Source organism: Spirillospora sp. NPDC048911 (assembly GCF_043198015.1).
In the GTDB taxonomy this organism is placed as follows: Bacteria; Actinomycetota; Actinomycetes; order Streptosporangiales; family Streptosporangiaceae; genus Spirillospora.
The window spans coordinates 226608-284278 of record NZ_JBICUD010000007.1 but is presented as its reverse complement, the minus strand read 5'-3'; the positions used below and the strand labels follow the sequence as shown (position 1 = coordinate 284278).

General features: G+C 71.9%; 49 protein-coding genes (2 of these 49 cut by a window edge). 29 read left to right on the top strand and 20 right to left on the bottom strand.

The features are described 5' to 3' along the window. The 18 genes from ACGFNU_RS30875 to ACGFNU_RS30790 all read left to right on the top strand — a co-directional run. Positions 1 to 594 carry the end of a putative cobaltochelatase gene (locus ACGFNU_RS30875; protein WP_392599276.1) on the top strand. It extends 1422 nt beyond the left edge of the window, so the window shows 594 of its 2016 coding nt (coding positions 1423-2016); the start codon falls outside the window, past its left edge; the stop codon is at positions 592 to 594. Position 595: 1 nt separating this feature from the next. Next, the gene (cobO, locus tag ACGFNU_RS30870; RefSeq protein ID WP_392599275.1) at positions 596 to 1198 is read left to right on the top strand and encodes a cob(I)yrinic acid a,c-diamide adenosyltransferase; all 603 of its coding nucleotides are present in this window, start codon (positions 596 to 598) and stop codon (positions 1196 to 1198) included. Beyond that, positions 1195 to 2793 (top strand): cobyrinate a,c-diamide synthase, encoded by a 1599-nt coding sequence (locus ACGFNU_RS30865; RefSeq protein WP_392599273.1) that lies wholly within the window; start codon positions 1195 to 1197, stop codon positions 2791 to 2793. The genes cobO and ACGFNU_RS30865 overlap by 4 nt, the downstream gene beginning before the upstream one ends. Next, entirely contained in the window at positions 2790 to 4085 is a 1296-nt protein-coding gene (cobI, locus tag ACGFNU_RS30860) for a precorrin-2 C(20)-methyltransferase (RefSeq protein ID WP_392599271.1), read from the top strand. Before ACGFNU_RS30865 ends, cobI begins: the two co-directional genes overlap by 4 nt. After that, on the top strand, positions 4082 to 4900 hold the full coding sequence (cobM, locus tag ACGFNU_RS30855) for a precorrin-4 C(11)-methyltransferase (protein WP_392599270.1): 819 nt from the start codon (positions 4082 to 4084) through the stop codon (positions 4898 to 4900). The genes cobI and cobM overlap by 4 nt, the downstream gene beginning before the upstream one ends. Positions 4901 to 4928: 28 nt before the next feature. Continuing rightward, positions 4929 to 6194, top strand: a complete 1266-nt coding sequence (locus ACGFNU_RS30850; RefSeq protein WP_392599268.1) for a cobalt-precorrin-5B (C(1))-methyltransferase — start codon at positions 4929 to 4931, stop codon at positions 6192 to 6194. Then, positions 6191 to 7552, top strand: a complete 1362-nt coding sequence (cbiE, locus tag ACGFNU_RS30845) for a precorrin-6y C5,15-methyltransferase (decarboxylating) subunit CbiE (protein ID WP_392599265.1) — start codon at positions 6191 to 6193, stop codon at positions 7550 to 7552. Before ACGFNU_RS30850 ends, cbiE begins: the two co-directional genes overlap by 4 nt. Next, positions 7549 to 9273 (top strand): precorrin-3B C(17)-methyltransferase, encoded by a 1725-nt coding sequence (gene cobJ, locus ACGFNU_RS30840; RefSeq protein WP_392599263.1) that lies wholly within the window; start codon positions 7549 to 7551, stop codon positions 9271 to 9273. The genes cbiE and cobJ overlap by 4 nt, the downstream gene beginning before the upstream one ends. Then, entirely contained in the window at positions 9264 to 9509 is a 246-nt protein-coding gene (locus tag ACGFNU_RS30835; RefSeq protein WP_392599261.1) for a DUF362 domain-containing protein, read from the top strand. The genes cobJ and ACGFNU_RS30835 overlap by 10 nt, the downstream gene beginning before the upstream one ends. Then, a complete protein-coding gene (locus ACGFNU_RS30830; protein WP_392599260.1) occupies positions 9506 to 10114 on the top strand; it encodes a precorrin-8X methylmutase in 609 nt (202 codons plus the stop codon). Before ACGFNU_RS30835 ends, ACGFNU_RS30830 begins: the two co-directional genes overlap by 4 nt. Further along, positions 10111 to 11007, top strand: a complete 897-nt coding sequence (locus ACGFNU_RS30825) for a sirohydrochlorin chelatase (RefSeq protein ID WP_392599259.1) — start codon at positions 10111 to 10113, stop codon at positions 11005 to 11007. Before ACGFNU_RS30830 ends, ACGFNU_RS30825 begins: the two co-directional genes overlap by 4 nt. A gap of 51 nt (positions 11008 to 11058) precedes the next feature. Continuing rightward, complete coding sequence (gene cobC / locus ACGFNU_RS30820; RefSeq protein WP_392599257.1) at positions 11059 to 12093, top strand: Rv2231c family pyridoxal phosphate-dependent protein CobC; 1035 nt, start codon at positions 11059 to 11061, stop codon at positions 12091 to 12093. Between the two features lie 172 nt (positions 12094 to 12265). Next, positions 12266 to 13987 carry a nicotinate-nucleotide--dimethylbenzimidazole phosphoribosyltransferase gene (gene cobT, locus ACGFNU_RS30815; protein ID WP_392599255.1) on the top strand — a complete coding sequence of 574 codons (1722 nt, stop codon included), beginning with the start codon at positions 12266 to 12268 and terminating at the stop codon, positions 13985 to 13987. A gap of 124 nt (positions 13988 to 14111) precedes the next feature. Next, positions 14112 to 15350 carry a uroporphyrinogen-III C-methyltransferase gene (cobA, locus tag ACGFNU_RS30810; RefSeq protein WP_392599253.1) on the top strand — a complete coding sequence of 413 codons (1239 nt, stop codon included), beginning with the start codon at positions 14112 to 14114 and terminating at the stop codon, positions 15348 to 15350. Between the two features lie 1064 nt (positions 15351 to 16414). Beyond that, positions 16415 to 18097: an AAA family ATPase gene (locus tag ACGFNU_RS30805; protein WP_392599251.1), complete on the top strand. Its 1683-nt coding sequence runs from the start codon at positions 16415 to 16417 to the stop codon at positions 18095 to 18097. Further along, positions 18094 to 19779 (top strand): GTPase family protein, encoded by a 1686-nt coding sequence (locus ACGFNU_RS30800; RefSeq protein ID WP_392599249.1) that lies wholly within the window; start codon positions 18094 to 18096, stop codon positions 19777 to 19779. Before ACGFNU_RS30805 ends, ACGFNU_RS30800 begins: the two co-directional genes overlap by 4 nt. A 222-nt stretch (positions 19780 to 20001) precedes the next feature. After that, positions 20002 to 20682, top strand: a complete 681-nt coding sequence (locus ACGFNU_RS30795; RefSeq protein ID WP_392599248.1) for a single-stranded DNA-binding protein — start codon at positions 20002 to 20004, stop codon at positions 20680 to 20682. A gap of 329 nt (positions 20683 to 21011) precedes the next feature. Further along, positions 21012 to 22301 (top strand): GGDEF domain-containing protein, encoded by a 1290-nt coding sequence (locus ACGFNU_RS30790; protein ID WP_392599246.1) that lies wholly within the window; start codon positions 21012 to 21014, stop codon positions 22299 to 22301. A gap of 104 nt (positions 22302 to 22405) precedes the next feature. Here ACGFNU_RS30790 and ACGFNU_RS30785 read toward each other — a convergent pair whose 3' ends face one another. The 3 genes from ACGFNU_RS30785 to ACGFNU_RS30775 form a co-directional block, all read right to left on the bottom strand. After that, positions 22406 to 22864 (bottom strand): ester cyclase, encoded by a 459-nt coding sequence (locus ACGFNU_RS30785; RefSeq protein ID WP_392599245.1) that lies wholly within the window; start codon positions 22862 to 22864, stop codon positions 22406 to 22408. Positions 22865 to 22881: 17 nt separating this feature from the next. Next, positions 22882 to 23817, bottom strand: a complete 936-nt coding sequence (locus ACGFNU_RS30780; protein WP_392599243.1) for an NADP-dependent oxidoreductase — start codon at positions 23815 to 23817, stop codon at positions 22882 to 22884. A 413-nt stretch (positions 23818 to 24230) separates the two neighbouring features. Then, a complete protein-coding gene (locus ACGFNU_RS30775; protein WP_392599241.1) occupies positions 24231 to 24860 on the bottom strand; it encodes a TetR/AcrR family transcriptional regulator in 630 nt (209 codons plus the stop codon). Positions 24861 to 24962: 102 nt separating this feature from the next. On the opposite strand from ACGFNU_RS30775, the gene ettA reads away from it, so the two are divergent. Continuing rightward, the gene (ettA, locus tag ACGFNU_RS30770; protein WP_392599239.1) at positions 24963 to 26627 is read left to right on the top strand and encodes an energy-dependent translational throttle protein EttA; all 1665 of its coding nucleotides are present in this window, start codon (positions 24963 to 24965) and stop codon (positions 26625 to 26627) included. Positions 26628 to 26822: 195 nt separating this feature from the next. Beyond that, positions 26823 to 27263: an acyl-CoA thioesterase gene (locus tag ACGFNU_RS30765; protein ID WP_392599238.1), complete on the top strand. Its 441-nt coding sequence runs from the start codon at positions 26823 to 26825 to the stop codon at positions 27261 to 27263. Positions 27264 to 27275: 12 nt separating this feature from the next. Here the strand turns inward: ACGFNU_RS30765 and ACGFNU_RS30760 are convergent, their stop codons facing one another. After that, a complete protein-coding gene (locus tag ACGFNU_RS30760; protein ID WP_392599236.1) occupies positions 27276 to 27890 on the bottom strand; it encodes a hypothetical protein in 615 nt (204 codons plus the stop codon). A gap of 273 nt (positions 27891 to 28163) precedes the next feature. On the opposite strand from ACGFNU_RS30760, the gene ACGFNU_RS30755 reads away from it, so the two are divergent. Further along, positions 28164 to 29597, top strand: coding sequence for an aminopeptidase (locus ACGFNU_RS30755; RefSeq protein WP_392599234.1), 1434 nt, complete (start codon positions 28164 to 28166; stop codon positions 29595 to 29597). A 114-nt stretch (positions 29598 to 29711) separates the two neighbouring features. On the opposite strand, the gene ACGFNU_RS30750 is transcribed toward ACGFNU_RS30755, so the two are convergent. The 4 genes from ACGFNU_RS30750 to ACGFNU_RS30735 all read right to left on the bottom strand — a co-directional run bounded on the left by ACGFNU_RS30750 (position 29712) and on the right by ACGFNU_RS30735 (position 33481). After that, on the bottom strand, positions 29712 to 30926 hold the full coding sequence (locus ACGFNU_RS30750; RefSeq protein ID WP_392599232.1) for an ABC transporter permease: 1215 nt from the start codon (positions 30924 to 30926) through the stop codon (positions 29712 to 29714). Between the two features lie 191 nt (positions 30927 to 31117). Further along, positions 31118 to 31828 carry an ABC transporter ATP-binding protein gene (locus tag ACGFNU_RS30745; protein ID WP_392599230.1) on the bottom strand — a complete coding sequence of 237 codons (711 nt, stop codon included), beginning with the start codon at positions 31826 to 31828 and terminating at the stop codon, positions 31118 to 31120. After that, positions 31825 to 32901 carry a peptidoglycan-binding protein gene (locus ACGFNU_RS30740; protein WP_392599228.1) on the bottom strand — a complete coding sequence of 359 codons (1077 nt, stop codon included), beginning with the start codon at positions 32899 to 32901 and terminating at the stop codon, positions 31825 to 31827. The genes ACGFNU_RS30745 and ACGFNU_RS30740 overlap by 4 nt, the downstream gene beginning before the upstream one ends. 34 nt (positions 32902 to 32935) lie before the next feature. After that, positions 32936 to 33481 (bottom strand): hypothetical protein, encoded by a 546-nt coding sequence (locus ACGFNU_RS30735; protein ID WP_392599227.1) that lies wholly within the window; start codon positions 33479 to 33481, stop codon positions 32936 to 32938. 144 nt (positions 33482 to 33625) lie between these two features. Here ACGFNU_RS30735 and ACGFNU_RS30730 point away from each other — a divergent pair, with 144 nt between their 5' ends. Next, positions 33626 to 34315 carry a response regulator transcription factor gene (locus tag ACGFNU_RS30730; protein ID WP_392599225.1) on the top strand — a complete coding sequence of 230 codons (690 nt, stop codon included), beginning with the start codon at positions 33626 to 33628 and terminating at the stop codon, positions 34313 to 34315. Further along, the gene (locus ACGFNU_RS30725; RefSeq protein ID WP_392599223.1) at positions 34312 to 35580 is read left to right on the top strand and encodes a sensor histidine kinase; all 1269 of its coding nucleotides are present in this window, start codon (positions 34312 to 34314) and stop codon (positions 35578 to 35580) included. The genes ACGFNU_RS30730 and ACGFNU_RS30725 overlap by 4 nt, the downstream gene beginning before the upstream one ends. On the opposite strand, the gene ACGFNU_RS30720 is transcribed toward ACGFNU_RS30725, so the two are convergent. The 4 genes from ACGFNU_RS30720 to ACGFNU_RS30705 form a co-directional block, all read right to left on the bottom strand. Beyond that, positions 35520 to 37223 carry a glycoside hydrolase family 13 protein gene (locus ACGFNU_RS30720; RefSeq protein ID WP_392599222.1) on the bottom strand — a complete coding sequence of 568 codons (1704 nt, stop codon included), beginning with the start codon at positions 37221 to 37223 and terminating at the stop codon, positions 35520 to 35522. The genes ACGFNU_RS30725 and ACGFNU_RS30720 overlap by 61 nt on opposite strands. A gap of 136 nt (positions 37224 to 37359) precedes the next feature. Then, the gene (locus ACGFNU_RS30715; RefSeq protein WP_392599220.1) at positions 37360 to 37743 is read right to left on the bottom strand and encodes a globin; all 384 of its coding nucleotides are present in this window, start codon (positions 37741 to 37743) and stop codon (positions 37360 to 37362) included. Between the two features lie 69 nt (positions 37744 to 37812). After that, positions 37813 to 38874 carry a mechanosensitive ion channel family protein gene (locus ACGFNU_RS30710; RefSeq protein WP_392599219.1) on the bottom strand — a complete coding sequence of 354 codons (1062 nt, stop codon included), beginning with the start codon at positions 38872 to 38874 and terminating at the stop codon, positions 37813 to 37815. Between the two features lie 300 nt (positions 38875 to 39174). Beyond that, on the bottom strand, positions 39175 to 39564 hold the full coding sequence (locus tag ACGFNU_RS30705) for a hypothetical protein (RefSeq protein ID WP_392599217.1): 390 nt from the start codon (positions 39562 to 39564) through the stop codon (positions 39175 to 39177). Positions 39565 to 40032: 468 nt separating this feature from the next. Between ACGFNU_RS30705 and ACGFNU_RS30700 the strand changes: the two genes are divergently transcribed. Together ACGFNU_RS30700 and ACGFNU_RS30695 are read left to right on the top strand one after the other, a co-directional pair. Further along, the gene (locus tag ACGFNU_RS30700) at positions 40033 to 41643 is read left to right on the top strand and encodes an XRE family transcriptional regulator (RefSeq protein ID WP_392599215.1); all 1611 of its coding nucleotides are present in this window, start codon (positions 40033 to 40035) and stop codon (positions 41641 to 41643) included. Positions 41644 to 41708: 65 nt separating this feature from the next. Next, positions 41709 to 42293, top strand: coding sequence for a GNAT family N-acetyltransferase (locus ACGFNU_RS30695; RefSeq protein ID WP_392599213.1), 585 nt, complete (start codon positions 41709 to 41711; stop codon positions 42291 to 42293). A gap of 63 nt (positions 42294 to 42356) precedes the next feature. Here the strand turns inward: ACGFNU_RS30695 and ACGFNU_RS30690 are convergent, their stop codons facing one another. From ACGFNU_RS30690 to ACGFNU_RS30680, 3 genes are all read right to left on the bottom strand, one after another. Beyond that, positions 42357 to 43124 carry a class I SAM-dependent methyltransferase gene (locus tag ACGFNU_RS30690; protein WP_392599212.1) on the bottom strand — a complete coding sequence of 256 codons (768 nt, stop codon included), beginning with the start codon at positions 43122 to 43124 and terminating at the stop codon, positions 42357 to 42359. A gap of 28 nt (positions 43125 to 43152) precedes the next feature. Further along, the gene (locus ACGFNU_RS30685; protein ID WP_392599211.1) at positions 43153 to 45240 is read right to left on the bottom strand and encodes a prolyl oligopeptidase family protein; all 2088 of its coding nucleotides are present in this window, start codon (positions 45238 to 45240) and stop codon (positions 43153 to 43155) included. Positions 45241 to 45325: 85 nt separating this feature from the next. After that, a complete protein-coding gene (locus ACGFNU_RS30680) occupies positions 45326 to 46240 on the bottom strand; it encodes a hypothetical protein (protein ID WP_392599210.1) in 915 nt (304 codons plus the stop codon). Between the two features lie 158 nt (positions 46241 to 46398). Here ACGFNU_RS30680 and ACGFNU_RS30675 point away from each other — a divergent pair, with 158 nt between their 5' ends. Next, positions 46399 to 47052: a hypothetical protein gene (locus ACGFNU_RS30675; protein WP_392599209.1), complete on the top strand. Its 654-nt coding sequence runs from the start codon at positions 46399 to 46401 to the stop codon at positions 47050 to 47052. A 296-nt stretch (positions 47053 to 47348) separates the two neighbouring features. Continuing rightward, positions 47349 to 47858, top strand: coding sequence for an HNH endonuclease (locus ACGFNU_RS30670; RefSeq protein ID WP_392599207.1), 510 nt, complete (start codon positions 47349 to 47351; stop codon positions 47856 to 47858). 173 nt (positions 47859 to 48031) lie between these two features. Here the strand turns inward: ACGFNU_RS30670 and ACGFNU_RS30665 are convergent, their stop codons facing one another. The 3 genes from ACGFNU_RS30665 to ACGFNU_RS30655 all read right to left on the bottom strand — a co-directional run bounded on the left by ACGFNU_RS30665 (position 48032) and on the right by ACGFNU_RS30655 (position 51381). Then, a complete protein-coding gene (locus ACGFNU_RS30665; protein ID WP_392599206.1) occupies positions 48032 to 48253 on the bottom strand; it encodes a zinc ribbon domain-containing protein in 222 nt (73 codons plus the stop codon). 86 nt (positions 48254 to 48339) lie between these two features. Further along, a complete protein-coding gene (ilvD, locus tag ACGFNU_RS30660; protein WP_392599204.1) occupies positions 48340 to 50184 on the bottom strand; it encodes a dihydroxy-acid dehydratase in 1845 nt (614 codons plus the stop codon). Positions 50185 to 50577: 393 nt separating this feature from the next. After that, positions 50578 to 51381, bottom strand: a complete 804-nt coding sequence (locus ACGFNU_RS30655) for a nuclease-related domain-containing protein (RefSeq protein WP_392599202.1) — start codon at positions 51379 to 51381, stop codon at positions 50578 to 50580. 227 nt (positions 51382 to 51608) lie between these two features. Here ACGFNU_RS30655 and ACGFNU_RS30650 point away from each other — a divergent pair, with 227 nt between their 5' ends. After that, on the top strand, positions 51609 to 53048 hold the full coding sequence (locus ACGFNU_RS30650; protein ID WP_392599200.1) for an amidase: 1440 nt from the start codon (positions 51609 to 51611) through the stop codon (positions 53046 to 53048). Positions 53049 to 53101: 53 nt separating this feature from the next. After that, complete coding sequence (gene malQ, locus ACGFNU_RS30645; protein WP_392599198.1) at positions 53102 to 54973, top strand: 4-alpha-glucanotransferase; 1872 nt, start codon at positions 53102 to 53104, stop codon at positions 54971 to 54973. Here malQ and ACGFNU_RS30640 read toward each other — a convergent pair whose 3' ends face one another. Both ACGFNU_RS30640 and pepN read right to left on the bottom strand, forming a co-directional pair. Then, positions 54974 to 55963 carry a hypothetical protein gene (locus tag ACGFNU_RS30640; RefSeq protein WP_392599196.1) on the bottom strand — a complete coding sequence of 330 codons (990 nt, stop codon included), beginning with the start codon at positions 55961 to 55963 and terminating at the stop codon, positions 54974 to 54976. Between the two features lie 115 nt (positions 55964 to 56078). Beyond that, positions 56079 to 57671, bottom strand: the 3' portion of a protein-coding gene (gene pepN, locus ACGFNU_RS30635; RefSeq protein WP_392599195.1) for an aminopeptidase N. It continues 996 nt past the right edge of the window; 1593 of the gene's 2589 nt are visible here — the last part of the coding sequence; its start codon lies beyond the right edge, outside the window; the stop codon is at positions 56079 to 56081.

Sequence of the window (57671 nt, the reverse complement as noted above, 5' to 3'; positions counted from 1 at the left end):
CCTGGCCTTATCGTCGCCGCGGAGGATCTGCGCGAGGTCGTCCGGGACGGGCGCGAGGGCAATCTGGTGCTGTTCGTCGTCGACGCGAGCGGCTCGATGGCGGCGCGGCAGCGCATGCGCGCGGTCAAGGGCGCGGTGCTGAGCCTCCTCCTGGACGCCTACCAGCGGCGCGACAAGGTCGGGCTCATCACCTTCCGGGGAACGGAGGCCACCCTTGCGCTGCCGCCGACGTCCTCCGTCGAGGCGGGCGCGCGGCGGCTGGAGCGGCTCGCGACCGGGGGCCGCACCCCGCTGGCGGCCGGGCTTGTGCGCGCGGCGGAGGTGCTGCGCGTCGAGCGGCTGCGCGACCCGGCGCGCCGCCCGTTGCTCGTGCTCGTCACCGACGGCCGCGCCACGCACGGACCCGACCCGGCGGCGGTCGCGGGGCTGCTCACGGACGTGGCCTCGGTCGTGGTGGACTGCGAGTCCGGGCCGGTGCGGCTCGGGTTGTCACAGCGGCTGGCCGGTCAGCTCGGTGCCGAGGCCGTCCGGCTGGACGAGCTCGCGGCGGACTCGCTCGCGGGCGTCGTCCGTTCGGCGCGGAAGGTGGCGTGAGATGCCTCAGGGCAAGCCGGAGTACGTGCCGGAGGACGGGCTGACGACCCGCGAGCGCCGCAACAGGCCGCTGGTGGTCGTGCACACCGGCCCCGGCAAGGGCAAGTCCACCGCCGCGTTCGGGCTGGCGCTGCGAGCCTGGAACCAGGGCTGGCCCATCGCGGTCTTCCAGTTCGTCAAGTCCGCCAAGTGGCGCATCGGTGAGGAAAAGGCGCTGCGCGTCCTGGGCGAGACGGGCGAAGGCGGCCCGGTGACCTGGAACAAGATGGGCGAGGGCTGGTCGTGGATCCAGCGGCCGGGCTCGGAGGAGGACCACGAGGCCGACGCCCGCGAGGGCTGGGAACAGATCAAGCGCGACCTCGCGGCCGAGACGTACCGTTTCTACGTGCTGGACGAGTTCACGTACCCGATGAAGTGGGGCTGGATCGACGTCGAGGACGTCATCGCCACGCTGCGCGGCCGTCCTGGCGCGCAGCACGTCGTCATCACGGGCAGGGACGCCGACCCGCGCCTGCTGGAGTTCGCCGATCTCGTGACGGAGATGGGCAAGGTGAAGCACCCCATGGACCGGGGCCAGAAGGGCCAGAAGGGCATCGAGTGGTGACCGTTCCCCGCCTCGTCGTCGCCGCGCCCGCCTCCGGGAGCGGCAAGACGACCGTGGCCACCGGCCTCATGGCGGCCTTCGCGGCGCGCGGCCTGGCGGTCTCGCCGCACAAGGTCGGGCCCGACTACATCGACCCCGGCTATCACGCGCTGGCCACGGGCCGTCCGGGCCGCAACCTCGACCCGTGGCTGACGTCCGAGGACCTGATCGCGCCGCTCTTCCTGCACGGCGCCGCAGCCTCCGACGTCGCCGTGATCGAGGGCGTCATGGGCCTGTACGACGGGGCCTCCGGTGCCGGTGACTTCGCCTCGACCGCCCATGTCGCGACGCTGCTCGACGCGCCGGTGATCCTCGTCGTGGACGCGGCGGCGGCCGGACGTTCGGTGGCGGCCACCGTGCACGGTTTCCGCTCGTACGGCGAGGGCGTGCGGCTGGGCGGAGTGATCCTCAACCGGATCGGGTCGGACGGCCACGAACGCCTGTGCCGCGACGCCGTGGAGGAGCTGGGTATCCCCGTCCTGGGCGCGCTCCGCCGCCATGACGACATCGCGAAGCCCTCCCGGCATCTCGGGCTCGTCCCGGTGGCCGAGCGCAGCGCCGAGGCCGTGGCCACGGTCGACCGCCTCGGCGCGCTCATCGCCGGTTCCTGCGACCTGGAGGCGACCCTAGCCCTAGCCCGCACCGCCCCACCCCTATCCGCCGCCCCCTGGACCCCCGCCCTGGCGCTGACACCCAACATGTCGGTAACACCCGCCCCGGCGGTGTCACCAGGCGCGGTGTCACCTGACGCGGCGGTGCCACCTGACGTGGCGGTGCCACCTGACGTGGCGGCGTCGCACGGCGGGGCGGTGAGGCACGGCGGGGCGGTGTCGCCCGGCGTCGCGGTGTCGCCCGGAGTGGGGATGTCGCCTGATGTCGCGGTATCGCCTGGGGCGGCGGTGTCGGCTCGCCCGGCGGTGGCGCCTGGCGGGGCGGTGACGCCCAACGTGGCTGTGACGGCCCGAGCTCCGGCGGTGCGGGTTGCGGTGGCGGGTGGGTCGGCGTTCACGTTCGGGTATACGGAGAACGAGGAACTGCTCGCGGCGGCCGGCGCCGAGGTCGTCCGCTTCGATCCGTTGCGCGACGAGCGCCTGCCTGAGGGGACGCGGGGCATCGTGATCGGCGGCGGCTTCCCCGAGGTGCACGCGGCGCGGTTGTCGGCCAATGAGCCGCTCCGCAAGGAGGTCGCCGCGTTCGGCGGGCCTGTCTACGCCGAGTGCGCGGGCCTGCTCTACCTGGCGCGCGAGCTCGACGGCGAGCCGATGTGCGGGGTGCTGGCCGACGTGACCGCGACCATGGCCGAACGGCTGACGCTCGGCTACCGGGCCGCCGTGGCGGTGTCCGACTCTGTCGTGGCCCGTGCGGGCGAACGTGTGCACGGGCACGAGTTCCACCGGACGGTCACGGATCCGGCGCACGGCACGACCGCCGCCTGGCAGTGGTCCACCGACGGCCCGGCGGGCTTCGTCCAGGGCAAGTGCGTCGCCTCGTACCTGCATCTGCACTGGGCCGGATCGCCCGGCCTCGCGCAGCGATTCGTGGAGGCCTGCCGATGAGCGAGAGCACCTTCCGGGGCCCCGTGCTGCTGCGCGGCGAGCGGGTCGAGCTGCGGCCGTTCTCGATCGAGGACGGCGCCGCGCTCATCGAGATCCTCCGCGCCGGTGAGGACTTCCTGCCGGACAACTTCCCGCGCGAGCTCGACGCCGAGCGGCTGGCCTGGTGGCTCAACACCGGCGTCCACCAGCCGCACCGGTACGGCCTGGCGATCCACCTCGCGGTGCTCGACCGGGAGAGCGGCGAGTTCGCCGGCACCATCGGGCTCTTCCGGGTCGACTGGACGCAGCTCACCTGCGAGGTCGGCTACGGCATGCGTCCGGGGGCGCGCGGCCGCGGCTACGCGACCGAGGCGCTGAAGCTGATCTCGGCGTGGGCGTTGCGCGACTGCGGCCTGCATCGCGTCGAGCTCCGCGCCATCACGTCCAACCACGCCTCGGTGCGCGTCGCGGAGAAGGGTGGTTTTGTCCGCGAGGGCGTCGCGCGAGGAGGCGAGCGTGACGGAGGCGTCAACCTCGACCAGTTCGTTTTCAGCCTGCTCGCCGCCGATCTCGACCGTGCTGAAACGGGGCCGCCGCGGCTGGTCGGGATCGGGGTCGGGCCGGGCGATCCCGAGCTGATCACCGCCAAGGCCGTGCGGATCCTGCGTGAGGCCGACGTGGTGCTGGTGCCTGTGATGGCGCTGGACGAGGAGGGCCGCGCCGAGTCGGTCGTCCGCGCGTACACGGGCAAGGCCGAACGCGTCGTCTTCGCGCTGAACGACCGGGGCGGCGTGACCGAGAAGCGGGCCGCCGCCTGGGACAGTGCTGCCGAACGGGTCGTGCGGGCGTTCGACGAAGGCGCGCGCATGGTCGCCTTCGCCACGATCGGCGATCCCAACGTCTACTCGACGTTCACCTACCTCGCGCAGACCGTCCGCGAGCGCCGCCCAGACGCGGTCGTGGAGACGGTGCCGGGGATCACGGCCATGCAAGATCTGGCGGCGCGTTCCGGCACCGTCCTCGCCGAAGGCGCCGAGTCGCTCGCGCTGGTGCCGGTGACGCGCGGGGTGGCGGGCCTCCGGACGGCGCTGGAGACCGGCGACACGGTCGTCGCGTACAAGTTCGGCTCGGTGGCGGAGGAGGTCGTCGCGGTGCTCAAGGACACGGGACGGCTGGAGGAGGCGGTCTACGGGGCGCGGCTCGGCCTGGCGGGCGAGGACGTCCGGCCCGCCCGGGAGATCACCGGTGCCGTGCCCTACCTGTCGACGCTGATCGTGCCCGGCCGCCGGACGGCGCGGGGAGGCAAGCTGTGACCGATACCGTGACCGGTCGTGCGATCTTCGTCGGTGCCGGGCCGGGGGCCGCCGACCTGCTGACGTTCCGGGCGGCGAAGGCGATCGCCGGCGCCGACGTGGTGATCTGGGCGGCCAGCCTCGTCCATCCCGACGTGCTCCAGCACGCCCGCGCCGACGCGGAGATCGTCGACTCGGCGCAGCTTCCGATGGAGGGCGTGCTCCCGTACTTCGAGCGAGCGCTCGCCGAGGGCTTGACCATCGCCCGGATTCACTCGGGCGACCCGGCGTTGTGGGGTGCGTTGCAGGAGCAGCTCGACCGGTGCAGAGACATGGGGCTGGACGTCGAGGTCATCCCCGGCGTCTCCAGCTTCAGCGCGGTCGCGGCAGCGGTCGAACGCGAACTGACGATTCCCGAGGTGGCGCAGTCGGTCATCCTCACCCGGCTTGGCGGCGGCAAGACGCCCATGCCCGCGGGTGAGGAGGTCCGGGAGTTCGCCAGGCATGGCACGACGATGGCGCTTTTCCTGTCGGCGGCACGGTCCGGGCAGCTCCAGGAGGAGCTCCTCGAAGGCGGCTATCCCGAAGACACCCCGTGCGTCGTCGCGTACCAGTGCACCTGGCCGGACGAGCTGATCGTGCGCTGCGTCCTCGGCGAGCTCGAGGAGACCGTGAAGACCCACAAACTGTGGAAGCACACGCTCGTCCTCGTGGGACCCGCTCTGGCCGCGGGCGGCACGCGGTCGCATCTCTATCATCCGGGTCACTTCCACGGTTTCCGGCGTGCCGAGCCCGCGGCGCGGCGCCGCCTCCGCGAGGCTCGTCGCTCCTCTTGACGACGCGACGACGAAGCGAGCACCGAAGATGACTGACGATCCGGAACTGCGGGAGCCCGATCTGCCGCGCACGATGAAGGTGCGGCAGAAGGCCCTGCGTACCGGCTGGACCACCGGCTCCTGCGCGTCGGCGGCGGCCAAGGCCGCCACGCTGCTGCTGCGCGGCGAGGACCTGCCGGGGTACGTGGAGATCGCGCTGCCGTCGGGCAACCGCGTGACGTTCAAGGTCGAGGAGACCGTCGTGGACCCCGCGCACGACCGGGCGCGGGCGGTGGTCGTCAAGGACGCGGGCGACGACCCCGACGTCACGCACGGCGCGCACGTCACGGCCGACGTGTCGTGGCGGGACGAGCCGGGGCTGGAACTGGAGGGCGGCGAGGGCGTCGGCGTCGTCACCAAGCCGGGGCTCGGCCTGGAGCTCGGCGGCCCGGCCATCAACCCCGTCCCGCGCAGGATGATCACGCAGGCGGTCGCCGAGGCCGTCTTCGACGGGCCGCTCGACGATGCGCCGGAGGCGGCCGAGGTCACCGATCCGGCGACGGGACGAGGCGTGCGGGTCGTCATCTCGGTGCCCGACGGCGAGGTCATGGCGCGCAAGACCACCAACAAGCGGCTGGGCATCCTGGGCGGCATCTCGATCCTCGGGACGACCGGGATCGTGCGGCCGTTCTCCACCGCGTCCTGGCGGGCCAGCGTGGAGCAGGCGGTCTCGGTGATGGCGGCGCAGGGCGAGACGACGCTCGTGCTCTGCACCGGCGGCCGCACCGAGAAGGGCGCCATGAAGATGCTGCCCAAGCTCCCCGACGTGTGCTTCGTCGAGGTCGGCGACTTCACCGGCGCCGCCCTGCGCCGCGCGGTCGAGCACGGCCTCAAGCAGGTGATCTTCGTCGGGATGGCGGGCAAGCTGACCAAGCTGGCCGCTGGCGTGCTGATGACGCACTACACGCGGTCCAAGGTGAACACCGGGCTGCTCGGCGAGATCACCACCGACATGGGGGGCTCCGCCGAGCTCGCGGCCGAGGTGGCCGGGGCCAACACCGCCCGCCACGCGTACGAGCTGTGGGAGGCGGCGGGCGTCCTCGGGCCGTGCGGCCGCGAGCTCTGCCGCCGTGTCGGTCTCGTCCTCGAACGGTTCGCCGCCGAGCAGGTCGAGCACGGCGAGCAGGCAGGGCAGGGTGAGCAGGGTGCGATCATCGGGGCGGGCTCCGGCGCCCCGCCGATCGCCGCCCAGGTCGTGCTGGTGGACTTCACCGGCGAGCGCATGATCGCCATGGCGGGACGGCTGGCACGATGACCTCCGCACCCCCCTCGACTCCCGTGGCCTCCCCGACCGTGGTCGGCTTCGACGGCCGGGCCCTGACCGGCCTCGCCCAGGAACGGCTGGCCAACGCGGCGCTCGTCGTCGGCGGGGCCCGGCACCTGGCCGCCGTCGAGGTGCCGCACGGCGCCCGCACGGTCGTCATGGGCAAGCTCGCCGCCGCGCTGGACGAGATCGACGCGGCGGCGCGCGAGGGCCTGGAGATCGTGGTCGTCGCCAGCGGCGATCCGGGGTTCTTCGGCATCGTGCGGGCGCTGCGCGAACGCGGCCACCGGCCGGACGTGATCCCGGCGGTGTCGTCCGTGGCGCAGGCGTTCGCGCGGGCGGGACTGCCCTGGGACGACGCGCTGGTGGTCTCCGCGCACGGACGCGGGCTGCGGCGCGCGGTCAACGCCTGCCGCGCGCATCCGAAGGTCGCCGTCCTGACCGCGCCGGGAGCGGGTCCGGCGGAGCTGGCACGCGAGCTCTTCCCGCAGACGCCCCGTTCGTTCGTGGTGTGCGAGGACCTGGGCGGCCCGGACGAGCGCGTCGTCCACGTCCGGCCTGCCGAGGCCACGACCCGGCCCTGGCGCGACCCGAACGTGGTGCTCGTGCTCGACTCCAGGCGAGCCGACGCCGAGCGGGGCTGGATCGCGGGCGGCCCGGCGGGACCGGCGGGCTGGGGGCTGCCCGAGGAGGCGTTCGAGCACCGCGACTCGCTCATCACCAAGCCGGAGGTGCGCGCGTTCGCGCTGGCGAAGCTGGGCCCCCGGGTCGGCGACATGGTGTGGGACGTCGGCGCCGGCAGCGGGTCGGTCGCCGTCGAGTGCGCGCGCTTCGGCGCCGCCGTCGTCGCGCTCGAACGCGACGAGGCGTCCTGCGAGCGTATCCGCGCCAACGTGCGCGCGCACGGGGTCAAGGTCGCGGTGTCGCGCGGCGAGGCGCCCGGCGCGCTGCACCATCTGCCCGCCCCGGACGCGGTCTTCGTGGGCGGCGGCGGCCCCGAGGTCGTCGAGGTGTGCGCGGGCCGGGCGCTGCGCTGCGTGGTGGTGGCCCTGATCGCGGTGGAGCGGGTCCGGCCGACGCTGGACGCGCTGCGCGCCGAGGGGCTCGTCGCCGACGCCGTCCACCTCCAGGCGAACCGGCTCTCGCCGATGCCGGGCGACGTGCACCGGTTCGCGGCGACCAACCCGGTGTACGTGGTGTGGGGCGTCCGCGAGCCGGGCGCCGGCGCCTCCGTTCGTCCGCCCACCGGGCCGGAACGCGGCGGGCGGCGAGCGGAGATCGCCCCGCTGCCCGAAGAGAACGTGCCTGAGGAAGACCTGCCCGACGAGAACGTGGAGCGTGCGGAGTGATCGGGGTTGTCGCGGCCACCGCGAGCGGCCGGACGGCGGCGGCGACGCTGGCGGAGGTGTGGCCGGACGAGGTGCGGCTGCTCACCGAGGGCAAGGTGGGCGACGGGCTGCGCGAGGCGTGGGAGAGCTGCGACGCGATCGTGAGCTTCCTCGCGGTGGGGGCGACCGTGCGGGTGCTGGCCCCGCTGCTGGAGCACAAGACCGCCGACCCCGCCGTGGTGTGCGTGGACGAGAGCATGCAGTACGCGGTGGCGGTGCTCGGCGGGCACCACGGCGCGAACCTGCTGGCGCGGCGGCTGACGGGCGTGCTCGGCTGCGAGCCCGTCGTCACGACGGCGAGCGACCAGAGCAACGTCACGCCGCTCGACTCGTACGGCGCCGAGCTCGGCTTCACCGTCCACAACCGCGAGATGCTCGCGCACGTCGGCGCGGCGGTGCTGTCCGGAGAGCCGGTGCTGATCGAGGGCGCTGAGGGCTGGCCGTTGCCGGCGCTGCCGCCGAACGTGGCGCCCGACGCGGATTCCTCCATCGGGATCCTCGTGACGGACGCGGCCGAGATCACGTGCATGTGCCACGGCTGGTTCGGGAACCGGCTGGTCTACCGGCCGCCGTCCCTGGTGGTCGGGGTGGGCTCGGCGCGGGGCGTCCCGGCGGACGAGGTCTCCCGGCTGATCGACGAGGCGCTCGGCGAGGCGGGGCTCGCCCCCGAGTCGGTGCGGTGCCTGGCGACCGTGGACCTCAAGGCGGACGAGGAGGGGGTCCTGGCGGCGGCCCGTGCGCGCGGCTGGGAGATGATCACGTTTCCGGCGGAGGTGCTCGCGGAGGTCGAGGTGCCCAACCCGTCCGAGGTCGTCCGGGCGGAGGTGGGGACGCCGAGCGTCGCGGAGGCGTCCGCGCTGCACGCCGCACGCTCGTACGGGCGGAGCGCCGAACTGGTCGCCGAGAAGCGCAAGTCGCCGAACGCGACGGTCGCGGTCGCGCGGCTCGCCCCGAAGGGACGGCTGAGCATCGTCGGGCTTGGGCCCGGCGCACGCGATCTGGTCACCCCGCGGGCGACGGAGGCTTTGCGGCGGGCGGCGGTCGTGGTCGGACTCGACCAGTACGTGGATCAAGTGCGCGATCTCCTGCGCCCGGGGACGCGCGTCCTGGCGAGCGGGCTCGGCCAGGAGGAGGAACGCGCCCGCACGGCCGTCGAGGAGGCCCGGCGCGGCAACGCGGTCGCGCTGATCGGATCGGGCGACGCCGGGGTCTACGCGATGGCCAGCCCGGCGCTGGAGTTCAGCGCGGACGACATCGAAGTTGACGGTGTTCCGGGGATCACGGCGGCGGTCGCGGCGTCGAACCTGCTCGGCGCGCCCCTCGGGCACGATCACGCCTACATCTCGCTGTCCGACCTGCACACCCCCTGGGAGATCATCGAACGCCGCGTGCGGGCGGCCGCCGCGGGTGATTTCACGGTCTGCTTCTACAACCCGCGCAGCAAGGCCAGGGACTGGCAGCTGCCCAAGGCGTTGGCCATCCTGGCGGAGCACCGGCCGCCCGGGACCCCGGTCGGCCTCGTGCGCAACGCCTCGCGTCCGGACGAGACGACGACGCTGAGCACCCTCGCCGAGGTCGACCCCGGGCAGGTGGACATGTTCACCGTCGTGCTGGTCGGGTCGAGCGTCAGCCGGACGGTGGCCGGCCGCTTCATCACCCCACGGGGGTATCGGTGGGCATAGTCTCCAGGACGCCCGCACGCTGGGAAGTGCGCATCACCGACCGGTGCCAGGGGTGCGGCGCGTGCCTGCTGACGTGCCCGGAGCACGCGATCCGCCCGCACGGCAGTCCCCTGCTCGTCCTCGGCGAGCTGTGCACCGGCTGTGGCGAGTGCATCGAGGTGTGCCCTGTCGATGCGATCGAGGAAAGATCGAGCGCGTTCGAGGAGACGTCATGCGCGATCGAGGAGAGTCCATGAACGACCAAGTGACCGTTCGCCAGCCCCACCCGATCGAGGTGCGGTCGTACGAGATCCTGCGGTCGCGCGTGGACCTGTCGCCGATGCCGCCGCTGTGGCGCGCGGTCGCCGAACGGGTGATCCACTCCAGTGCCGACCTGGAGTACGCGGTGGACCTGATCACCACCGAGGAGGCGCTGCGGCAGGGCTGGACGGCGCTGACGCGGGGTGCCCCGATCGTCACCGACGTCGAGATGGTCGCGGCCGGGATCACCGCCCGCGAGACCCTCTGCCACGTGAGCGACCCGGCGTCCGCCCGGATGGCCCGCGCCGCCGGGATCACCCGGTCCGCGGCGGCGATCCGGCTGTCGTACTCGGAGGTGGGGCCCGGCGCGGTCTGGGTGATCGGTGTCGCTCCGACGGCGCTGTACGAGCTGATCGCGCAGAAGGTTCGGCCGGCGCTGGTCATCGGGCTCCCGGTCGGCTTCGTGGACGCCGCCGAGTCCAAGGAGGCCCTGCGCGCCAGCGGACTGCCGCAGCTCAGCAACTACTCCGAGAAGGGCGGTTCGGCGGTCGCCGCGGCCGCCTGCAACGCGCTGCTCTACTACGAGGGGGACCGACGGTGAAGCCGCCATTGCTGGTGGTCGGGCACGGCACCCGCGACGAGGCGGGCGTGGCCGGGTTCGACGGGTTCGTGGCGCGGCTGCGCGACCGGATGCCCGTCCAGGTGGCGGGAGGCTTCATCGAACTGTCGGCCCCGCCGCTGCACGAGGCGGTGGCGGAGCTCTACGCGGCCGGGCACAGGCGGGTCGCGGCCGTGCCGCTGGTGCTCGTCGCGGCCGGGCACGGCAAGGGCGACATTCCGGGCGCGATGTCGCGGGAGCTGGTCCGGCACCCAGGCCTTTCGTACACCTACGGCAGGCCGCTGGGCCCTCATCCAACCCTCCTCAGCCTGCTGGAGGAACGCCTCACCGCAGCCGCCAGCGGAGAGACGGCCGTCCTGCTGGTGGGACGAGGATCCACGGATCCGGACGCGAACGCCGAGGTCCACAAGGTGGCGCGGCTGTTCTGGGAGGGACGCGGGGCGGCCGGGCCCGATCAAGGGCTCGGGCTGACGGCCGTGGAGCCGGCGTTCATCTCGCTGGCCAGGCCGAGCGTTCCGGAGGGCCTGGAGCGGCTGCGCCGCCTGGGCGCCCGGCGGATCGTCGTGCTGCCGTACTTCCTGTTCCCGGGCGTCCTGCCGGACCGGGTGGCGGCAGAGACCCTGGCGTACGCCGACGATCATCCCGACCTGGACGTGCGCTGCGCCGAGGTGATCGGCGACTGCGACGCGCTGGCCGGGCTGGTGGCCGAACGGTACGAGGAGGCGCTGGCGGGCGACATCCGGATGAACTGCGACACCTGCGTCTACCGGATCGCGATGCCCGGATTCGAGGACCGCGTAGGGGCCGCGCAGTTCCCGCACCACCATCCCGACGACCCCGTGGGTCACGGGCACGGCCACGCTCATGCACACTGATCTCATGGCGCTCCGACCCCCCTTCGCGCCGCGCTACGAAGGGGTGGTCCTGTGACCGAACTGCAGCAGATCGACGAGGCGGCCCTGCTGCACCACGGTGACGCCGAGGTCGGCGACGGCCTCGTCGACTTCGCCGTGAACGTGCGTTCGAACACGCCGCCCGAGTGGCTGGCCGCCCGCCTGCAAGCATCGATCGCCGCTCTGGCCGCCTATCCCGACCCGGGCGCGGCACGGCGCGCGGTCGCGCGAAGGCACGGCCGGGCGGTCGACGAGGTGCTCCTCACGGCCGGTGCCGCCGAGGCGTTCGTGCTGCTGGCCCGCGTCCTGGAGCCGCGCCACGCGGTGGTGGTGCACCCGCAGTTCACCGAGCCCGAGGCAGCGCTGCGGGCCGCCGGGCACCAGGTCGACCGGGTCGTCCTCGACCAGGACTTCACCCTCGACCCGGACGCCGTGCCGGCCGGCGCCGACCTCGTCATGATCGGCAATCCGACCAACCCGACCTCGGTCCTGCACCCCGAGGCCGCCGTCGCCGCGCTGGCCCGTCCCGGCCGCACAGTAGTAGTCGACGAGGCGTTCATGGACTGCGTACCCGGCGAACCGGAGAGCCTCGCGGGCGTGCCCGGGCCGGGGCTCGTCGTGATCCGCAGCCTGACCAAGACCTGGGGACTGGCGGGCCTGCGGGCCGGATACATGCTCGCCGAGGCCAACCTGACCGCTCGCCTGGCGGCGGCACAGCCGCTCTGGGCGGTATCCACGCCCGCCCTCGTCGCCATCGAGGCCTGTTGCGAGCCCGACGCGCTGGACGAGGCGGAGCAGTGGGCCGTCGAGCTGGGCAAGGAACGCACCCGCCTGTCGTTCGAGCTGGCCTCCCGGGGGCTGTACGTGGTCCCGGGCGCCCGCGCCTCGTTCCTCTGCGTCCACGTGCCCGACGGACTGGGCATCCGGGCCCTCCTGCGGCAGCGGGGATACGCCGTAAGGCGCGGCGACACGTTCCCAGGCCTGGGCCCCGACTGGCTCCGCATAGCCGTCCGCGACCAGCCGTCGAACGACGCCCTCCTGGAGGTCCTCAGTGACCTCGGCATCTGACCCCGCCAGGAGCACAAGATCCACCACACGGACTGAACTCAGCGAGAGCGCCGAACCCACGGCAAGCGCCGAGCCCGCCAGCGGCACTGAGTCCGCCACGAGGGCTGAGGCCGTCGGCGGCGCTGACTCAGTCAGGGGCACGGGGGCTTTCTCGGACGCGGAGCGGGCCGCCGTGCACCGGGTGATCGCGGAGCGGCGCGACCTGCGGGACGGCTTCCTGCCCGACACGGTGGACGACGCGGTGCTGACGCGGATCCTGGAGGCGGCCCACCGGGCGCCGTCGGTGGGGCTGACCCAGCCGTGGGACTTCCTGATCATCCGCGATCCGGCCCGCCGGGAGCGGATCCGCGCGCTCGCCGACCGGCAGCGCGCCGCGTACGCCGCGACCCTGACCCGGCCGCGGGCCGAGCGGTTCGACCATCTCAAGGTCGAGGCGATCCGCGAGGCGCCGGTCAACATCGCCGTCACGTGCGACCCGACGCGCGGCGGCCGCAATCCCCTCGGCCGGCACAGCCAGCCGGAGACGGCGGCCTACTCGGTGGCCTGCGCCGTGCAGAACCTGTGGCTGGCCGCCCGCGCGGAGGGGCTGGGCGCCGGCTGGGTCAGTTTCTTCGACGAACGCGAGCTGGCCGCCGAGCTGGGCCTACCGGGCCACCTCGAAGTCGTGGCATACCTGTGTGTGGGCCATGTCACCGAGTTCCCGCCCGCGCCGCAGCTCGCGCTGTCGGGCTGGGCACGCCGCCGCCCGCTCGCGTGGGCGGTCCACGACGAGACGTTCGGGCGGCGCAGGCTGCCAGGGGAGGCACCCGTGGATCTGATCGAGCAGACGATCACTGCGATCGAGCCGCCGGACGAGGCCGCGATGCGGGACGCCCGTGATCATCAGGCCCGGCTCACCAAGCCGCCCGGCTCCCTGGGCGTCCTCGAAGAGGTGGCGGTCCGGCTCGCCGGGCTGGCCGGGCAGAGCCCGCCACCCCTCCCCGAACCCGCCGCCGTCGCGATCTTCGCCGCCGACCACGGCGTGCACGCGCAGGGCGTCACGCCGTGGCCCCAGGAGGTCACGGCCCAGATGGTCGCCAACTTCCTCGACGGCGGCGCGGTGGTCAACGCCTTCGCGGGCCAGGTCGGCGCCGAGGTCAGCGTGGTGGACGTCGGCGTCGCGGCCACGCTCGACCCGGCGCCCGGACTGCTGCCCCGCAAGATCGCCCCCGGCACCGCCGACATGACGCAGGGCCCCGCGATGACCCCCGACCAGGTCCGCCGGGCCGTGGAGACGGGCATCGAGGTCGCCCGCGACCTGGTGTCCGCGGGCGCCCGCTGCCTGCTCACCGGCGACATGGGGATCGCCAACACCACGGCCTCCGCCGCCCTGATCTCAGCGTTCACCGGCCTGCCGCCCGAGCAGGTCACCGGCCGCGGCACCGGCATCGACGACGCGACCCACGCCCACAAGATCGACGTAGTCCGCACCGCCCTCACCCGCCACGACCTCCCGGCCCCGGACACGGCGGCTCTGGAGGTGCTGGGGGCGGTCGGGGGGCTGGAGCATGCCGCGCTGGCCGGGTTCATTCTCGGCGGGGCGGCGTTGCGGGTGCCGGTCGTTCTGGACGGGGTGATCGCGGGGGCGGCGGCCCTGGCGGCGGCCTCGATGTGCCCTGACGTGCTGGGCGCCTGCGTGGCCGGGCACCGGTCGGTCGAGCCGGGGCACACCGCGGCGATCGAGCGGCTCGGTCTCCGGCCCTTGGTCGATCTTGAACTACGGTTGGGGGAGGGAACGGGGGCGCTCCTGGCGTTGCCGCTCGTCCAGGGTGCGGTGCGAGTCATGCACGAGGTCGCGACCTTCGACTCCGCGGGGGTGAGCGGTAAAACGGAGGTCGGCTCCGTAACGACCTGATCACGGGTTGAGTCACGCTCGGCTATCGACTGGGGGAGAGCACTCTCCATGGGCTCCGCAACCCCGGTACCTTTAGTCCGCAAAGGCACATGTCAGTCACCCGCGTCCTGATCGAGAGAAGGCATTGCCCCCGTACCTGCTAGGCCTGCGACTCAGCGGGCGGCGCGTCCTCGTCGTCGGCGGGGGCCGGGTCGCCCAGCGGCGCGTGCCCGCGCTGCTGGCCGCCGGTGCCGAGGTCGTGCTGGTCGCGCCCGAGGTCACCCCCTCGCTGGAGGGCCTGATCGACGACGGCCGGGTGACGTGGCTCCAGCGGCAGTACGAGCGGGGCGACTGCGCGGGGGCCTGGCTCGTCCAGGCCGTGAGCGACGACGGCAAGGTCAACTCCGCGGTCGCGGCCGAGGCGGAGAACGCCCGGATCTGGTGCGTGCGCGCCGACGACGCCGACGCCTCCGCCGCCTGGACCCCCGCGAGCGGGCAGGTCGGCGAGACCACCGTCGGCGTGCTGGCGGGCGGCGACCCGCGGCGCGCGGCGGGCATCCGCGACGCGGTCGTCGACGGGCTGCGCGACGCGACCCTGGAGGCGCGGCACTCCCGGCACAAGCCCGTGGGCGTGGCGCTGGTGGGCGGCGGCCCCGGCGACCCGGCGCTGATCACGGTGCGCGGGCGGCAGTTGCTCGCCCAGGCCGACGTCGTGGTGACCGACCGGCTCGCCCCGCGCGAGCTGCTCGACGAGCTCGCCGCCGACGTCGAGGTGATCGACGCCGCCAAGATCCCGTACGGCCGTACGGTGACCCAGGAGCGCATCAACGACTACCTGGTCGAACACGCGCGGCAGGGCAAGTTCGTGGTGCGGCTCAAGGGCGGCGACCCGTTCGTCTTCGGCCGCGGCGCCGAAGAGGTGCTCCACTGCGCCAAGCACGGTATCCCCGTGACCGTGGTGCCCGGCATCACCAGCGCGGTCGCGGCGCCCGCCGCCGCGGGCATCCCGGTGACCCACCGCGGCGTCGCCCAGGACTTCCACGTCGTGTCGGCCCACATCGCCCCGGACACCCCGGCGTCCACCGTCGACTGGGCGGCGCTCGGCCGATCCGAGGGCACGTTGGTACTGCTCATGGCGGTGGAACGGATGAGCCTCATCGCCGCCACCCTCATGCGCTATGGTCGGTCGTCTGATACGCCGGTGGCCGTGGTTCAGGACGGCACCCTCCCGGGACAGCGGGCGCTGACGGCCACCTTGGGCACGGTGGCCGACGAGATGGCGGCCGCCGGAGTCCGGCCACCCGCGATCGTGGTCGTGGGCGACGTGGTCAATGTGGCACGAGAGATCGACATGATTCGAGCGGACATGGGACGGGATCCGTGACACCCCCGGCAGAACAGAGCGCGGTCCATGACGAGGAGGCGGGTGCCGGCCCGGAGCACGCCGCCGGCGGCACCGGCGCTCCAGCCGAGCCCTCCCGGGAGCCGGAGCAGGAACCGGCCGCCGGTGATCGGGCGTCCGAAGAACGGCCACCCGCCGGCGACCGGACGTCCGACGATCAGGCGTCCGGCGACCGGACGCCCGCGAAACGCCCGTCCACCCGCCGGAAAACTGGAACGCGGAGGTCTGGTGCGCGGACGCCCGCCGCGAGAAAACCCGCCGACGACAGGACGCCCGCGATGACGGAGCCTGCCGACGACAGGACCCCCGCCACAACCGAGCCCGCCGCGGCGGAGCCCGCGGCTGACCGCACGCCTGCCGAACCGACGTCCGCCAAACGACCGTCTGGCGAGCCAACGCCTGCCGAGCAGACGCCTGGCGACCCGACGCCTGCCGCAGCCAAGCCTGCCGATGACCGCACGTCTGTCGAGCCGCCGTCCGTCGAGCCGACGATGGGCGAGCGGATGCCTGCCGCGGCCGAGCCTTCCGCTGACCGCACGCCTGCTGAGCGTGCGTCTGCTGAGCCGACGTTTGGCGACCGGCCGTCTGGCGAGCGAACGTCTGCTGAGCAGACGTCCGCCGAGCGGCCGACTGGCGAACGGACGCCTGCCGCAGCTAAGCCCGCTGATGACCGCGCGCCTGCCGAGCAGGATTCGTCTGCTGAGCGTGCGTCTGCCGAGCCGACGTCTGGCGAGCAGACATCTGGAGATCGGGCGCCTGCCAAGCAGCGGCCGTCTGCCGACCGTGTGCCTGCCGAACTGGCGTCTGACGACCGGACGCCCACCGCGGCCGAGCCCGCCCACGAGCGGACGTCCGCCACAGTTCAGCCTGCCGCTGCCGAGCCTGCGGCCGGCGGGGCGCCTGCTGAGCGTGCGTCTGCCGAGCCGACGTCTGGCGCGCGGGTTGCTGCGGCGGGGGGCGGCGGGTTGCCGCGCGAGGCCGTTGATCTTGCTGGGACGGAGGCGCTCTCGGGGCGCCGGGCGAGCGCGGCGAGCGGGCGTGGACCGGTGCACAAGGGCGAGCTCACCCGGGCCCTGACCGGCCTGCGCGACCAGCTGGGGTCGTTCGAGTTCGTCCTGGACGTGCCCGGGGTCGAGGAGGCGCGGGCGGCGCGGCTCGACATCAAGGCGCAGCTCGACGACTACGTGCTGCCGCGCATCCAGGCGGCGGGCGCGCCGATGCTCGTGGTGCTGGGCGGCTCGACCGGGGCGGGCAAGTCGACCCTGGTCAACACGCTCGTGGGGGCGCGGGTCAGCGCCACCGGCGTGCTGCGGCCGACCACCAGCAGCCCGATCCTGGTGTGCCACCCCGACCACAGCGAATGGTTCCTGGAGGGGCCGCTGCTGCCCGGCATGGGACGCGTCCCGGGCCCGGCGCCGGACGCCATCGCGGGCGACCAGCTGGTGATCATCCCGAGCGAGGCGATCCCACCGGGGCTGGCGCTGCTCGACAGCCCTGACTTCGACTCGGTCTTCGAAGACCACTTCGAGTTCGCGACCAAGCTGATGGCGGCCGCCGACCTGTGGTTGTGCGTGACCACGGCCGCCCGGTACGCCGACGCCCAGGTGTGGCAGATGCTCCAGCGGGCCAAGGAGTACGGCGCCACCATCGGGGTCGTGCTCTCGCGCGTGCCGCAGGGCGCCGGGTCGGAGGTCGTCGACCACTTCGCCGAGATGCTCACCGAGCACGGCGTCGGCGAGGCGCGTCGGTTCACGATCCCGGAGACCAAGATCGAGGACAGTCGGCTGCCCGAGGAGGCGGCCGAGGACGTCCGCTCCTGGCTGGTCGGCGTCGCGGAGAACACCGAGGACCGCGAGATCGTCATCGGCGACACCCTCGGCGGCGTGCTCGACAGCCTCCGCATCCGGGTGCCCGAGCTGGCCAAGCAGGTCGAGGTCCAGGTCGAGAAGCGCGGCGAGCTGGCCCAGGAGGTCGAGGCCGCGTACGGCACGTCGCTCGCCGAGCTGGACGAGGCCACCCGCAACGGCTCGCTGCTGCGCGGCGAGGTCCTGGCCCGCTGGCAGGACTTCGCCGGGACGGGCGATCTCTTGCGCGCGCTCCATGTCCAGCGCGGGCGGCCGGGACGCCGTTCCAGCCGGCGGCGCCGCAGCCCCGCCCGGGTGCGGGCCCTCAAGAGCGCCCTGCGCGCCGGCCTCGAATCGCTGATCACGATCTCCGCCGAGCACGCGGCCGAGCAGGTGCTCGTCCGCTGGCGGGCGCATCCGGCGGGCGGCCAGGTCCTCGCCCGCCCGGCCACCGGCCTCGGGCACGCGTCGCCGGAGCTGTCGCGCCGCGTCACCCGGGCCGTCAGCTCCTGGCAGGACCACGTCCAGGAACTGATCCGCACCGAGGGCGTCACCAAGCGTTCGGTCGCCAAGCTGGTCTCCTTCGACGAGGAGGCCCTGTCGCTCGTCCTGATGATCGGGCTGCTCGGCTACGGCACGTCCGAGGTCGCCGTCGAGGGCGGCACCAGCGCCGTCCCGCAGCGGCTGCTCAAGGCCCTGTTCGGCGCCGAGTCGCTGCGCGGCATGGGCGCCAAGGCCCGCGCCGACCTGCGGAGCCGCATCGGCATGCTGTTCGACGAGGAGGCCCTGCGGTACGGGCAGGTCCTCGACGCCGCCGGCATCCCCGACGAGACCACCCCCGTCCAGCTGTACCAGGCCACGTACAACCTCGAGGTCGCCCGATGACCACGGCCATTCCCGCGAAGTCCCCGCTGGGGACCGGGGGCATCCCGATCAACGTTCCCGGCGCGTACGACGGCGCCCCCGGGCTCACCGGCCGGCTCGAGGGTCTCGACCGGCTGGTCCAGCTCGGCACCGGCCGGCTCGACGCGCCGATCCTGGCGGACGCCTCCGTCCTGCTCGACCGCGCCGGGCAGCGCCTGCGCCTGTCCGGCGAGCACACCGTCATCACGCTCGCCGGCGGCACGGGGAGCGGCAAGTCGTCGCTGTTCAACGCCATCTGCGGGCTGGAGCTGTCGCCCACCGGCGTGCGGCGGCCGATGACGTCCAAGGCGCACGCCTGCGTGTGGGGCCTCGACGGCGCGGGCCCGCTCCTGGACTGGCTGGACGTCGACAAGCGCCACCGCTACGCCCGCGCCAGCGCCCTCGACCTCGAACGCGCCGACAGCTCGCTACAGGGCCTCGTCCTGCTCGACCTGCCCGACCACGACTCCATCCAGGCGCTGCACCGCGCCGAGGTCGACCGCTTCGTCACCATCGCCGACCTGCTCGTGTGGGTGGTCGACCCGCAGAAGTACGCGGACGCCGCGCTGCACCGCAACTACATCGTCCCGTTCGCCCGCCATGCCGGGGTCACGCTGATCGTCCTCAACCAGGTCGACAAGCTGCAGCCCGCCGAGGTCGACGACTGCGTGGCCGACCTCCGCCGCCTGCTGGAGGCCGAGGGCCTGGCCGACCCGCGCATCGTCACCACGTCCGCCGTGAGCGAGGACGGCGTCGCCGGCTTCCGCGAGGTGCTGGTCGACACCGTCGCCGCCCGCCGGGCCCGGTCCGAACGGCTGACCGCCGACGTCGACAAGATGTCCGAGCGCTTCGCCGAGTTCCGCGGCGTCAACGAGCCGCCCGAGGGCGTCGACGAGGCCCGCCGCGCCGAGCTCGTCCAGGCCCTCACCGACGCCGCCGGCGCGCCCGCCGTCGCCGAGGCGATGGAGAGCGCGTACGAGCTGCGCGCCGCCGACTTCGTGGGCTGGCCGGTCAACGCCCTGGTCACCCGCCTGCGGTCCGACCCGCTGCGCCGGATGCGCCTCACCGAGCTCCGCGACGAGCTGCGCGGCGCGTTCACCGGCCCCATCGGCGCGCAGCAGGGCGACGTCGACACCGCCCTCCACGGCGTCACCGACGGGGTGGCCACCGAGCTGCCCGACCCGTGGGCCCGCTCGGTCCGCGCCGCGGCCCGCTCCCACGCCGGCGAGCTCCCCGAGGCCCTCGGCGACGCGCTCAAGGAGGCGCTCCCCACGTTCAACCAGGTGCCGCGCTGGTGGTGGCTGGTCAAGACCTGGCAATACTTCCTGGTCCTGGTATCGATCCTCGGTGCCGCCTGGATCGCCCTCCTGCTCGTGTACGGCCTGTTCGAGATCGCCGACGCGCCCACCGACCTCGTCGGCGAGGCGGGCCTCATCCCGTACGTCGCGATCCTCGTCGTCTGCACGATGGGCATGGGCGCGCTGACCGCGTCCGCCTGCCGCAACATGGTCGCCCTCCAGTCGGCCAAGCACGGCGAACGCATGGAGCAGCACATGCGGGAGCGGATCGCCAAGGTCGCCGAGGAGAAGGTGCTGGCGCCCGTGGCCGCCGAGCTGGAGGCCTACGCCCGCTTCCGCGACGACGTGAAGGCCGTCCGCGGCTAAGTGAAGGCAGTCCGCGGCTGATGTGATCTGCGGCTGATGTGAAGGCCGTCCGGGGCTAGAGCGCGTCACGAAGTCGGCTGCCCGCCAGTGGACGCTGACCTTGAGAAACACCAAGTTATCCACAATTCCGTGAGGGGCTTCTCACGGACGGTGAGCATGGGCCACCGTGGTGGTCGTACGGAGCGATGGAGGCTCGGTACGACGCACCGGAGTGGAGGACATGTGAACGAGGCCCAGGTCACCGTCGTCGGCTGGATCGCCGCTGAGCCCTTCTACACGATCACAGGCAACGGCACCCCGTTCCTGTCGTTACGGGTCGGCTGCACCCCGCGCCGCTTCGACCGGCAGGCGGGGCTCTGGAAGGACGTCGACACGCTCTTCCTGACCGTCAACTGCTGGCGCCAGCTCGCCGACAACGTCAACGCGTCCGAGTTCAAGCGCGGATATCCCGTCGTCGTCACCGGCAGGCTGCGCATCCGGCAGTACGAGAAGGACGGGGGTTACCGGTTCTCCGCCGAGATCGAGGCCGGCACCCTCGGCCACGATCTCTCACGGGGCACGGCCGACTTCCGCCCCGTGCAACGAAACGGCGCACTCAGCGAAGAAGACCGCCAGGTCGCGCAGAACGCCGCCGACCACTGGGCCGTAGCGGGCCCCCTCACCGCCCCCGACCCAGCCGTCCCCGCAGCGGCTGGAAGAGCCGGTAGTGGCGCCGAGGCGATAGAAGGCAGTGGCGCGAGCGACAGCGAGAACGGGAGCGGGCGCGACAACGGGAGCTGGAGCGGGAGTGAGAGTGCCGTGACCGGGGGTGATGAGACTCAGTCGGGGAGTTCGGAGGGGGACGGTGGTGCCGAGGAGCGCGGGGAGCAAGGCGCTTCCGGTCTGCGTACCGAGGCCGCCTGAGGCTGCGGCTGCGGATCAAGGATGTCGCACAGGGATCAGCCCCCCCGAGAGCTGATCCGAGCCCATCGGTCGCGGGGGCGTCGTCGGCAGCCGACCTACCTGCCGGGTCGGCGCCCCCGCCCGTGGGGGTTGCGGGCCGCCTTATATCCAGGAAACGCCGCGCATGGTTTTCTTCCCCCTCCGGATGTGCTGAGGACAGCGTGTCCGCTGGTCCTGCCGTAGGAGCCGGACGGCCACCTACATGTGCGCTATCGAAGGTACCTTTTTCCGACCCTCTCCGCACACGTTGCAACTATCGTGTTACACAACGTGAGTCGTAAGGGGGAAGGATGACGGCAGTGCAGTCGTCCGCCGAGGACCGAGATGGGGACCTGGCCCGCAAACCCCGGCGCCGGGGCCTTCGCGGGCGGCCTTCCTTGCTGGTCGTCTACGTGCCGGCGGTCGTCGCCCTGCACCTGGTGCTGACCGTGGCCGGACTGGCGCGCACCCCGCTCCGGCTCAATGATCTACTGACTTTTGCCGCCTTGCTGGCCTGTGGGGCGGTCTGCATCGAAGCGTCCCGCCGGCTGGGCATGCCCGCGGGTGTGGCGCGGGACCTGCTGTCGGCCTGGTGGCTGCCGGTCGCCCTCCTGCTGCCACCGGTCTACGCGCTCCTGCTCCCGGTCCCGTTGCAGATCCTGCTGCAGTTCCGGGTCCGCCGGACGCTGCTCTACCGCCGGGCCCTGGTCTCCGCCGCCCACGGCCTGGCCGGCGCGGCCGCCTCGGTCGTCTTCCACCTGGCCGTCCCCGACCCGCTGGCCGGCGACCCGATCTGGCTGGTCGACGGCTACCCCGGCATCCCTGTCGCGGTGGCGTGCGCGGCTCTGTTCACGGTGGTCAACACCGCGATCGTGGCCGTCGCCGCCCACGCCGCCAACCCCGAGAGCCGGTGGCGGGAGGTGCTCTGGAACCGCGAGAGCCTGCTGCTGGACGTCGTCGAGCTCTGCGTCGGCGTTCTCGTGGCCATCGCGACCGCCCTGTCCCCGTTCCTCGTCCTGCTGACCCTGCCACCGGTCGTCCTCCTGCAGCGCAGCCTGATGCACCAGCAGCTTCAGGCCGCCGCCCGCACCGACGCCAAGACCGGCCTGCTCAACGCCGCCGCCTGGCAGCGCGAGGCCGACACCGAGCTGTCCCGGGCCCAGCGCTCCCACGACCCGCTGGCCCTGCTCCTCATCGACATCGACCACTTCAAGCGCGTGAACGACACCCACGGCCACCTGGTCGGCGACCAGGTCCTCATCGGGGTGGCCAGCACGCTCTGCAGCCAGCTCCGCGACTACGACGTGATCGGCCGCTTCGGCGGCGAGGAGTTCGTCGTCCTGCTGCCCGGCGCCGACACCGTCGAGGCGTGCCGCGTGGCCGAACGCCTCCGCGGCCGCGTCCGCCGCCTGGCCGTCCCCGCCGAAGAGGGCACCGTGGGCGTCACCATCTCCGTGGGCGTCTCCCTCTTCCGCATGCACGGCGAGGACCTGATCGAGCTCCTCGCCACCGCCGACCTGGCCCTCTACCGAGCCAAAGAGTCCGGCCGCGACCGCGTCTGCCTCCCCGCCATCGACGGCCCCAAAGCCACCGACACCTGACCACCCCACCGACGACCTGGAAAGCGCGTTGCGGGGGCGTGCCGTGGGATGGGGAGGCGCGGCGTGGGGTGGGCCACGCCGCGCCTGGTCTTGAGGGGCTGGGTTCAGGTGCGCTGTGCTTGGGCTCTCCACTTGGCGAACCGGGCGCCGGCCTCGTCGGTCGACAGGCCGAGCTGCTCGCACATCTGGTGGAAGTCGAAGAAGAACCGCTCGTGCGCGATGAGGCCCTCGCGGACCGTCCAGTGGCAGGCGAACGGGAGGGCGTAGGACTCGCCGGTCGGGGCGATGCCTGCCAGCGAGTCCTTCATGGTCGCGTGGATCGTGCCGGCTCCGAGCACCCGGTCACCGGCCTCGACCAGGTACTCCAGCTCCACGTCATAGTCCGGGAAGGCGCGGACGAAGGCGGTGAACTGGGCCCTGGCCTCCTCGACGCCGTGGGCGACGGCCTGGAAGGGGACGGTTTCGAAGACCACGTCGGGCCGGCAGACCGCGAGGGCCGCCGTGATGTCCGAGCGGCTCTTGGCCTCGGCGTAGGTTCGGACGATGTCGGACGGGTCGGGCATGACTGGCCTCCTCGGGCTCAGACGTTGAGGACGATCTTTCCGCTGGTGCGGCCCTTGGCGATCAGGTCGTGGGCGGCGGCGGCCTCGGCCAGCGGGAACTCGCGCTCGACATGGACCTTGAGCCGTCCCCGGCGGACGAGATCGGCCAGCGCCTCCATCCCGGCGCCGTCGGGGTCGACGAGGTATTCGCGGGCGCGCACGCCGAGCTCGGCGGCCCGTTCCTTCATGCCGGGGGTCCAGGCCGCCTGGCCGCTGACCAGCACACCGCCCGGCCGCAGGCATTCGAGCGCCCTCAGCCCGTGCTCGCCGCCGAACATCTGGATGACGACGTCCGCGCCGGAGACCGCGGCGGCCACGTCGGTCGTGGTGTAGTCGATCACCTCGTCGGCGCCCAGGCCGCGGACGAAGGGGTGCTTGGCGGCGCTGGCCGTGCCGATGACATGGGCGCCGAGGGCCTTGGCGATCTGGACGGCCAGATGCCCGACGCCGCCCGCCGCCGCCGCGACGAGGACGCGCTGGCCGGGCCGGACGTCGGCCACCTCGGTGAGCATCTGCCAGGCCGTCAGGCCCGCGAGGGGGAGGGCGGCCGCTTCGGCGAAGCTCAGCTCCTCGGGCATGCGGGCGAAGTGGCGGGCCGGGGCCGTGACGTACTCGGCGTACGCCCCCGCTGCACGCGGGAACCACGGCATCCCGAACACCATGTCGCCGGGCTCGAAGCGGAACGTGCCGTACCCGGTCTCCTCCACGACCCCGGCGACGTCCCATCCGTTGACGAACGGCAGGTCGAGCACGCTGTTGTAGGCCACGCCCATCCGGGTGTAGTGGTCCACCGGGTTGATCCCGGCCGCCACGACCCGCACCAGCACCTCGCCGAAGACCGGCTCGGGCTGGTCGACCTCGACCAGCTCCAGGGTCTCGGTGCCGCCCCACTTCGACTGCCGTATCGCCCGCATGATCCGCCCTCCGACCCGGCCTGTGATGATCGAGAACTTACATACATTCAGTATGTATGTCAACGATGATGCCGCCTGGATGACCACGGTCCGCGACGCTCGCCCAGAGGGCCGCCGACCACGCCGGACCTGCGGAGGCAGATGCACACTCCAGCCGGCCATTACGCGCGGAACCGCGGCGTGCTCGGCTGTTGTCATATGGCGCGCTAGAGGTGTTTGCCGTGGTGGGCGCGCACGTGAGGACGCGGCCGCCGTGTGCGGGCGGTTTACGGCGGGTGCGCCCAGGGTGGGGGAGGCCGGGGATGCGTGAATGGGCTCACCCGTCGCGGCGTGCGCGGGGTGGTTTGCAGGTAGGTGCGGTCGGGGGGGTGCGGTTTACATGTGGACGCGGCCTGGGCGTGCGTGCGGTGGGGTTAGGTGTGGGCGCAGCCGGGGGTGGTGCGGCCTGCGACGCCTGCTAGGAGGTTGGTCAGCTGCGCCAGGGTTTCCTCCATTGCGGCGGGCTGATCCTCGGCTCGGGCTATGTCCAGGGCGCTTTCGCAGATGCCGCCGTACAGGAGGGACGTGAGCGGCTCCAGCGGGCGGGCGGGGACGCAGCCCGCGCGGACGGCGATGGCCAGGCCGTCGTGCATCTGGTTCTTGCAGTGGGACTGGATGTCGCGCATGACGGTCCAGCCGAGCGCCCCGGGCGCCTCCACCAGGGAGATCTTGCACACGGCGGGCTCCAGGGACGCTGCGAGCAGGGTCCGGCAGCCGGAGAGAAAGCCGTCCCAGGGGTCCTGTTCCGCCCGGAAGGCGTGCCGGACGGCCGTGGCCAGGTCCTCCTGGTCGGCCGCGTACACCTCGCGGAAGATCTCTTCCTTGTTGTTGAAGTGGTGGTAGAAGGCGCCGCGCGTCACCCCGGCCTTGTCGCAGATCGCGCCCAGCGAGGTGCCCGCGAACCCGTCCTGGACGAAGAGCTCACGCGCCGCCGCGACCAGCGCCGCGGTGGTCGCCCTGGTGCGTTCCTGCTGGCTCCGGCGGGACCCCGCGGTCGTGGCCATTCGTCGGTTCCCTCCGTCTGATCTGCTGCGAACCTACACGCTGACCGGAGCGGCCGGTCGGTGCTGCAACGACTGGTGGTCCGGGTCCCCTAGGCTGGAAGGATGGCGGAGTACATCTACACGTTCCAGCGTGTGCGCAAGGCGCACGGTGACAAGGTCGTCCTCGACGACGTCACCATGAGCTTCCTGCCCGGGGCCAAGATCGGTGTCCTGGGTCCGAACGGGATGGGCAAGTCGACGCTGCTGCGGATGATGGCCGGCCTGGAGCAGCCCTCCAACGGTGAAGCCCGCCTCATGCCCGGCTACACCGTGGGCATCCTGCAGCAGGAACCTCCGTTGAACGAGGACAAGACGGTCCTCGGCAACGTCGAGGAGGGCGTGGCCGAGACCAAGGGCCTGCTCGATCGGTTCAACGAGATCGCCGAGAAGATGGCGACCGACTACTCAGACGAGCTGATGGCGGAGATGGGCAAGCTGCAGGAGCAGCTCGACCATCGCAACGCCTGGGATCTCGAAAGCCAGCTTGAGCAGGCGATGGACGCCCTGCGCTGCCCGGCCGGCGACCTGCCCGTCGTCAACCTGTCCGGTGGTGAGCGGCGGCGCGTGGCGCTGTGCAAGCTGCTGCTTGAGCACCCCGACCTCCTGCTCCTGGACGAACCCACCAACCACCTGGACGCCGAGAGCGTGCAGTGGCTGGAGCAGTACCTGGAGAAGTACGAGGGCACCGTCCTGGCCGTCACCCACGACCGGTACTTCCTCGACAACGTCGCCGGCTGGATCTGCGAGGTCGACCGCGGCCGTCTGTTCCCGTACGAGGGCAACTACTCGACGTACCTCGAGAAGAAGGCCGAGCGCCTCAAGGTCGAGGGCAACAAGGACGCCAAGCGCAAGAAGCGCCTGCAGGACGAGCTCGAATGGGTCCGGTCCAACCCCAAGGCCCGGCAGACCAAGAGCAAGGCCCGTCTGCAGCGCTACGAGGAGATGGCCTCCGAGGCGGCCAAGACCCGCAAGCTCGACTTCGAGGAGATCCAGATTCCGCCGGGCCCGCGCCTGGGCAACCTGGTGATCGAGGCCGACGACCTGACCAAGGGCTTCGGCGACCGGCTCCTCATGGAGAAGCTCTCGTTCAACCTGCCCCCCAACGGCATCGTCGGTGTGATCGGCCCGAACGGTGTGGGCAAGACCACCCTGTTCCGGATGATCATCGGGGACGAGCAGCCCGACTCCGGGCGGCTGCGGCTGGGCGACACGGTCCAGATCTCCTACGTCGACCAGGGCCGCGGCGGCATCGACCCCAAGAAGAACGTCTGGCAGGTCGTGTCCGACGGCCTCGACCACATCAGGGTCGGCCAGGTCGAGATGCCGTCCCGCGCCTACGTCGCGGCGTTCGGCTTCAAGGGCCCGGACCAGCAGAAGGCGGCCGGCGTGCTCTCCGGCGGCGAGCGAAACCGCCTCAACCTGGCGCTGACGCTCAAGCAGGGCGGCAACGTCCTCCTGCTGGACGAGCCGACGAACGACCTCGACACCGAGACGCTGTCGAGCCTGGAGAACGCGCTCCTCGAGTTCCCGGGCTGCGCCGTGATCACCTCGCACGACCGGTGGTTCCTCGACCGCATCGCCACGCACATCCTGGCGTGGGAGGAGGGCTCGAACTGGTTCTGGTTCGAGGGAAACTTCGCCGACTACGAGAAGAACAAGATCGAGCGCCTGGGCGCCGACGCGGCCCGGCCGCACCGCGTCACGCACCGCAAGCTCACCCGCGACTGACGACCGTCGCCTCCGCGCCGCCCGCCGCACACCCGCGCCGGGCGGCGCTCCCCTGGGTGCGGGCGTGAGCCGTGGGGACAAGCCCAAGTAAAGTGCACGTGACGGATCAAGGGCCGCGAATGGGACGGGCGTTCCTCACGGCAGGCATCGCCTTGATCCGGGTGATCCGTGCGACCCGACCCCCCAGGCGAGGACATGCAGCGAAAGAACCTGCCCCCGGCGGACTTCCGCCACGTGTACGAGTTCCATCTCCGGTTCGGTGACATCGACTCGCAGGGGCACGTCAACAACGTCAAGTTCCTCGGCTACCTGGAGGACGCGCGGCTGGAGATGTTCCACGGCGACCCCGTGCGCAAGGGCGAGCAGCCCGTCCGCGGCATGGTGATCTCCCGGCACGAGATCGACTACAGGCTGCCGTTGCTGCCGACCGTGTATCCGATTCGGGTGGAGACATGGGTCACCGAGGCCCGCGCCGCCTCGTTCAAGCTCGCCTACGAGGTCCGGGACGACGAGAACGTGTACGCGACCGCCACCTCGACGCTCGTCGCGTTCGACGTGGAAGGCAACCGCCTGCGCCGCTGGACACCGGAGGAGCGGGAGTTCATCGGCCGCTACATGCCCCCATCGGACGGCTGACCCTGACTGTGCTCAGGGCGAGTACAGCCAGGGGGTGCGCAGGTCCAGGTAGGTGAACTCGCTCTCCTCATAGAAGCTCATCATCTGCTCCCACTGGCCCTGCATCTCGGAGGGCATCTCCTGGCTTTCGCCCGCCCTCGCCTCGGCCTCGGAGGTGAAGTAGACGGCTTCGCTGATGCCGGCGCCGTCCTCGTGCACCGCCATGACGCTTCCGATGATCTCGGGCCGGTATGTGCGGATGGCCGTGTCGTCCACCTGCCGCATGAAGCCGGAGAGCCCCGCGAAGTCGCGGACGCGGTTCTGCATGATCTGGACGAACCCGGCCTCGTCCGAGCCGCCGCCGAGCCAGGTGTCCGTCTCGGCGCAGTCGTGGAAGGTCACTTCGGCGGTGAAGAGCTTGGAGGTCTCGATCCACCACTGGCCCTGCTCGGGGCGGTCGCTGTTCCGCCGTGCCGCCTCCCGGCTCTCGAACCGGGCGAACGCGACGAGCGTCCCGTCGCCGGTGACTCCGGCGGTGCTGCCGAGCCAGCCCCTCGCAGCGGGAGCGAGCTCGCGGACCCAGCGGTCCAGTGCGTCCTTCACCTCTGCGGCATCGCTGATCCTGCCCTGGATGATCTGAATGAACATCGCGCATCCCCCCGCGAAGATCACTGTTTGGCGTGGAGTTGCTACGGAAAGCCACTCCTAGGGCGACTTTATGCCTGTCCGAATCGCATGACAATGCCCAGCCGTTCGGTCGGAGTGGGTCGGAAGCGGACAGGGGTGCACAAGCGGGGACCGCGGCGCGGGCAACCGGGTTGTCACGGGTGGATAACAAGGAAAACATGAATCCGCTTATGTCCCATCTATCCCTCTAATGTCGCCTTCGCGAACTGTGGCGACCCCACCGAAGGGCGGACGATGGTCAACGTTTCCAGAGGGTCGATGGCCCTGCTGCTCGCCGCCGGGCTGGCCGCGAGCACCGGTGCCGTCGCGACCGCGCAGACCGCGGCCGGAGCGACGCCGGCCGCCGTTCCGGCGCAGGGCGACATCGCGGCACGGCTCAAGGCGATCAAGGGCATGACGGTGGTGGAGAAGCCGTCCACGATGCCCGGCTACCGCTGGTTCTGGCTCACCTACCGGCAGCCGGTCGACCACCGGCGCCCGAAGGGGCGCTGGTTCGAGCAGCGGATCATGTTGCAGCACAAGGCGCTCGACCGGCCCATGGTCCGGTACACCAGCGGCTACAACACGCCCGAGACCATGTTCAGGACCGAGCCGACGGCGCTCGTGGACGGCAACCAGATCTCGATCGAGTACCGCTACTTCACCCCGTCCCGGCCGAAGCCGGCGGACTGGACGAAGGACACGATCTGGCAGGCCGCCACCGACGAGCACCGGATCATCCAGGCGCTCAAGAAGATCTACAAGACGCGCTGGATCTCCACCGGGGTCAGCAAGGGCGGCATGACGGTCGTCTACCACAAGCGCTTCTACCCGCGTGACGTCGACGGCAGCGTGGTCTACGTCGCGCCGAACGATGTCGACAACAAGGAGGACAGCGCGTACGACCGGTTCTTCGCGAAGGTCGGCACCGACCCGAAGTGCCGGGCGCACGTGAAGGGCCTGGCGCGCGAGATCCTCAAGCGGCGCCCGGCGATGCTGCAGCGCTTCAAGGCCGACGCCGCCAAGAACGGCTGGACGTTCACCATCCTGCGCACCCCTGACCGCGCGTTCGAGAACTCGGTCATGGACTACGAGTGGGGCTTCTGGCAGTACGCCCTGCAGTCCGACTGCGCGTCCCTGCCCGCCCTCAACGCGTCCGACGACGTGCTCTACAAGAGCCTCGACTCGATCGCGGGCATCTCGTTCTACACGGACCAGGGTCTCCAGCCGTACATCCCGTACTACTACCAGGCGGGCACCCAGCTCGGCTGGCCCACGCCGCAGTTCAAGCACCTGCGGCCGCTGCTGCGGTACGAGAGCAGCTACCAGCCGCGCACCTACGTGCCGCGCGACATCCGCATGCGGTTCGACGGCGGCAAGGCGATGCGCGACATCGACGGCTGGGTGCGGACGCGCGGCAGCAGGCTGATGTTCCTGTACGGGGCGAACGACCCGTGGGGCTCGGAGCGGTTCAGGCTCGGCAAGGGCACCCGCGACTCGGCCGTCTACACCGCGCCCGGCATGAACCACAGCGGCAAGCTCATCGAGAAGCTGCCCGCCGCGCAGCGGGCCAAGGCGATCGCCGACCTGTTCCGCTGGGCGAACGTGACGCCGGGGGCGCAGGCGCTGACCACCACTCCGTCCGACGCCGTCGACCCCCTGCTCTTGCAGGGACGTCCGCCTCTGTAACCCTGGCGGATGCACCAGGCGCCCTGGCGTATACGTCACGGGCCCTGGCGCTATGAACGAGCCCCGCGCCGCAGGCAGCGTTCCTGCGGTGCGGGGCTCGTCGTCTGCGGGCGCTCAGGCCGTCTGAAGGGCGATCGTGGGGGAGAGGCGGGCGGCCCGGACGGCCGGATAGAGGCCCGCGACGGTGCCGATGATCAGCGTTGCCCCGAAGCCCCCGGCGATCGACCAGAGGGGCACCACCGGCGGCAGTCCCGTGGACATCGCGTACCCGAACGTCGCCAGCGTCCCCAGCACGGCCCCGGCGGCGCCGCCCAGCCCGGACAGCAGCAGCGACTCGGTCACGAACTGCAGCCGCACGTGCCCGCGCGTCGCGCCGAGTGAACGGCGGAGCCCGATCTCGTGGCGCCGTTCCAGCACCGAGATGATCATCGTGTTGGCGACGCCGACGCCGCCGACGAGGAGCGCGACGGCGCCCAGGCCGAGCAGCAGGTCGGTGAACGCGCCCGCCGCGGCGGCCTTGGCCTGGAGCGCCGATGACGGGTCGGTGACCCGCACGTCCTGCGGGTTCTCCGCGTTGATCGTGCGCGGCAGCAACTCGCGCACCCGCGCCACGGCGGAGTCGGCGGAACGTTCGTAGACCGCGGTCGGATGCCCGTCGAACCCGAGATGGCGCCGCGCCGCCGTCCAGCCGATCAGCGCCGAACGTTCGATCTCCGGCGCGAGCGGCAGCGGATCGAGGATGCCGATCACGGTGAAGTAGCGGTCGCGGATGAAGACCTGCCGGCCGATCTCGGTGACGCCCAGCCGTTCCGCCGCCACCGAGCCGAGGACGACCGACGGGAAACGGCCGTTGGCCGCGTTCAGCCACGTCCCGCCGCGGACGCTGCCGCGCAGCGTCTTCAGCAGGTCCTCGGTGGCCGCCAGGGCCGCGATCCCGCCGGTCTCGTCCTTGGAGATCCGGTCCGAGCGCCGCACGGTGCCGGACAGCGAGCCGGTGGCCGCCGACTGCTCGACGCCGTCGATCCGCCGCACCATCCGCTCCGCGCCCTTGGGGAGTTTGGTCTTCTCGCCGGTGAACATCGAGTCGCCGGGGGCGGCCACCAGCAGGTTGGTGCCGAGCCTGTCGAGCCGCCGCAGCACGTCGGCCTTGCTGGACGCCGAGATCCCCACGACGGAGATCATCGTCGCGATGCCGATCGCGATCCCGAGCGCGGAGAGCACGACGCGGACGGGACGTGTACGCAGGCCCGCCGATCCGGTCCGCAGGACGTCGGCGACCGCGAGCCGCGCCGGTACCAGCCTCGTCGCCCCCTTACGGCGGCCTCGCATACGGTCCGTTCCCCCACGACCGGCCCTCGCACGGCCCGGTTCGTCCCCGTCGGCCCTCACGCGGCCTGGTTTCCCACGACAGGCCCGCATACGGCCCGGTTTCACGCTGCCGGTCTCCGCGCTGCCGGTCTCCGCGCTGCCGGTCTCCGCGCGGTCGGCCGACGAGCGGCCGGTTCTCCTACGCCCGAGCTTCATACGGCGCCCGCCTCGACCGGCGCCCGCGAGTCGGACACGATGAGCCCGTCGCGGAGCCGTACCCGCCGGGGCAGGGCCGCGGCGATGTCGTGGTCGTGCGTGATCACGGCGATCGTCGCCCCCTCGGCGTTCAGATCACGGAGCAGCGCCATCACGGTGTCGCCGGCGGCGGTGTCCAGCGCACCGGTCGGCTCGTCCGCCAGCAGCAGGGCGGGTTCGCCGATGATCGCGCGGGCGATCGCGACGCGCTGCTTCTGGCCGCCCGACAGCTCGTGCGGCCGGTGCGTCATCCGGTCGGCGAGCCCGACCCGTTCCAGCACGGCCGCCGCCTCGCGGCGCCGGGCACGCAGAGGCCGGCCGCTGTAGAGGAGCCCGTCCGCCACGTTGTCCAGCGCGGAGACCCCGGCGGCCAGGTGGAACGACTGGAAGACGAACCCCAGGTCGCGGGCGCGCAGGGCCGACAGCTCGCGGTCGGACAGGTCCGCCACCTCGTGCCCGGCGATCCGGACGGTGCCGGTCGACGGGCGGTCCAGGCTGCCGACGATGTGGAGCAACGTGGACTTGCCGGATCCGGAGGGGCCGGCGATCGCCAGCAGCTCGCCGGGCCAGATGGTCAGATCGACCCCGGCCAACGCGGCGACACCGCCTGGATACTCCTTCCGTACGCCGACGAGTTCGACGACGGGCGGGGGCTGGGGTGGGGTCATGACTTGGGCACCTCGACCTTCATGCCCGCGCTGAGCCCTTCGCCGGTCACCTCTACACGGCCCTCGCCGAAGACGCCGAGTTCGACCTTGACCGTCCGGGACGTGCCTCCGCCGACGACCCGGACGCCATAGCCACCGCCGGGCAGCGCCAGCAAGGCTTGAACGGGGACGGACAGGACGTCCTTGCTCGTCTGCGTCGTCAGGTTCACCGTGACGGGAGCCTGGTCGAGCCCGTCTACCTTGCCCGGTTCGTCGAGTTCGATGACGACATCGACCTTCGCCTCGCCCTCGTCGCCGCCATCTCCGCCTCCGCCGCCGTCCTTGGACGCCGTGGTGCCGATCGTGCGAACGGAGCCCTCCACCGTGCGGCCGCCGGGCAGCTCGACGGTGACCTTCGTGCCTCTCCGAAGGGTGCTCGCCTGATCGACGCCGAGCTTGAGGCTGACGACCCGTTCGGCGCTGGAGGAGGTCACCACGGGGCTGCCGGGCGCGACGCGGTCGCCCGCCGACGCGTCCCGGCTCTTGACCCGGACCGGGCCGGACGCGAAGACGATCGCTTCCGGCCCCACCATCCCGGTGGCCTTGGCGTCGTGAGCCTTCTGCCAGCGTTTGACCGCATCCGCCGTAGCCGCCGTGAACTTCTGGTCCACCGTCAGGGCGCCGCCGTAGCCGAGGGCGCTGAGGTTCTTCTCCAGTTGCAGGACGTCCGGCCCCTCGGCCCCGGTCTTGAGGGCCCGGTACATCGGACGCGTCCCGTACATCAAGCGAACGGGCCGTCCGTCCAGCTCGTAGAGCCTGCCGTCCCGGCGGACCGTGGAACCGGCGGCCTTGACCCACGTCACCGTCCCGCCCGCGCCGGCCTTCAGCTTGCGCTCGCCCCCGTAGCCGAGCGCGCCCTGCGCGGAGGTGCTGTCGCTCAGGTCGCCGCGTTCGACGGGCGCGGTGGTCGTGGCGGCGTCCGGATCGTGCCGCTCGCCCTTGCCGCCCTCGGCCGTCGCGTTGACGGCGACGCCCGCCCCGACGGCGGCGACGACCACGGCCGCCGCGGCGCCGACGATCGTCTTTCGTCTCATGGCCTGTCTCTCCTCGCGTCCGCGCGGTGGGCGATCATCCGAACGCGGAGCCGCAGGCCTTGTTGGCCTTGTCGAACTTCTCCTTCTCGGCCCCGCTCTCCGGAGCGCGACGCGCGGATGCCATCCCGCCGTTGCCGCTGAACTTGGGGTCGGGCATGTCGACGCCGTGCTCCCGCATGCACCGGGCGAACTTCAGCATCCGGTCCTTCTCCTCCTGCGAGAGCGGCTTGGGTTCCGGGATCCCCGCGACGCCGCGGCAGGTCTTGAGGGCCTTCTCGATCTTCTCGGCGCTCGCGCCGCGCCCGCCGATGGTGAGCGCGGGGGCGCCTCCGCCCGGCTTGGGGTCGGGCATGTCGACGCCGTTCTGGCGCATGCACTTGGCGAGCTTGAGCTGCTGGTCCGTCGAGGGCACCCTGTCGCCACCGGCCCCGGTCGTGCCGCTGCTCGCGGCCCCGGCACCGGATTCGTCCTGCCCGCCCGTGCCGGAGTCGCCGCCGCAGGCGGTGCTGAGCAGGGCCAGCGCGGCCAGGCCCGAGGCGGCGGCGGTGAGCACGCGCGCCCGATGCCGGTTGGTGATCATGGGACGTCCTCCCGGTCGCGGCCGGACTCCGAACGGTCCGGCGACGCCTCCGAGAGTGGCCGGGACCGGTGTTTCGTTTCCCTAACGCGGGCGGCTCCGGCCGCTTTATCTTTTCGAAAGCCCTGGTCAGGTAGACCTGGAGGCATGCGCGTGCTGGTGGTGGAGGACGAGGACTATCTGGCGGAGCTGATCGCCGAGGGGCTCCGGGCCCAGGCGATCGCGACGGACGTCGCCGGTGACGGTGCCGAGGCGCTGCGCCGGTTCGAGGCGATGGACTACGACGTGCTCGTTCTCGACCGGGACCTCCCTGAGGTGCACGGCGACGACGTCTGCCGCGAGGTCGTGCGCAGCGGGCGGCTGACGCGGATCCTGATGCTCACCGCGTCCGGCACGGTCCGGGACCGGGTCGAGGGCCTCGGGCTGGGGGCGGACGACTACCTGCCCAAGCCGTTCTCCTACGAGGAACTCGTCGCCCGCGTGCTGGCCCTGGGGCGGCGGGCCCGCCCGGCGCTGCCGCCGGTCATGGAACGGGCCGGGGTCGTGCTCGACATCCCGCGCCGCCAGGCGTACCGAGACGGCCGGCGCCTGGACCTCTCGCGCAAGGAGTTCGCGGTCCTGGAAGCGCTGATGCGTGCGGACGGCGCGGTGGTCGGCACCGAGGATCTCATCGAGGAGGTCTGGGAGGAGCACATCAGCTACAACTCCAACGCCGTACGCGTGACGGTCAGCAAGCTGCGGGCCAAGCTCGGGCCGCCGGTGGTCGTGGAGACCGTGTCGGGCTCCGGCTATCGCATGGGGACGGGCGCCACCGGAGCGAGCGGGGCCGGCGCATGAGGATCACTGCCAGGGCCCGGCTCACGGCCCTCTACGGAGGCCTGCTCCTCGTCGCCGGCAGCGGTCTGGTCGCCTCCGTCTACTTCCTGCTGCGCAAGTCCCTGGCCGACCGGCTGCCCACCGCGATCACGGCGGCGGTCCCGGCCTCGGCCGGCTGGCCGCCCGCGGGGGCGGCCCGGCCCGCGGACGCCCAGTCCGCGGAGACCATCGTCCCGGACGGGCCCATCGAGGCGACGCGACACGGCCAGACCCTCGCGATCAGGCGTGCCGCCACCGTCGCCGAGGACACCACCTACGAGCAACTGCTGATCGTCTCGCTCGTCGCGCTCGCGATCTTCGCCGTCGTGTCGGTGTTCCTCGCGTGGTGGATGGCGGGCCGCGTGCTGCGCCCCGTGCACACGATCACCGCCACCGCCCGCCGCCTGTCCGGCGAGAACCTCGGCGAGCGCATCGCCCTGAAGGCCCCGCCGGGCGAGCTCAAGGACCTCGCCGACACCTTCGACGCCATGCTCGACCGGCTGCAGGGCCTGGTGTCGGCGCGGCAGCGGTTCGTCGCCAACGCCGCCCACGAGCTGCGGACCCCGCTCGCCGTCCAGCGCGCCGCGCTGGAGATCGGCCTCGCCGACCCCGATCCGGCGAAGGTCGCGCGCGTCCGCACCAAGTTGCTGACCGTGGCGGACCGCAGCGAGCGGCTCATCGAGGGCCTGCTGCTCCTGTCGGTGAGCGATCAGGGGCTGGACCGGCCGGAGCCCATGGACGCGGGGCCGCTGGTCGAGGGAGTGATCGCCGAGCACACCGCCGAGGCGCGCGATCGCGACGTGACGATCGAGTCGGACGTCGCACCCGTACGGCTGGAGGGGGAGCCGACCCTGTTCAGGCATCTGGTGCGCAATCTCCTGGAGAACGCGCTCCGCTACAACGTCCCCGGCGGGCGGATCTTCGTGGGACTGGACGACGAGGGGCTTCGGGTCAGGAACACCGGCCCGAAAGTGCCCTCCGACGTCGTCCCCCATCTCTTCGAGCCGTTCCGCCGCCTGCATCCGCGCCGCCACGCCCCCGGCGAGGGCACCGGGCTCGGGTTGTCGATCGTCGACTCGATCGCCCGCGCGCACGGCGGCGAGGCGGTCGCGCGGGCCAATCCGGGCGGCGGGCTGAGCATCCGGGTGACCTTCGGGACCCGCGGCGACGGCCTCCGGACGCCGGATCAGGCGGACGGCGGCGGCCGCAGCAACCATGCGGAGCTGTCGGCGGGCAGCAGCCCCTGATCGGCCGGCGCACTGCTGATCACGACCTCGCCGGCGCCGGCGGGCAGCGGGGCGGCGCGTTCGCCACAGTTGAGGACGCAGGTGAGCGGGCCGCGCACGAACGCCACCACGTCGGCATCGGCCGGCAGCCAATCGAGCGTCTCCGGCAGGAGCAGTTCGCGGCGATGGCGCAAGGCCCGCCGGTAGAACGCCAGGGTCGAGCCGGGATCGCCTTCCTGCGCCTCGACGGTCAACGCGGCCCACGATCCGGGCATCGGAAGCCACGGCTTGGGCGCGGCACCGTCCCCGGCGGGCGAGAACCCGTACGGCTCGCTCGTCCCGGACCAGGGCAGCGGGACGCGGCATCCGTCCCGGCCGGGCCGCGTGCCGCCGGAGCGCGCCCAGATCGGATCCTGGCGGGCCGCGTCCGGAAGATCGGCCACCTCGGGAAGGCCCAGCTCTTCGCCCTGGTAGAGGTAGGCCGAGCCCGGCAACGCCAGCATCAACAGCAGCGCCGCCCTGGCCCGGGCCAGCCCGGCGCCGGGAGATCCGTCCGGTGGTTCGTACCGCGTGACGTGGCGCACCGAGTCGTGGCTGGACAGCACCCACGTCGGCGCCGAGCCCGTCGGCGCGACGGCGGCCAGCGCCGTGGTGACGACCGTGCGGAAGGACGCGGCGGACCAGCGGGCGAGCTGCAGATCGAACTGGAACACCTGGTGGAGCTCGTCGGGCCGCAGGAAGAGCGCCAGATCCTCCGCGCTCTCGGTCCAGACCTCGCCGATCGCCATCCGCTCGCCCGCGTACCTGTCCAGGACGCGGCGCCAGTCCCGGTAGACCTCGTGGACCTCGGGACGGCTGTAGATGGGGCCGCTGACGACATGGCGGCTGCGGCCCGCGAGGTCGGCGAACGCGGCGTCCTTGAAGAGACCGGCGGCGACGTCGATCCGGAAGCCGTCGACCCCGCGGTCGAGCCAGAAGCGCAGGATGTCCTCGAACTCCGCCCGCACCTCCGGATTGCGCCAGTTGAGATCGGGCTGCTCGGGCGCGTACAGGTGCAGGTACCAGTCCCCGTCGGGCAGCCGCGACCACGCGGGCCCGCCGAACGCCGACGGCCAGTCGTTCGGCGGCCCGTCGTGCGGCGGCCCGTCCGCCCCGCCGGACCGCTCAGAGGAGGATTCTTCATCCGGAGGGGTGTCTTTCTCCCCAAAGGATGAGGAATCTTCACCGTGACCGGCGTCGGAGGAGGATCCTTCACCCGGCGGACGGCCGCGGCGGAAGAGGTAGCGCTCGCGCGCGGGGGAGCCGGGCGGTGCGGCCAGCGCCTCCTGGAACCAGGGATGCCGGTCGGAGGTGTGGTTGGGGACGATGTCGACGATCAGCCGCAGCCCGTGGGCGTGCGCGTCGGCGACCAGGGCGTCGAAGTCGTCCAGATCGCCGAACCGCGGATCGACGTCGCGGTAGTCGGCCACGTCATAGCCGCCGTCCGCCAGCGGCGACCGGTAGAACGGAGTGATCCACAGCGCGTCCACGCCGAGCTCGCGCAGGTGGCCGAGCCGGGAGCGGACGCCCTCCAGATCGCCTTCGCCGTCCCCGTCGGAGTCGGCGAAGCTGCGGACGTACACCTCGTACACGACGGCATCGCGCCACCAGGGGGATCGCGTCATACCTGGCGATCTACCCACTCAGCCCGATGCGTTCACCATGCCCGGCTCGACCCGCGCGCCGCGTGCGTGACGAGTGCTCGATGCGTGCTCGGCTCGATGCGCGCTCAGCTTGGCGCGCATTCAGCTTGATGCGGGCTCAGCTCGGCGCGTTGATCATGCTCTGGGCGGCCATCGTGAGGTAGTTCCAGAGCATCGTGTCGAGCTGCTCCGGTAGCTCCAGCTCGTCCACGGCGTCGCGCATGTGCCGCAACCAGGCGTCGCGTTCGGCCTCGCCGATGACGAACGGCACGTGCCGCATGCGCAGCCGGGGATGCCCGCGCTGCTGGCTGTAGGTGTTGGGGCCGCCCCAGTACTGGATGAGGAAGAGCCGGAGCCGGTCTTCGGCGGGCCCGAGGTCCTCTTCCGGGTAGAGCGGACGGAGCAGGGGGTCGTCAGCGACGCCCTGGTAGAAGCGGTGGACCAGGCGCCGGAAGGTCTCCTCGCCGCCGACCGCTTCGTAAAAGGTCACCTGTTGTGTCATGGCGCTCCCCAGCCTATGCGAGGGCGCCCGGCCCCCGGTGCGTGACAGGTCACCTTGATCGTTCCGGCCTCAGGAGGCCGGGGCGGGCGTGGCCACGGCCACGCCGGCCTCGTCGAACGCCTTCTTGACGCGTTCGCGCAGCTCACGTGCCACGCTGGCCTGCTTGCCCGGCGCCGTCTTGATCACGACCCGGACGATCACCGCGTCGCCGGCCAGGGCCTGGACGCCCCAGACGGACGGCTCTTCGAGGATCAGTTCCTTCCAGTCGGCGTCCGCGGCCATCGTGTCGGCGGTCTCCTGGAGGATCTCCTTGACCCGCTCGGTGTCCTCGTGGATGTCGACCGGGATGTCGAGCACGGCGCGGCCCCAGTTCTGGGACTCGTTGCCGACCTTCTTGATCTCGCCGTTCGGCACGTACCAGACCACGCCGTCGACGTCGCGCATGCGCGTCACGCGCAGGGTGACCGCCTCGACCGTGCCCTTGGCGGTGCCGACGTCGATGAAGTCGCCGACGCCGTACTGGTCCTCCAGCAGCATGAACAGCCCGGCCAGGAAGTCCTTGACGATGTTCTGCGCGCCGAAGCCCACGGCCACGCCGATCACGCTGGCGCTGGCCAGGATGGGGGCCAGGTTGAGGCCGAGCGACCCCAGCACGCTGAACGCCGCGGTCCCCATGATCATGATGGACGCGATCGACCGCAGGACCGACCCCAGCGTCTTGGCGCGCTGGGCGCGGCGCTGGTTGAGCAGCGCGGGGCTGCCCTCGAAGGACGTCCGTGTGCGCTCCCGGATCCGCTCCGACATGGTGCCCTCGGCCATGCGCAGCGTGACCTTGGTGATCGCGCGGAGCGTGATGGCGCGCAGGACCAGCGCGATGACCAGCGTCAGGATGATCCAGAAAAGCGTGCTGAGCGGCGTGTCGAGCCACGTCTTGAAGAACTGCGTGAAGCCCTTGTTGTGCGAGATGTTCCACACCAGGCGGCACGAGACGCTGGGATCCGGAGTGCCGCACGCCTGCTCGGGCGTGCCCTCCTGCTGCCAGGGCAGGGTGGCCCCCAGCGTGGTGGCCCCCGGAGTCGTGGATCTCAGAATGGCGGACCCCGCGGTGAGGGCCGTCTGGACGAGCGGCATGTGGCAGACCCTCCCCGGCCGGCTGTGGTGTCTCCGCCATGTCGCCGTGGACCTGCGGCGGTCGTACGAGCCGATCGTAGGGGACGGTGCCGAGCGGTTCGTACGTCGCCGGGCTGGATGGCGTGACCCGGCCGGGAAGGGACTGACCCTCTGCCGCGGCTCCGAGCACGGGCGTGGGTCTCGGAGCCGCGGGGGGCTCAGTACTCGATCATGTCCGGTGCATGCACCGGGGGGCGAACGTGTCCCGTGGGGCCCGGCTGCCGCGCCGTTCCGGCCGAGACCCCACGAGACACGCCCGGCTCATCGGTGGCCTGGCGGCCACTCGCTCGCGACCAGCGGCGCGTGGGCCTCGCGGCCCGCCGCGCCGAGGCCGCAGGTGTCGACGCCGCGGCGGTCGAGGCCGCGCGTCTCGCGGCGGTACGCCTGCAGGACGTGCGCCAGCTTGACCGCGGCGCCCTCCGGGTCGTCCACCCGGTGCATGCGCTCCCCCCAGGACCACCAGTAGTAGTGGTCGTGCGACTCGGGAGCGGGGGCGCACGTGACGTCTTCCGCCAGGCTCGCGGCCTCCGGATTGACGACCCGCAGGAAGGCCGGCCCCGAACGGGTCCTCACGACACGGGCCACCAGCCCGCGCGTGTCCAGTTCGTGCTCCAGCTCCTCGAGGTAGCCGACGCGTCTGTCGCTGACCACCTGCGCACCCCCTCCGTCGATCGTGCTGCGAGGACTGCTCGGACATCCGTGATCGAACTCTGTGAATGCAGTTCGTTACTCGCGGCGAGAATGACAACTCTCACGATGACGGGTCAAGGGCGGTCCGGTCCGCCGGAGTACGGATTTCCCCACCTCAGGGGTGGAATCGCGCACCCCGGTGGAAGAATCTCTACCCGAGTGGGAAACCTGCCCGCGGCGCGCCCCTCATTCGCTGAGAATGACTCGACCGGCCAGCTCGTCGAGAGTTACGCTGCGTGCGCGAGAGATTATCTGTCGTGTCCATCCAGAACCGGTCGCCGTGGCCGGACGCGGGCCCCCTCCCCTTATCAGGGCCGGCATCCGGGCTCAGCGGTGAGGAGGCCGGAACCGATGTCGGACCCCCCTCGGAAAGAAACGGACATAGCTCGCAGAATACGCGCGCATGGTCTGGCTCGAGGGCGATGCCCCGTGGAGATCGCGGTCGAGATCCACGATCAGTGCGGGCCGCTTTTCGGCACCAGCCGGGTCAAGGCGCACCGCCTGTCGCACGGTGTCGCGCTGTCCGACATCGTGGCCCAGGTCAGGGCGCTGTACGAGGTCGACGGCAAGCCGTGTCCCCGCCTCGGGGAGACGTTGCTGTCGGCGTACGAGAGCGGCTACAAGCGTCCCGGCCCCGAGTACCTGCACTACCTGTGCGCCGTCTACCGGGTCGAGCCCGACGACCTCGGCTTTCGCAGCCCCTGCATCTGCGGTCGCGGGCACGCGACCCGTCCCGGTGGCGCCGCCCGCGTCAACGGGCGCGCGATGGGCTGGCCGGGTGACGCGGCACCGGCGCGTCCGGCGGACCGGCTGGCTCCGGAAGAGCCCGCCACCCTCGTCGGATCGGTCGTCGTGCCCAAGCAGGACGGCCGTCAGTGGATCTCAGTCAACGAAATACGGGGGCGACATGACCGCGCCGAGGCCCCCATCTCCGTCGATGTAGGAGAGGAGGACATCGTGCTTCGTAGGACCCTTCTGCAACTCCTGGCCGGAGCGGGCGTGGCGCTCGACGGCCAGTTCCTTGGTGCCGTGGACAACCTTCGTCGCAAGATGGACGACACCCTGGTGAGCGCCACGGTGTCGCCGACGATGCTCGACCAGTGGGAGGAGACCACCCTCGGGTACGGCCAGCAGTACCAGGCCACCCCCTCACTGCGGATGTTGTGCGACGTGCTGCTGGACTTCAGCGAGGTACGGCGCATGTGCGACAAGCGGCAGCCTGTCGAGCTCCAGGAACGCCTGTGCCGGATCGCCGCCCAGTTGTCGGGCCTGTCCGGTCTCATCATGATCAATCTGGGCGACCACCGGCTGGCCCGCTCGTTCTTCCGTACCGCCCGTACGGCCGCCGACGAGACCGGCGACCGGCAGTTGCGGGCCTGGGTCACGGTGCGCGAGTCCCTGGTGCCCATGTATTACGGCGACCCGCGTGAGGCGCTCCACCTGGCGCGCAAGGCGCAGGATCTCGCCGGGCGCACGCCCGGCGTGGCGGCGGCGATGGCCCCGGCGGTCGAGGCGCGCGCGCTCGGCCAGCTGGCGCTGCGCGGCCGCAGCGACGCCGCGCCCAGCGCCCGGCGCGCGCTCGTGCGCGGACGCTCGGTCTTCGACCAGCTCTCCAAGACGCAGACCAGCGATCTGGCGTTCGGCTTCACCGACCGGCAGATGGCGTTCTACGAGGGCGACACGTTCACCAACCTCGGCGACCACAAACACGGCGACGAGGTGCTGAGCCACGCTCTCACGCTGTACTCGTCCACCGACTGGGTCGACATGACCCTCGTGCGGCTCGACCGGGCGGCGTGCAAGCTGCACGCCGGCCATCCCGAGGCCGCCCTGATGGCGGGCCGGGCCGCCATCCTCGAACTGCCCAGCGAGCATCGCTCCGACATCCTGGTCCACCGGGCGCGCCAGCTCGGTGCGGCCGTCAACGCCAGACACGGGGAGATCTCGGCGCTCAAGGACTTCTACGAGTCGCTCGCCGCCCCCTCGGTGCAGAGCCCGACCATGGAAACGCCCGCGGTCCCCCCCTCCGAGCAGGTCTGAGCGGCGCCATGGCACCGCAGGACGGCGACCCCCGACGAAGCCGTCCCGAGTTCGCCACTGGGGGAGTGGACAGCACACGCGCAGGTCTGGTCCGGCTCCGGCAGGAGCCGCCCAGCTGGACCTACGGTGACCTGCGCATCCGTCGGTACCGTGCCACCGACCACGCCACCGTCCTCGAACTCCACCGAGAGGGGCTGGCCCAAGTGGGCCTGCGCCCCGGCGACGGCGTCTACTACGACCACGACTTCTTCCGGATGGAGGACATCTATCTCCGCAACGACGGGGAGTTCATCGTCGGCGAGCTCGACGGCGCGATCGTCGCCATGGGCGGCCTCCGCAGGGCCGACCTCGTCCCCGGCGGCAGCGCACGCGCGTTCGGCGGGTACGCCCCCGGCGCGCCCAGCCTCGACGCCGTCGAGATGGTCCGTCTCCGCGTCCGCCCCCGCGTACAGCGCCGCGGCTTCGGCGCCGCCGTCGTCCGCGCCCTGGAGCACCGCGCCGCCGAGCTCGGCTACCGCGTCCTCCGGGCCGACACCACCGAGCTCCAAGGCCCCGCGCTGGAGCTCTACCGCACCTTCGGCTGGAAGGAGACCCGCCGCGAAGTGATCGGCGGCATCGTCAACATCTACCTGGAGAAGCGGCTGCGTTGAGCGCTCGTGCGGCCTCGCCTGGCAGTCGAGCCGCCAGGCGAGGTCGTCGAGGTCGGGAAGGCGTCACCTACAGGCTGCTACCAGTTGCATGAGGGGGTAGCGGCGTTGCTTGAGGTCGGTGAAGCCTCGGTCGGTGAGGGCGCGGGTCACCTCGCGGTCGCCGAACATGCGGACGCCCGCGAGGGCGCCGGCGAGTTCGCTGCCCAGGCGGCTGACCGGCAGGGACGGGCGGCGGGTCGTGAGGATGATGAGGCGGCCGCCCGGCTTGAGCACGCGCGCCATGTCGTCGACGGCGGCCCAGGGATCGTCGAAGAGGTAGAGGGCGCCGAAGCAGCAGACCGCGTCGAACGTGCCGGAGCGGAACGGGAGGGCGACGGCGTTGCCGCGGACGTAGCCGATGTCGCGGCTGTCGGCGGCGGCGCGGGCGAGCATGCCGCGGGCCGCGTCGAGACCGATCACCAGGCCGTTCTCCCCGACGCCGGCGGCCAGGGCGCGGGTGACGTTGCCCGGGCCGCACGCGACGTCGAGCACGGTGGCGGCGGGCTTGTGCGCGTCGCCCGGCTGGCCGAGGCCGAGCCACCCGCGGGCGAGGGCGTGCTCCGCGGCGGTGCCGGGGCCCACCGGCCAGCCCTTGGCGAGGTTGAAGCCGACCGGGCGCCAGACGCGTTCGTAGATCTGGGGCAGGAAGGTCGACTGCATGACCCTCTGGGCGACGGTCGGGGTGGGTTCGGCGTCGAGCAGATCGAGGTAGCCGTCGTGCGTTTCGCCTGGCGGCGACTCCAGGAGGGCGCGGACACGTTCCTGGACGCTCGGGCTCAGCACGGGGCTCATCCGTCTATTCGACCACGGGTCAATACGGTCAGGGGCCGGATGTGACCGACGGCACGAGACCGGTCCGGGCGGCCATGAACGACAAGGTGTCGACCATCAGGCCGATCGAACGGCTGACGGACCGGGCGTCGTGACCGACCTCCGCCTCGTTGCGGAGCAGGATCGGCCCGTCGGACGCGGTGGCGTGCTGGAGCGCCGCGCACATCTTGCGGGCGTGCAGCGGGTCGACGCGGGTGTCGCTGTCGAAGATCGTGAAGAGCGTGGCCGGGTAGGCGACGCCTTCGCGGACGTGGTGGTACGGCGAGTAGGAGAGGAGCCATTCGAGCTCGGCGGGGTCGGCCGCGGTGCCGTACTCGTCGTTCCAGGTCTCGCCGAGCCCGAACTTCTCGTACCGGACCATGTCGAGCAGGGGCGCGGAGCAGACGACGGCGTCGTAGAGGTCGGGGCGCTGGGTCAGGGCCGCGCCGACGAGCAGGCCGCCGTTGGAGCCGCCGGAGATCGCCAGTTTGCTCGCCCAGCCGCCGGCACGCAGCTTCTCGGCGGCGGCGTGGAAGTCGTCGAAGACGTTCTGCTTCTTGTCGCGCATGCCCGCGCGGTGCCACTCCTCGCCCTCCTCGGAGCCGCCGCGCAGGTTGGCGATCGCGTACACGCCGCCGGACTCCACCCAGGCGAGGACGCCCGCGGAGTACCCGGGGGTGAGGGGCACGTTGAAGCCGCCGTACCCGTAGAGGATCGTCGGGCGCGGGCCGGACGCGCCCGGCCGCGAGAGGACGAGCATGCGGACCTCGGTGCCGTCGTACGACTCGTACGTGATCTGCTGCGCCTCGACCTCGGGAACGCTGACCGTGCCGGGCGCGGCCGCCCACAGGGTGGTCTCGCCGGTGCGGGCGTCGTAGTGCATGACCGACGACGGCGTCACGTTGTCGGTGTAGCCGAACCACGCCTCGTGGCCGCCCTCGGGCCGCTCGATGATGCCGCCGATCGAGCCGAGGCCCGGCATGGGCACCTCGCCGATCCGTTCCCCGGTGGCCAGGTCGTGCACGGTGATCTCGCTGATCGCGTGGCGGGTCCAGCCCGCGAGCAGGATCGGCCGGTCGAGGTCGTCGAGGATCGCGTAGTCGCTGAGCACCGCTTCGGGATCCTGCGGGACGAGGTCGCGCCAGTTCTCGAACGACGGGTCGGCGGGGTCGGCGACGCAGAGCCGGGACCGGGGCGCGTCGCGGTCGGTGAAGAGGTACGCGCGGCCGTCCCGTCCGACGTAGAGGCCGGTCTCGGCGTCGACGCCCTCCTGGACGGCGCGCAGCGCGGGGCGTTCGGGCGAGGAGGCCGACAGGTCCGCGATCCACAGGTCGTTGCGCGGCGCGGTGCCCTGGGACGAGCTGATCGTGAGCCAGCGGCCGTCCCGGCTCACCGACACGCCGTAGTAGTTGGTCTTGTCCATTCCCTCGCCGAAGACGAGCACGTCGTCGGTGTCCGGGTCGGTGCCGACGCGGTGGAGGTAGACGCGCCGGTGGTACTGGTCCTCGCCCCGGGGCACCCCGTCGGCGGGCAGGCGGCGCACGTAGTAGTACGCCTCGCCGCCGGGCAGCCACGCGGTCGAGGAGTACCGGCTGCGGTCGATCGGCCCCTCGACCAGATCGCCCGTGGCCACGTCGATCACGTACAGCAGCGACTCCTCGTCGCCGCCGTGCGAGACCCGGTAGGCCAGCCGCCGCCCCTCCTTGTCCGGCTGCCACCCGTCCAGCGTGGTCGTCCCCGCCGGATCGAGCTCCATCGGGTCGAGCAGGACCCGCTCCGTGCCGTCCGGATCGACCGTGTAGAGCACCGGATGCTCCTGGTCGGCCGTCCGCCGCGAGAAGAAGCGCCGCGCGCCGCGCCAGACCGGCGAGCCGACGCTGCCCGCCGCCAGGAGCTCGCCGAGCCTGCGCCGCAGCGCGTCCCGCCCGGGAAGATCGTCGATCGTGCGATGGAACAGATCGTCCTGCTCGGCCAGCCATTTCCCGGTGTCCTCGCCCTGCCGGTCCTCAAGCCACCGGTACGGATCGGGCACCGGGTGGCCGAAGAGGTCATCGACGATCTCCTGGCGCTGCGCGGACGGGTACGGCGGTCGGCTCATGGCTGGCACTGTAACGGCCCCGCCCGCGCCACCGGCCACCCGATATCCGCGAAAGGAATGTGGCGGGCGGGGACGGGGGCCCTCGTCAGTTGGGGAGATCGGGCATGTCGGCGACGATCTCGGCGGGCGGGGCGTTGACGGGCGAGATTCCCCAGTCGGAAAGGGTGACGGTGGTCTTGTCTCGCGTCTTGGTGGGGGCCTCCACGCTGAACTTCAGCGGTACGTTCTGGGCGTCGGCCCACACCTCGTAGGTGAGGGGCTTCCCTTCGACTGCCTTGAGCATGTTGGCCTTCAGTTTGGCGAGATCGGCGTCGCTCAGCTTGGCCAGCTTGTCCAGGGACGGGTCGTTCTTGGCGCCCAGCCCCTTGGTCACCTCCCGGGCCAGCGCGACGTTCGAGGCGAGATACTTGCGGAGATCGATCGTCCCGAGCGCCTTGGCCATGTCGATGCTGACCGTGTAGCGCTGCGCGGGCGTGTCGACGACCTTGTCGGGGACCGGGCCTGCCAGCGTGCCGCCGGCGGCCATCAGCGCCCGCTGCTGCTCGGTGTCGGCGACGCTGCTCATCGCGCCGACCAGGGCCACCATCAGCTTGGCGATCGGGTTCTTGGAGTCGGCGGCGAAACGGGTGAACGTCTTGCCGGGAGCCACCTGCTGCTTGGGGTCCTTCTCCTCCATGAAGACGGCCTTCTCGGTCTTGATCAGCCGCAACTCCTTACCTTCCTGGGTCATTTTGATTTCGAGCTCGGGCGTGCCGTTCTCGGTGCTGACCGCGACGGACGCCGGCGAGCCGTCGCCGGAGTCGACGTTCATTCTGACCGACTTCTTGCTTTTCAACTGGTCGTGCACCAGACCAGCGACCTCGGGGAGGGCGAGGGCCTTCGAAGCGGTGGAGGCCGAGGCCTTGGCGCCGGGTGTGGCCGAGCCGGAGTCCGAGCCGCCGCAGGCGGTGAGGGAGAGGGCGGCCAGGCCGGCGATCGTGAGGGCGGAGAAACGTCGCACGGAAAGCTCTTTCTGGATGATTTTCGTGAAGTGGCAAGAATCCATATCAGTTACGTGTCGCGCGAACGGGGTCTCCGGTTGTCACGTGTGGCGAGATGAACGCGCTGGGCAACTTCGATAGAAGTGGCGGTGATCATTCTTCTAGACGGGGGTTGACGATGAAGGGCATCATCAGGGGGCGCGCCGCCGCCGGCGCGGCCGCGCTGGGCATTCCGCTGCTGGCCACCGCCCTGCCGGCGGACGCCGGGACGGCGGACGGGGCCATCGGCAAGGTCGAGTTCACCTACTCCTCACCCGAGGTCGCCGAGACGGGCGACAAGGTCACCTGGCACTGGGCCGTCAAGAACGCCAGCGGCGGCAGCGTCGCCAAGGTCGTGCTCACGCACCGGCTGACGCCGAAGCTGAAGGTCCACACGATCGACAAGCCCTGCACCGCCACGGCGGCCTCGATCCGCTGCGACTACGGGACGCTGAAGGCCGGCGAGAGGCGGCGGGGCTCCCTGGTGGCCGAACTGCCGCCCGCGGCCTCGGGGACCGTCCAGCTCAACGGCCGCGTGACCTGGCACCAGGGCGCGACCACGGACCAGGCCCCCGCGCCCGAGACCAAACAGCCCGAGACGAAGCAGCCCGAGACCAAACAGCCCGAGACCAAACAGCCCGAGACCAAACAGCCCGAGACCAAGCAGCCAGAGGCCACGCAGCCCGAGACCAAGCCGGAGACGAAGCAGCCCGCGGCCGCGCCGCCCGCCGCCGCCCCGCCGGTGGAGAAGACGCCGCCCGCCGCGTCCGAGCCCGCCGCCGCTTCCGACTGAGACGCGGCGACGCACCGTGCCCGTGAACGCGCGCCGCGTACGCGTTCCACGGCTCCCGCCATCACTTTCTGTGGTGGCGGGAGCCTTCTGCGTTCGATCTCGGGCGCGATTGGGGATTATTGGGGTAGCGGACGGCCTTCTCAGGCGCCACACTGATTTCGGGTTCGGTTCGCCCCTGGGGAGGTCCTCATGGCGGGTGTGCAGGTGCCGGAGACAATAATCTGGCCTCGGCGCGAGGCGCGCATATGCGTGTCCGCCGAGGCCAAAGGGAAGCACGCCCCGGTGGAGGGCGTCTGATGCGACAAGTCCTCCTCCTGAACGCGACGTATGAACCACTCACCACACTTCCGCTGCGGCGGGCGGTCTGCCTCGTGCTCCGGGAGAAGGCCGACGTCGTCCATCACGACACCTCGGGCGCGGTCCTCCACGCGGCGACGATGTCGATCGAGGTGCCCTCCGTCATCCGGCTTCGCCGCTACGTCCGCATCCCGTACCGCACCCGCGTTCCCCTGACCAGGGCCGCCCTCATGCGCCGCGACAACTTCCGCTGCGCCTACTGCGGCCGCCGAGCCGAGACGATCGACCACGTCCACCCGCGCAGCCGCGGCGGCAAGCACGTCTGGGAGAACTGCGTCGCCTCCTGCATGTCCTGCAACCACCGCAAGGCCGACCGCCTCCTGGAAGAGATCGGCTGGACCCTCAGCGTCACCCCAGGAGTCCCCCGCGGAGCCCACTGGCGCCTCATCGGCGTGATCAACGACGGCGACCCCCAATGGGCCGCCTACGTCACAGAGCCTGCGGCATAGATGGCTTTAGCGGCCTCGAGTCTTCGCCTGGCGGCTCCGACCCGGACCGCGAAAGCGGCGAGCGCGGCATCGCTTCGCGATCTCTCGTGAAGCTTCGCCTTCGGCTGGCTTCACGACCCGTTGAGCGCGCTCGCGTGCGGGCTGGGGCCGTTGCGGGGTGGCGACGGCCGGGGTCAGCCGCAGCAGCCGCCTCCGCAGCAGCCACCGCCGCCCGAGCTGGGGCGGGGTGCGGGGGCGCCGCCCTTGGCCGAGCCGGTGACGGCGACCGTGGAGAGCAGCTTGACCGTGTCGTCGTGGCCCTCCGGGCAGGACGCCGGGTCGGAGGCCTGGATCATCGGACGGGACACCTCGAAGGTCGCCCCGCACGCGCGGCAGCGGTAGTCATAGCGTGGCACCACCCCAGGATACGGTCATCGACCTGTCAGCGCTGCTCGGGCTTGCGCGTGCTGGTGGCATGAGGTGCCACCAGCACGCGGGTTGGCTACTTGTACAACTGGTCCACGTCTCTGGCGGCGCCGGTGGAGGCTGAGGTGGCCATGGCGGCGTAGGCCTGGAGGGCGGCGGAGACGGGGCGCTGGCGGTCCTTGGGGCGGTAGCCGCCGTTGGCGAGGAGCTTCTCGCGGCGGGCGGCGAGGGTGTCCTGGGGGACGTCGAGCTCCAGGGCGCGGCGGGGGATGTCGATGACGACGCGGTCGCCGTTCTCGACGAGGGCGATCACGCCGCCGGCGGCGGCCTCGGGGGAGGCGTGGCCGATCGACAGGCCGGACGTGCCGCCGGAGAAGCGGCCGTCGGTGATCAGGGCGCAGGCCTTGCCGAGGCCGCGGCCCTTCAGGAAGGAGGTGGGGTAGAGCATCTCCTGCATGCCGGGGCCGCCCTTGGGGCCCTCGTAGCGGATGACGACGACGTCTCCCTCCTTGACCTTGTCGCCGAGGATGCCCTCGACCGCGTCGTCCTGGCTCTCGAAGACGACGGCGGGGCCCTCGAAGGTCCAGAGCTCCTCCTCGACGCCGGCGGTCTTCACGATGGCGCCCTCGGGGGCGATGTTGCCGTAGAGGACGGCCAGGCCGCCGTCGGTGGTGTAGGCGTGCTCGGCGTCGCGGATGCAGCCGTTCTCGCGGTCGAGGTCGAGCTCGTCCCAGCGGGCGCTCTGGCTGAACGCGGAGGTGCTGCGGACGCCGCCGGGGGCCGCGTGCCAGAGCTCGCGGGCCTCGGGGGTGATCTCCGGGGAACGGATGTCCCAGGCCTTCAGGTGCTCGGGCAGCGAGGACGAGTGGATCGAGGTGACCTGGCGGTGCAGGAGACCGGCGCGGTCGAGCTCGCCGAGCAGGGCGGGGATGCCGCCGGCGCGGTGGCAGTCCTCGACGTGGTACTTGGCGGTCGCGGGCGCCAGCTTGCAGACGCAGGGGACGCGCCGGGAGAGCTCGTCGATCTCCTTGAGGCCGAAGTCGACGCCACCTTCGACGGCGGCGGCCAGCAGGTGCAGGATCGTGTTGGTCGAGCCGCCCATCGCGATGTCGAGGACCATGGCGTTCTCGAACGCGTCCTTGGTCGCGATGTTCAGGGGGAGGACGCTCGCGTCGTCCTGCTCGTAGTAGCGGCGGGCGATCTCGACGACGGTGCGGCCGGCGTCCTGGTAGAGCGCCTTGCGGGCGGTGTGGGTGGCCAGGATCGTGCCGTTGCCGGGGAGGGAGAGGCCGATGGCCTCGGTCAGGCAGTTCATCGAGTTGGCGGTGAACATGCCCGAGCAGGAGCCGCACGTCGGGCAGGCGTTCTCTTCCATCTCGGCGAGGGTCTCGTCGGAGACCGAGGCGTCCGCGGCGGCGATCATGGGGTCGATCAGGTCGAGCTTGTTGCCGACGCCGGAGACGGGCTTGCCGGCCTCCATCGGGCCGCCGGAGACGAAGACCGTCGGGATGTTCAGGCGCAGGGCGGCCAGGAGCATGCCGGGAGTGATCTTGTCGCAGTTGGAGACGCAGATCAGCGCGTCGGCGCAGTGGGCGTTGACCATGTACTCGACCGCGTCGGCGATCAGCTCGCGGGAGGGCAGCGAGTAGAGCATGCCGCCGTGGCCCATGGCGATGCCGTCGTCGACGGCGATCGTGTTGAACTCCCGGGGGATGCCGCCGGCCTCGCGCACGGCGCCGGCGACCACGTCGCCGACCTCGCGCAGGTGGACGTGGCCCGGGACGAACTGGGTGAAGCTGTTGGCGACCGCCACGATCGGCTTGCCGAAGTCCTCCCGCGCCACGCCGGTGGCACGAAGGAGGGCGCGCGCGCCCGCCATATTCCTGCCGTGGGTGACCGTACGTGACCTGAGCGGGGGCATAGGGACCTCTCCCAACATCTGCGAGCCGTACCCGTGATCGTATGCGCTGATCAGGGCTTTCGATGGAGTCGCAGCGGCGGATCGCGGCGCTGCCAGCCGGCCCGGCAGAGGTCCTGGGGGGTCGGCGTCGACTGATCACAGCCTACCAACCGGGGGCCACAGGTGGCGCCGGGGGCGGGAGCCGCCCGGAGGCGGCGAGAAACGCCGGGGGCGGGAGCCGCGCCCTGCCGGCGTTCGAGGGATGGGTGTACCGAGGAAGGTGGAGCGGGCACCCCGCCGTGCGAGGTGCCCCTCCGGCTCCGGTACCCGCGAGGGGTTCCGATCGCTGGGGGCTCATCGTTGAGCCGTCCGGCGCGGCTGCGCCGGCTCGTCAGGCCGCCCGGCCGTGCCGGGTCAGGCCGCTTCTTCCTGGGGATACTTCGGGGGCAGTGCCTTCTCCGCGGCCTTGAAGATCCGCTGGACGTCGGTGTCGGTCAGGATCTTGGGCCGCCGGCGCAGGTACCCCTTCGCCCGGTTGCCCGCGTAGACGTCCACGTCCCGGACCCGCATGACCTTCCACGGGATGGACGGGCCGTAGATCGCCACGGACGCCTGGACCGGGACCTCGAAGCCGACGCGCTCCTCGAGGGCCTTGGCCGCCTGCTCGGCCTCCCATCGCGCCTCGTCCAGCCGGTCCTTCTTGTTGAAGGGCCCGTGGAAGAGCTTGCGGTGCGAGAGGGTCCGCACCGGAAGGCGCTTGTCCCATTTCTCCGAGTCGATGGCGTAGACGCCGCTGGGGCCGATCACCAGGTGATCGATCCGGCCGTCGCTGACGCCCTCGTCGTCCATGGGGACGGCGCGCGCGTGCAGGACGCGGTACCCGTTCTTCTGCAGGGCCTTGAGCTGCCGCTCCGTGCGCCGCTCGGCGGCTGACGACTTCTGCCAGGCCGTGACGCTGGAGGTCTTGCGGGCCCTGCGGACCACGTCGGCGACGACCGCGAGGACCGCCGCCGTGACGCCGATCCGGATGTCGAAGACGAGGGCGAAGAGCACGCCGACGACGACCGCGACGACGACGCGTTCGATCCAGCGCCGGATCTGCGGGTCGTTGAGCAGGTCACCGTACGTTTGGGGCTCCTTGTCGGGGTCGCGGCCGGGTGGTGTCTCATGGGGCTGGCCGCGCGCGTGCTGGCTGTTGCCCCGCTCCATGATGGCCATGAGCTACGCTCCGTATTCCTTTCGCGTGAGAGACATGATCCTCTGTGCGCAGAGTAATGATTTCGATGGTTGGCGACTAGACATGTCGGGTTCTTACTTTTGTCGCCGTACTGAAGCGATTCACGGGTGGCGTAGGCGGGTAGGTTGTTTTTTACCCCCTCTTTCCTCGGTATGACGACGGTTGCCATCTTTGATGCTCGGGCGTCCGGCGTCTACCGTTCGGCGGTGTGACGCATACCCATGACCTCAGCGCCCAAGCGCTCGCCGCGGCCGTCCGTGTACGGGACCTTTCCCCGGTAGAGATCGTCGATCACTACCTGGAACGCATTGAGCGGGTAAATCCCCAGGTCGGCGCCTATGTCACGGTGACCGGCGAGCTGGCCCGCGAGCAGGCCGCGCGGGCCGAGAAGCGGGTCATGGACACCGCCGATCCTGCCACGCTGCCGCCGCTGCACGGCGTGCCGGTCCCGGTCAAGGACCTGAACATGGTGACCGGCGTGCGGGTTACGCTCGGATCGAAGGTTTTCAACGAACTGACCGGCTTCGCGGACGACAACGTTGTGGTATTGCTCAGGGAAGCGGGCTCTGTCCTTTTGGGCAAGACCTCGACCCCGGAATTCGGTTTGCCCTGTTATACGGAAAATGCCGTCGCACCGCCCGCCCGTACCCCCTGGGATCGGTCCCGGTCGGCCGGCGGCTCCAGTGGCGGGGCGGCCGCGGCGGTCGCCGCGGGGCTGGCGCCGGTCGCGCAGGGCAGCGACGGCGGCGGCTCGATCCGGATCCCCAGCAGCGTCTGCGGGCTCTTCGGGATCAAGCCCACCCGCGGCCGGATCTCGCAGGGCCCGATCGTCCCGGATCTGTTCGGCCTGTCCACCAACGGCCCGATCGCCCGGACGGTCCGCGACGCCGCCCTGCTCCTGGACGTGATGGCCGTCCCCGTGCCCGGCGACCTCTACCGGGCGCCCGCCGCCGACGGGACGTTCCTCGGGTACGCCGACCGCCCGCCCGGCCGCCTCAAGATCGCTCGCAGCATCGAGCCGGCCGTCCCGGGGGCGGCGGTCCACCCCGACTGCGTCGCCGCGTACGAGGCCGCCACGGAGCTGCTGGTCGAGCTCGGCCACGAGGTCGTCGACCTCCCGCCGGTCTTCGGCCCCGACCTCGTGCCGCACTTCGAGCTGCTGTGGGGCGTCATGGCCACGCTCACGCCCGTCCCGCCGGAGGGCGAGCACCTCCTCCAGCCGCTCACCCGCTGGCTGCGCGAACGCGGCGACGCCACGTCCGCCCCCGATCTCCTCCGGGCGCACGCCCAGCTCCAGGCGGCGTGCCGCACCGCGTTCCCGGTCATGAACGAGTACGACGCGATCCTGCACCCCACCCTCGCCCAGCCGCCCGCGCCCATCGGGTACTTCCACGACCAGGAGCCGGCCGAGAACTTCGAACGCCAGAAGCACTTCACCCCGTTCTGCGCCGCGTACAACATCTCCGGCCAGCCCGCCGTCAACGTCCCGCTGCACTGGACCGAACCCGACGCGAACGGGCGGAGCCTGCCGATCGGGATCATGCTCGCCGGGCGGCTCGGCGGCGAGGGCACGCTGATCTCGCTGGCCGCCCAGCTCGAAGAGGCCCGTCCCTGGATCGACCGCAAGCCCGACCTCTGGGACGCCTGAGAACGCGCGACAAGGCCCGAGTCCGTCACGTTTATTGGGGAATGGTCCCCGGCGTGGTGGACGAGGATCTGAACTCCCTGGCCGAGGCGCACAGCGTCTCCACTCGCTACACCGACTGGCGCGGCCACGAGACCGCTGTCTCGCGCGACACCCTCGTGGCCGTGCTGGCGGCCCTGGGCGTGGACGCGTCGACCCCGTCGGCGGTACGGGACGAACTGGCTCGGCTGAACGCACGCGAACGCGCCGTCCCCGAGCCGCGGGGCGTTCCCGAGAGCCTCCCGCCGAGCCCGCGCTCCTGGGGGTTCACGGCGCAGCTCTACTCCGTGCGCTCCCGCGGTTCCTGGGGGATGGGCGACCTTCGCGACCTGGCCGATCTCGCCTCCTGGGCCGGAGCGCTCGGCGCCGGGTTCGTCCTGGTCAACCCGCTGCACGCGACCGAGCCCGCGCCGCCGGTGGGGCCGTCGCCCTATTCGCCGATGAGCCGCCGCTTCGCGAGCCCGCTCTACCTGCGGGTGGAGGACGTTCCGGAGTACGGAGCCCTGCCCGACCTGGAACGTGAACGCGTCGCGCGCCTGGTGGCGGCGCTGCGGGACGGCGGCGAGATCATCGACCGTGACGCCGTCTGGGAGGCCAAGCGGAAGGCGCTCGAACTGACGTACAGGCTGCCCCGCACCGCCGCCCGCGAGCGGGACTACGAACGGTTCCGCGAACGTGAGGGCGCACCGCTGACCGCCTTCGCGACGTGGTGCGCGCTCGCCGAGGAGCAGGGGACCGACTGGCGCCGCTGGCCCGCCGAGCTCCGTGACGCGGACGGCCCGGCCGTGGCCATGGCCGCCAAACGGCTCGCCGAGCGGGTCGGCTTCCACACGTGGTCGCAATGGCAGCTCGACGAGCAGCTCGGACGCGCGCAGGAGGCGGCCCGCGCGGCCGGGATGCCGATCGGGATCGTCCACGACCTCGCGGTGGGGGTCAGCCAGGGCAGCGCCGACGCGTGGATGTACAGGTCGCTGTTCGCGCCCGGCATGAGCGTCGGCGCGCCCCCCGACGAGTTCAACCAGCGCGGCCAGGACTGGGGCCAGCCGCCCTGGCACCCCGAACGGCTCGCGGAGGCCGGCTACGCCCCGTTCCGCGAGATGCTGGCGGCGGCGCTGCGGCACGGCGGCGGGCTGAGGCTCGACCACGCCATGCAGGTGTCCCGGCTCTGGTGGGTGCCCGAGGGGCGGTCCCCGGCCGAGGGGACGTACGTCTCGTACGATCGGAACGCCCTCCTGTCCTGCCTGGTCGCCGAGGCGGCCCGGACCGGCGCGGTGATCATCGGCGAGGACCTCGGCACGGTCGAGCCGGGCCTGCGCGCGGACCTCGCCGAACGCGGCATCCTCGGCACCACGCTGCTCTGGTTCGAACGCGACGGGGACGGCCGCCCGCAGCGGCCCGAGCGGTGGCGCGAGCTCTCCCTCGCCACCGTCGGAACGCACGACATGCCGCCGATCACCGGCATCCTGCACGGCGATCACCTCGCCCTGCGGAACCGCCTCGGCCTGCTCACCAGGCCGCTGGAGGTCGAGGAGGACGAGCACCGGCGCCAGCTCGCGGACCAGCTCGAACTGCTGCACGCCGAAGGCCTGCTCGGCATCCCGCCCGCCGAGATCATGAAGGCGCTCGACGAGGGCTCCACCGCCTACGACGAGCAGGTGGTGGCGGCGCTGCACGGGTTCCTGGCCCGGACGCCCGCCCGGCTCCTCGGGATCTCGCTCGCCGACGCCGTGGGGGAGCGCCGCACCCAGAACCAGCCCGGCACGACCGACGAATACCCCAACTGGCGCGTCCCGCTGGCCGGCGCCGAAGGCCACCCGGTCAGCCTCGACGAGCTGGGCGGCCACCGCCGCGTCGAGGCCGCGATCGAACCCCTCAGAGACTGGCGGTGATCAGAGACTGGCGGTGAGGCGCTTGGTGACCTCGCGCAGCAGGCCGTCCGGAACGATCGTGGTCCCGGCGATCGCCGAGAAGAGCGCGGGCAGCCCGGGCAGCGGGTAGGAGCCGTCCCGCGCGCCGTCGAGCGCCGCCTTGCCCAGCGGCTGGTGGCGCAGCGAGGCGCGCGAGCGCGCCCAGGCCGTCTCGACCTCCTCCGGCGACGGCACTCCGAACCCGTGCCCGACCGGGGCCGCGTGCCGGAGCCTGACCAGGGCGCTGTCGGTGAACTCGGCCGCCAGCTTGCAGCGCTGCGTGAGGGCCGCGCGCACCGGTTCGTCGATCCGGGACATGACCGTGCACGGCGTGCGGCAGCGTGCGGCGCAGTCGCCGAGGGCCTGGGAGACCTGGCTGTGCTGGCGGTCCAGATAGGCGCGCCAGCCGGGGCCCGGCTCGTTCGAGACCCGCAGCGTCCGCTCGCAGGCGGACCGTTCCGGCCGGGTGTGATCGCACATCCGGGCCGAGCCGGGCTCGACCGGGACGCCGAACCGGCTGCCCTCGCCGGTCACCGAGGCGCCGATCAGCGCCGGATCGCCCGCGTGGCCGAGAACCGGCTCCCAGGCGAGCATGGGCAGGTATTCGCTGGCGATGTGGACGGCCGCCACCAGGGCGGCCATCTCCCGCCGGCGCCATCGGATCTCGATGACCTCCAGCAGCAGCGCGTACGCGGGCCGCAGGCTCGCCAGGGCCCCGCGCGGCTGCTCCTTGGACGTCTGCGGCATCCGGCTGGCGCGTGCCCGGTCGAGCAGGTCCTTCGGCACCTCGCCGACGTCCTCGGGCATGCCGAAGTCCTCGGCGTCCAGGTCGAGGACGCGCTGCCCGAACGCGCACAGGGCGGCCAGCGGCGCCACCCGCTCCTTGGGCACCGCCCGGGGCGTGAGCGCCTCGATGTCCCCGAACGCGTACCGGCCCGCCAGCGCCCTCAGCACGTCCCGTGCGGTCTCCACATGCACCCCTTCACCCGGCCCCATGATCATGGTGACCCCGGCCCCCCGTGATCATGCCCTCGCTTCGGCAACGATCGCATGGTCACGGGGGTTTCCCAGGGTCACATGACGCGCCCTATGCGGCGGACCCGTCCTTGGCTCGGGCGCGCAGGGCGCGGGAGACGCCGTCGCGGCCCTCCGAGAGCAGCCGGGCCAGCGCGGCAGGGGGCGTGTTCTCGGCGATGTAGGCGTCGGTCCGGTCGACCGTGCCCTGCTCGACGATCAGGTACGGGTAGGCGACCTCGGCGAACGTCTGGGACATGTCGCTGCTCCACTCCGACCAGATCCGCCCGACCTCGGCGAAATAGGTGTCGGCGTACGCGCGCAGCAGCTCGACGTGGTCGGGCTCGGTGAACCCGCCCAGCGTCGCCCGGAAGATCGCGTTCGGCAGCTTGCCCGAGACGATCTTCTCCCAGGCGGCGGACTTGGCCTCGGCCGTGCCGATGGCCGCGTTGCAGGCCGCCGCGTGGCGCTCGCCCGCCGCGGTCGCGTCGCGGGCCAGCTCGGCGTCGATCTCCGGGACGCCCGCCTTGCCCTTGACGACCAGCCGGCGGAGCAGCGCCCAGCGCAGCTCGGTGTCGACCTTCAGCCCCTCCAGGACCGTGGAGCCGTCCAGGAGCCCGGAGACGTAGGCCAGATGGCCGTCGTTCGTCGCGACCGCCGTGAAGGCCTGCACGTAGGCCAGCTGGAAGTCCGAACCGGCCTCGGCCTCCTGCGCGAGCTCCAGGAGGGAGTCGGCCATCAGCTCCAGCCCCTCCGGCTGCCACGCCGGGTCGCCGTACTGGACGATGGCCGTGCGCGCCTGGCGGAGGAGGGTCTGTGCCACCGAGATGTCGGTGACGCCGCGGATGCCGCTGACGACCAGCTTGACGTAGTCGCGGGTGGCCATCTCGGCGTCGCGGGTCATGTCCCACGCCGCCGACCAGCACAGCGCCCGCGGCAGGCCGTCCTTGATCTCCCCGATGCCCGCGGACTCCTTCAGGGGGGTCGGCCCCCCTGTACCCCCCGGAAAAGCTCCGATGAGGGTGCGCAGCGAGTGCTCGTCCAGCCTGACCTTGGCGTAGGTGAGGTCGTCGTCGTTCACCAGCACCAGGTCGGGGCGCTTTTTACCGATGAGCTCGGCCACCGCGGTGCGGGCGCCGACGATGTCGAGCTCGACGCGCTCGCGCCGGACGATCCCCTTGTCCGTGCGGTCGAAGAGACCGATCGCGACGCGGTGCGAGCGCAGCGTCGGGTAGTCGGCCTTGGCCTCCTGCAGGACGTCGAACGAGGTGAAGTTGCCGTCGGCATCCACCTCGTACACGGGGCGCAGCGTGTTGACCCCGGCGGTCTCCAGCCATTCCTTCGACCAGGACGCCAGGTCGCGGCCGGAGGTCTCCTCCAGCGCGTCCAGCAGGTCGGACAGGACCGTGTTGCCCCAGGCGTGCCGCTGGAAGTAGCGCCGCACGCCCTCCAGGAAGTTGTCGCGCCCGACGTAGGCCACCAGCTGCTTGAGGACGCTGGCGCCCTTGGCGTAGGTGATGCCGTCGAAGTTGACCTCGACCGCCCGGATGTCCGGGATGTCGGCGGAGATCGGGTGCGTGGAGGGCAGCTGGTCCTGCCGGTACGCCCAGGCCTTCATCAGATTGGCGAACGTCGTCCAGGAACCGGTCCACTTGGTGGCCTCGGC

Bases quoted from the DNA above. Each gene is read 5' to 3' on its own strand.
- cobO (WP_392599275.1), top strand. From the start codon at position 596: ATGCCTCAGGGCAAGCCGGAGTACGTGCCGGAGGACGGGCTGACGACC.
- ACGFNU_RS30710 (WP_392599219.1), bottom strand. From the start codon at position 38,874: ATGCCGCTCGTCCAGACGGCCCTCACCGCGGGGTCCGCCATTCTGAGA.
- ACGFNU_RS30800 (WP_392599249.1), top strand. From the start codon at position 18,094: ATGACCACGGCCATTCCCGCGAAGTCCCCGCTGGGGACCGGGGGCATC.
- ettA (WP_392599239.1), top strand. From the start codon at position 24,963: ATGGCGGAGTACATCTACACGTTCCAGCGTGTGCGCAAGGCGCACGGT.
- ACGFNU_RS30730 (WP_392599225.1), top strand. From the start codon at position 33,626: ATGCGCGTGCTGGTGGTGGAGGACGAGGACTATCTGGCGGAGCTGATC.
- ACGFNU_RS30785 (WP_392599245.1), bottom strand. From the start codon at position 22,864: ATGCCCGACCCGTCCGACATCGTCCGAACCTACGCCGAGGCCAAGAGC.
- ACGFNU_RS30740 (WP_392599228.1), bottom strand. From the start codon at position 32,901: ATGAGACGAAAGACGATCGTCGGCGCCGCGGCGGCCGTGGTCGTCGCC.
- ACGFNU_RS30780 (WP_392599243.1), bottom strand. From the start codon at position 23,817: ATGCGGGCGATACGGCAGTCGAAGTGGGGCGGCACCGAGACCCTGGAG.
- ACGFNU_RS30685 (WP_392599211.1), bottom strand. From the start codon at position 45,240: ATGAGCCGACCGCCGTACCCGTCCGCGCAGCGCCAGGAGATCGTCGAT.
- ACGFNU_RS30655 (WP_392599202.1), bottom strand. From the start codon at position 51,381: ATGGCCATCATGGAGCGGGGCAACAGCCAGCACGCGCGCGGCCAGCCC.
- cbiE (WP_392599265.1), top strand. From the start codon at position 6,191: ATGACCTCCGCACCCCCCTCGACTCCCGTGGCCTCCCCGACCGTGGTC.
- ACGFNU_RS30850 (WP_392599268.1), top strand. From the start codon at position 4,929: ATGACTGACGATCCGGAACTGCGGGAGCCCGATCTGCCGCGCACGATG.
- ACGFNU_RS30765 (WP_392599238.1), top strand. From the start codon at position 26,823: ATGCAGCGAAAGAACCTGCCCCCGGCGGACTTCCGCCACGTGTACGAG.
- ACGFNU_RS30735 (WP_392599227.1), bottom strand. From the start codon at position 33,481: ATGATCACCAACCGGCATCGGGCGCGCGTGCTCACCGCCGCCGCCTCG.
- ACGFNU_RS30830 (WP_392599260.1), top strand. From the start codon at position 9,506: ATGAACGACCAAGTGACCGTTCGCCAGCCCCACCCGATCGAGGTGCGG.
- ACGFNU_RS30760 (WP_392599236.1), bottom strand. From the start codon at position 27,890: ATGTTCATTCAGATCATCCAGGGCAGGATCAGCGATGCCGCAGAGGTG.
- ACGFNU_RS30790 (WP_392599246.1), top strand. From the start codon at position 21,012: ATGACGGCAGTGCAGTCGTCCGCCGAGGACCGAGATGGGGACCTGGCC.
- ACGFNU_RS30675 (WP_392599209.1), top strand. From the start codon at position 46,399: ATGAAGGGCATCATCAGGGGGCGCGCCGCCGCCGGCGCGGCCGCGCTG.
- ACGFNU_RS30670 (WP_392599207.1), top strand. From the start codon at position 47,349: ATGCGACAAGTCCTCCTCCTGAACGCGACGTATGAACCACTCACCACA.
- ACGFNU_RS30690 (WP_392599212.1), bottom strand. From the start codon at position 43,124: ATGAGCCCCGTGCTGAGCCCGAGCGTCCAGGAACGTGTCCGCGCCCTC.
- ACGFNU_RS30725 (WP_392599223.1), top strand. From the start codon at position 34,312: ATGAGGATCACTGCCAGGGCCCGGCTCACGGCCCTCTACGGAGGCCTG.
- ACGFNU_RS30745 (WP_392599230.1), bottom strand. From the start codon at position 31,828: ATGACCCCACCCCAGCCCCCGCCCGTCGTCGAACTCGTCGGCGTACGG.
- ACGFNU_RS30750 (WP_392599232.1), bottom strand. From the start codon at position 30,926: ATGCGAGGCCGCCGTAAGGGGGCGACGAGGCTGGTACCGGCGCGGCTC.
- ACGFNU_RS30715 (WP_392599220.1), bottom strand. From the start codon at position 37,743: ATGACACAACAGGTGACCTTTTACGAAGCGGTCGGCGGCGAGGAGACC.
- cobI (WP_392599271.1), top strand. From the start codon at position 2,790: ATGAGCGAGAGCACCTTCCGGGGCCCCGTGCTGCTGCGCGGCGAGCGG.
- ACGFNU_RS30720 (WP_392599222.1), bottom strand. From the start codon at position 37,223: ATGACGCGATCCCCCTGGTGGCGCGATGCCGTCGTGTACGAGGTGTAC.
- ACGFNU_RS30775 (WP_392599241.1), bottom strand. From the start codon at position 24,860: ATGGCCACGACCGCGGGGTCCCGCCGGAGCCAGCAGGAACGCACCAGG.
- ACGFNU_RS30755 (WP_392599234.1), top strand. From the start codon at position 28,164: ATGGTCAACGTTTCCAGAGGGTCGATGGCCCTGCTGCTCGCCGCCGGG.
- ilvD (WP_392599204.1), bottom strand. From the start codon at position 50,184: ATGCCCCCGCTCAGGTCACGTACGGTCACCCACGGCAGGAATATGGCG.